The organism is Pseudomonas sp. BS3782 TE3695, from assembly GCF_050435305.1.
In the GTDB taxonomy this organism is placed as follows: Bacteria; Pseudomonadota; Gammaproteobacteria; order Pseudomonadales; family Pseudomonadaceae; genus Aquipseudomonas.
In genome coordinates, this window is sequence record NZ_JBNDKB010000001.1 from 806,299 (window position 1) to 863,969 (window position 57,671).

Here is a 57,671-nt window from a genome sequence, read left to right on the forward strand (position 1 = left end):
TTTGCACCTGGCGCGACAGTCATTGCCGGGGCGGTGTAGCCGATGATGTAGTTGCCTTTGCTGTCTTTACGGGTCTGGACGATGTTGTTTTCGCCCTTGACCGGAATCCATGCAGTCACGAAGTAGTGTTGCAACCAGGCAACCCAACCACCGGTAACGGTTTCTTTCAGCTGCGCCTTGTCCATGTCGCTCATCGACACTTTCTTGTACGGCTCGTTACTTGTCCACAGGGCGGCGCCCAGGTAAGTCGCGGTGCCGGTGGCGGTGCTGGAAGAAGGATCGGAGCTGGCATCACGCTTCAATTGCGCGAACATGGCACCGGACCAAGGCTGAGCGCTCTGGTTGTCGATCAAGTAGGAAACGGTTACGTCGTACAGGCCACGTTTCAGGGTGAAACGCTTGATGTAGTTGACGCCGTCCTTGCTGAACTTCAGGTCTACGACCAATTGGTCCTGACCGTCAGCCAGTTGATAAATCTTCTTCTCGGAGGAGTAAACAGGGCGACCGGCAGGACTTGCGTCCGGACCGTTGGTACCAATCAGCCCGCTCTGAGCCAGATACGTCCGCTCGTTGCCGTTATCAAACAGCTGGAATGGAATATCCGGATGATCCTGGCGACGTGGATACAGCGGCAACGTCAACTGGGCAACATCGCCACCTTGTGGATCGATTGCCAGGTTGAGCACATCCGTTTTGATCTGGATGAGGTCTTTGCTTGCAGCTACTGGTGTTTCAGCAGGTGCAGTTGCACTGGTATCGCTTGTGGCGCGTGGAATGTCGTCACTGACAGAAGCATTATTGCCAGTCGCCGTATCCGGTAGACCCGGTGCGGTAGTACTGGAAGCAACATTCTGAGTCGGCAGGGCAGCCTGGCCATAGTCCTGGTTCCATTTAAGGACCATAACGTAGGACACGATTGCCAGGGCGACGATCAGGATCGTGCGTTTGATATCCATGATTACTCGGCCATCGAAGAAGAACGGGAGGTAGGGATAGATGGAACCGGGTCATAACCACCGGGATTCCACGGATGACAGCGACCTAAACGACGAAAGGTCAGCCAGCCACCGCGCAGAAGGCCATGATTTTCTATGGCTTCATACGCGTAGCAGGAACAACTGGGGTAGAAACGACAGTGACTGGCCATCAGGGGACTGATGGCATAGCGATAAAACTGGATCGGAACGAGTGCCAGTTTACGCATCGGTACTGTCTACCCCTACAGTTTCGGTTTTGACTGCTGGTACCGGCTTGCTGCGTGCCAGACGTTTCCAGAGCTTGTCGAAATGCTGAATCAATTCGGGGCTTTCTACGTCACCCAAACCTTTGCGCGCGACGATAACGATGTCCCAACCGACCAGTAAATCCTGGTTCAGGCGAAACGATTCGCGCATCAGACGTTTGAGGCGATTGCGCTCGACGGAGAGCTTTACGCTCTTTTTCCCGATAACCAGCCCGAGACGGGGGTGATCAAGGTCGTTATTGCGCGCAAGGAGCAGGAGATTTTTCCCCGGAACCTTGCCGGTAGGGGAGTCAAAGACTGCCTTGAAATGCCGGGGAGTAAGCAGACGCTTTTCCCGACTGAAGTCCTGACTCACCTCCAGTGCCGGCTTATCAAACTGCCAGACGCGCACGACCTTTGGCGCGACGACGCGACAGAACGGCACGACCGTTCTTGGTAGCCATGCGAGCACGGAAACCGTGGGTACGAGCGCGTTTGATAGTGCTTGGTTGGAAAGTACGTTTCATTGTCGTGTTACCTGGTTCGTCCACAACGGGCCGGAATGGCCCCCGTTTTAAGAGACCGGGGATTCTAGAGAAAGCAAGCCTCTAGGTCAATTTCCAACCAGCGTTTCCTTATAAATAGATCTCCAGGCGATTTGCCCGGCGAAGGACGTTCGCCAGATATAGAAATAAAGAAGGGAATTATTTAAAGCTTTTCTGTAAAGCTTATAAAAGCTAGAAGCACGTTCATCTGTGGATAACTGCCTTTAGCCCTTCTAAACCGTGATGTACAGAGAATGACAACTACAGTGGAAAACGGTGGTCAGCCTGTGCTGCGCTGTCGGATAACCTGTGGGTGGAAAGGCCAGTTATCCACAGGCAGGTTATCCACCGAGTTTCGCCCCCACTTGTCCAGTGCCCTCATGGGCGGTTATCCACAGAGCTTATGCACATACCGTTGGTCTTCTTTTCGAGGGTTAACGCATTGATAAATCATGTTCTGTGCGCAACCTGCATGTGGATAAGTGGACGACTGGTCGCTACAATGACCGCTTGTTTTTGCCTCACCGGCTTTCAACTTAGGGGATATCCGTGTCAGTGGAACTTTGGCAGCAGTGCGTAGAGCTTTTGCGCGATGAGCTGCCTGCCCAACAATTCAACACTTGGATCCGTCCACTACAGGTCGAAGCCGAAGGCGACGAGCTGCGTGTCTACGCGCCGAATCGTTTTGTTCTCGATTGGGTCAATGAAAAGTACCTGAGTCGTGTCCTTGAACTGCTCGATGAGCATGGCAATGGCCTGGCTCCTGCGCTTTCCTTATTAATAGGCAGCAAACGCAGTTCGGCACCGCGTGCGGCACCCAATGCCCCATTGGCCGCTGCGGCGTCCCAGGCTCAGGCTGCTCAAGCGCCTGTCAGCGCGCCGACGCCAGCCCCGGTAGCTACCTCGACCAAACGTGCGACACAAAAGGTTGCAGAAGTCAGTGAAGAGCCGTCCCGCGACAGCTTCGATCCAATGGCCGGCGCCAGTTCGCAACAGGCCCCGGTTCGCGCCGAACAGCGCACGGTGCAGGTCGAAGGCGCGCTCAAGCACACCAGCTACCTGAACCGCACCTTCACCTTCGAAAACTTCGTCGAAGGCAAGTCCAACCAACTGGCCCGGGCTGCGGCCTGGCAGGTGGCGGATAACCCCAAGCACGGCTACAACCCGCTCTTCCTTTATGGCGGTGTCGGCTTGGGTAAAACCCACTTGATGCACGCAGTGGGTAACCACCTGTTAAAGAAGAACCCGAATGCCAAGGTGGTGTACCTGCATTCCGAGCGTTTCGTTGCGGACATGGTCAAGGCCTTGCAACTGAATGCGATCAACGAGTTCAAGCGCTTCTACCGCTCGGTGGATGCGTTGTTGATCGATGACATTCAGTTCTTTGCTCGCAAGGAACGTTCCCAGGAAGAATTTTTCCACACCTTCAACGCCCTGCTTGAAGGTGGCCAGCAGGTCATTCTTACCAGTGACCGCTATCCGAAAGAAATCGAAGGTCTTGAAGAACGCCTGAAGTCGCGTTTCGGCTGGGGCTTGACGGTTGCCGTCGAGCCGCCGGAACTGGAAACCCGCGTGGCGATTCTGATGAAAAAGGCCGACCAGGCCAAAGTCGATCTGCCACACGACGCAGCGTTCTTCATTGCCCAGCGTATTCGCTCCAACGTCCGTGAGCTGGAAGGCGCGCTCAAACGCGTGATCGCCCACTCGCACTTCATGGGCCGCGATATCACCATCGAGCTGATTCGCGAATCCCTGAAAGACTTGTTGGCGCTGCAAGACAAACTGGTGTCTGTGGATAATATTCAGCGCACCGTCGCCGAGTATTACAAAATCAAGATATCCGACCTGCTGTCCAAGCGTCGTTCACGCTCGGTAGCACGTCCGCGTCAGGTCGCCATGGCGTTGTCCAAGGAATTGACCAACCACAGCCTGCCGGAAATCGGCGATGTGTTTGGCGGCCGTGATCACACGACTGTTTTGCACGCCTGCCGCAAGATCAACGAGCTTAAGGAATCCGACGCGGACATCCGCGAGGACTATAAGAACCTGCTGCGTACACTGACTACTTGATGAACACCAGCGCAGCTTATTAAGGCAAGGGACTAGACCATGCATTTCACCATTCAACGCGAAGCCCTGTTGAAACCCCTGCAACTGGTCGCAGGCGTCGTCGAGCGCCGACAGACCTTGCCGGTGCTCTCCAACGTGCTGCTGGTTGTCGAAGGCCAGCAACTGTCGCTGACCGGTACCGACCTGGAAGTCGAGCTGGTCGGTCGTGTACAACTCGAAGAGCCTGCGGACCCGGGTTCCATCACTGTGCCTGCGCGCAAGCTGATGGACATCTGCAAGAGCTTGCCCAACGATGCGCTGATCGACATCAAGGTCGATGAGCAGAAGCTCGTGGTGAAGGCCGGCCGTAGCCGCTTCACCCTGTCGACCCTGCCGGCCAATGACTTCCCGACGGTGGAAGAAGGCCCAGGCTCGCTGACCTGCAGCCTTGAGCAAAGCAAACTGCGTCGTTTGATCGAACGCACCAGCTTCGCGATGGCGCAGCAGGACGTACGTTATTACCTCAACGGCATGCTGCTGGAGGTCTCCGCTGGCGTCATCCGCGCTGTGGCCACCGACGGTCACCGTCTGGCGATGTGTTCCATGCAGGCTGATATCGGCCAACCGGATCGTCATCAGGTGATCGTACCGCGCAAAGGTATTCTGGAACTGGCGCGTCTGCTGACCGAGCCGGACGGCAACGTCAGCATTGTGTTGGGCCAGCACCACATCCGCGCCACCACCGGCGAGTTCACCTTCACCTCGAAACTGGTCGACGGCAAATTCCCTGACTACGAGCGTGTTCTGCCAAAAGGCGGCGACAAGCTGGTACTCGGCGATCGTCAGGCCTTGCGTGAAGCGTTTAGCCGTACCGCGATTCTGTCCAACGAGAAGTACCGTGGCATCCGCCTGCAACTGGCCAATGGTCAGCTGAAGATCCAGGCGAACAACCCGGAGCAGGAGGAAGCGGAAGAAGAAGTGGGTGTTGAGTACAACGGCGGCTCTCTGGAAATCGGCTTTAACGTGAGCTATCTGCTCGACGTACTGGGCGTGATGACCACCGAGCAGGTTCGCTTGATCCTGTCCGACTCCAACAGCAGTGCGCTGGTACAAGAGTCCGACAACGACGACTCGGCTTACGTTGTCATGCCGATGCGTCTGTAAACATGCTCAGCAGAACCTAGATGTCCTTAAGTCGCGTCTCGGTCACCGCGGTGCGCAATCTGCACCCGGTGACCTTCTCCCCTTCCCCTCGAATCAACATTCTTTACGGCGCCAACGGCAGCGGCAAAACCAGTGTTCTGGAAGCCATTCATCTGCTGGGGCTTGCCCGTTCGTTTCGCAGCAGCCGTCTGTTACCCGTCATTCAATACGAGCAATTGGCGTGTACGGTGTTTGGCCAAGTCGAACTGGCCGAGGGTGGGCACAGCGCGTTGGGGATATCTCGTGACCGGCAAGGTGAGTTCCAGATCCGCATCGACGGGCAGAACGCCCGAAGTGCTGCGCAACTGGCAGAGATCCTGCCGTTGCAGTTGATCAACCCGGACAGCTTTCGCCTGCTGGAAGGTGCGCCGAAGATTCGCCGACAGTTTCTCGACTGGGGTGTGTTCCACGTGGAACCCCGATTCATGTCTACGTGGCAGCGCTTGCAGAAGGCCTTGCGTCAGAGAAACTCTTGGCTGCGACATGGTACACTTGACGCCGTTTCGCAAGCGGTTTGGGACAGGGAACTGTGCCAGGCCAGCGCTGAAATAGATGAATACCGCCGCGCTTACATCAAAGCCTTGAAACCAGTCTTTGAGCAGACCTTGAGCGAACTGGTTGAGCTTGAGGGCTTGACGCTCAGCTATTACCGAGGCTGGGACAAAGACCGTGAGTTGAGTGCAGTGCTCGCCGGGTCCCTTCAACGGGATCAGCAAATGGGTCATACCCAAGCCGGACCACAACGCGCTGATTTGCGTCTTAGATTGGGCGCACATAACGCTGCGGACATCTTGTCTCGTGGCCAGCAGAAGTTGGTGGTCTGTGCACTGCGGATCGCCCAAGGGCACTTGGTTAGCCAGGCCCGTCGCGGCCAGTGTATTTATCTGGTGGATGACCTGCCGTCCGAACTGGACGAGCACCACCGTCGCGCGCTTTGCCGCTTGCTGGAAGACTTACGCTGCCAGGTGTTTATCACCTGTGTAGATCACGAATTATTGAGGGAAGGCTGGCAGACGGAAACGCCAGTCGCTCTGTTCCACGTGGAACAGGGCCGTATCACCCAGACCCACGACCATCGGGAGTGAAGGCATTGAGCGAAGAAAATACGTACGACTCAACGAGCATTAAAGTGCTGAAAGGCCTGGATGCCGTACGCAAACGTCCCGGTATGTACATTGGTGACACTGACGATGGCAGTGGTCTGCACCACATGGTGTTCGAGGTGGTCGATAACTCGATCGACGAAGCTTTGGCCGGCCATTGCGACGACATCAGCATCATCATCCACCCGGACGAATCCATCACCGTTCGCGACAACGGTCGTGGCATCCCGGTAGACGTGCACAAAGAAGAAGGCGTCTCGGCGGCCGAGGTCATCATGACCGTGCTGCACGCCGGCGGTAAGTTCGACGATAACTCCTACAAGGTATCCGGCGGTCTGCACGGTGTAGGTGTGTCGGTGGTGAACGCACTGTCCAAAGAACTGATCCTGACCGTTCGCCGCAGCGGCAAGATCTGGGAACAAACTTACGTCCACGGTGTTCCGCAAGAGCCGATGAAAATCGTTGGCGAAAGCGAAACCACGGGCACCCAGATCCACTTCAAGCCTTCGGCTGAAACCTTCAAAAACATCCACTTCAGCTGGGACATCCTGGCCAAGCGGATTCGTGAACTGTCCTTCCTCAACTCCGGTGTCGGCATCGTCCTCAAGGACGAGCGCAGCGGCAAGGAAGAGTTGTTCAAGTATGAAGGTGGTCTGCGTGCGTTCGTGGAATACCTGAACACCAACAAGACTGCGGTCAACCAGGTGTTCCACTTCAACATCCAGCGTGAAGACGGCATCGGCGTGGAAATCGCCCTGCAGTGGAACGACAGCTTCAACGAGAATCTGTTGTGCTTCACCAACAACATCCCTCAGCGCGACGGCGGCACTCACTTGGTGGGTTTCCGTTCCGCACTGACGCGTAACCTGAACACCTACATCGAAGCTGAAGGTCTGGCGAAGAAGCACAAAGTTGCCACCACCGGTGACGATGCCCGCGAAGGCCTGACAGCAATTATTTCGGTGAAGGTGCCGGATCCGAAATTCAGCTCCCAGACCAAAGACAAGCTGGTGTCTTCCGAAGTGAAGACCGCGGTCGAACAGGAGATGGGCAAGTACTTCTCTGACTTCCTGCTGGAGAACCCGAACGAAGCCAAACTGGTCGTCGGCAAGATGATCGACGCGGCGCGTGCGCGTGAAGCGGCGCGTAAGGCCCGTGAGATGACCCGACGTAAAGGCGCGCTGGACATCGCCGGCCTGCCGGGCAAACTGGCTGACTGCCAGGAAAAAGACCCTGCCCTCTCCGAACTGTACCTCGTGGAAGGTGACTCTGCTGGCGGCTCCGCCAAGCAGGGACGCAACCGTCGCACCCAGGCCATCCTGCCGCTCAAGGGCAAAATCCTGAACGTCGAGAAGGCACGTTTCGACAAGATGATCTCTTCGCAGGAAGTGGGCACCTTGATCACCGCGCTGGGCTGCGGCATCGGCCGTGACGAGTACAACATCGACAAGCTGCGGTATCACAACATCATCATCATGACCGATGCTGACGTCGACGGTTCGCACATCCGTACCCTGTTGCTGACCTTCTTCTTCCGTCAGTTGCCGGAGTTGATCGAGCGCGGATACATCTACATCGCTCAGCCGCCGCTGTACAAGGTCAAGAAAGGCAAGCAAGAGCAATACATCAAAGACGACGACGCCATGGAAGAGTACATGACGCAGTCGGCCCTGGAAGACGCGAGCCTGCACCTGAATGAAGAAGCCCCGGGTATCTCCGGCGAAGCCCTCGAGCGTCTGGTGAATGACTTCCGTCTGGTGATGAAGACCCTCAAGCGCCTGTCGCGCCTGTACCCGCAGGAACTGACCGAGCACTTCATCTACCTGCCAGCGGTGAGCATGGAGCAACTGTCCGATCACGCAGCGATGCAGGACTGGATGGCGCAGTTCGAAGTTCGCCTGCGTACCGTCGAGAAATCCGGTTTGGTTTACAAAGCCAGCCTGCGTGAAGACCGTGAACGTAACGTCTGGCTGCCAGAGGTCGAGCTGATCTCCCACGGCCTGTCGAACTACATCACGTTCAACCGCGATTTCTTCGGCAGTAACGATTACAAGACGGTCGTGTCATTGGGCGCTCAATTGAGCACCTTGCTGGACGACGGCGCGTACATCCAGCGCGGTGAGCGCAAGAAGCCGGTCACCGAATTCAAGGAAGCACTTGAATGGCTGATGGCTGAAAGCACCAAGCGTCATACCATCCAGCGCTACAAAGGCCTGGGCGAAATGAACCCGGATCAGCTGTGGGAAACCACCATGGACCCGAGCCAGCGCCGGATGCTCAAAGTGACCATCGAAGACGCCATTGGCGCAGACCAGATCTTCAACACCCTGATGGGTGATGCGGTCGAACCTCGTCGCGACTTCATCGAAAGTAACGCCTTGGCGGTTTCCAACCTGGACTTCTGATCCGGCAGGACCACTAAAATAAAAAAGGCCAACGCTTAGCGTTGGCCTTTTTTATTGATCGCCGAAAAGTCGTCATGCGCTAGCGTTGGCCACGCTCTCAAGCCGATACCCATACCCGTAAATCGTCAGCAGTTGCCAACCGCGATCTGCCGTCAGGCCCAGCTTGTTGCGCAGGCGATAAATATGGGTGTCCAGAGGGCGCGAAGATGTTATTTCTTCATGGGTCCAAAAACGCTCGTACAAGTATTCACGGGACAATGGTCGTCCCAGGTTGGCGAACAGGCAGCGGGCGAGGCGGTATTCCCGTTCGGTCAGGCTGATGGGGATTGAGGCGCGGGTGACAGTGAGTTCGGCGTCGTCGAATTCGAGGTCATTGAAGGTCAGTATTTCGGTGGCCGCGGCGCGTTGCAGCCCATGCCGACGAAGCACTGCGCTGACCCGAGCCTTCAGCTCGTTGGGACGAAACGGTTTGCTCACGTAATCATCGGCCCCGGCGTTCAACGCCTGGACGATATCGCTTTCGGTATCGCGACTGGTGAGCATGATCGCGGCGGGTGGTACGTCCATATGTTCACGGGTCCAGCGCAACAACGCCAGGCCGCTGATATCGGGCAGTTGCCAATCGAGGATCAGCAGATCGAAGGTCTCGCGCCGGAGTTGGCGGCGCAAGTCTTCTCCCCGCTCGAAACAATGCAGCGTCCACGCCTGCTCACCCGTGACGGGGATCTGTCGCAGTGTCTGTTCAACCCGACGCAGTTCGGCGGGCTCGTCATCCAGTATTGCGACACGCATGCCGAGTGGTTCCTTCATCTCGTGAGTGCAAAGTGAAAATTCCTACGGGAGTTTAGGCCGATTGATCGAATCTGAACAATTGTGGTGAATTGCAGCGAAGGTCATTTTATGCCGGTAAATTCGTTGTCGCTGAGCGGCACAGGGGCATTGGGATGTGCTCCGGCGCAGGGAGCGCCCAGTCACTTTGCAGGCCCGTCGATTGCCGGTTTTCGGCGGTACCTTGCTCAGGGGAAACACATGGAGTGCCTGCTCGGCTTCCGACACAGGGATGTGTCATCCCATTTCCTTTGCATCCGTGGCTATCTGCCAGAGCGTTCGCTCAGGTATCGTGCGTCAAATACTTGTGTGCGTTATCCGGCGTGATTTTCATCAGAGCATAAAAGCCAATCCATGAACCCCATGACCTTATTGCTCCCACGCCGTTCTGGCGTCTGTCTTTTATTGATGGTTGGCCTGACGGGATTGTTCGCCCCGAGTGCATCAGCGGCTGTCGCCTCGGCAAAACGTCTGCCTTATATCGATCAGAACCAACAATGCCGTGGTCAGCCGCTGCCAGCAACGGTCGAGCATCTGACTGGCGAAGCCTGGAAGCTGGATGCCAAAGGCAAGCAGACGCCGCTGCAGGAAGGTATGTCGATCGACGAGCAGGAAGGCGTCAAAACCTCGCCTTCGGCATTTGTCAGCCTGTCCCTGGGTGATGGTTCGCGGGTCGTGTTGCCCTCCAGTTCCCATATCACCCTGCACCTCAATGAAGAACATTCGATTCCTCAGGTCATTCTTGAGCAGGGCCAGGTTGAGTCATATGTGATTAAACGTGGCAGCGACCATGATCGCTTTCAGATCGTCACGCCGGTCGGTGTCCTGGGCGTACGGGGTACGCACTTTCGGGTGCGCAACGATGACACTGGTCAGGCATTGCTTGAGGTTCTGAACGGGCAAGTGGCGGTCAATCGAGATGAAGAAACGTCGGGCTCCCGCCCTGCCCGGCCCGTTGCCAAACGCCCCAAGGGCATTGAAGCTGACGAAGTCCAGGTCATGGCCCGCCAGGGTTTGCGAATTCAGAAACAAGGCCCGCTGACGCCAATCGATTTGTTACCCGCACCACGTTTATTGGGGCAGGCCGGTCAGACGGGGAATGTGCCTGTCTGGCAATTGATCATCAAGCCCATTGAAGGGGCTACGCGTTATCGGGCGCAAGTGGCCACCGACGCAGCTTTTCAGGACATCAAGCAAGAGCAGTTTTCCAGCACGCCAGAGGTCAAGTTCAGCGGGCTGAAAGCGTTTTTTTACCATGTTCGCCTGTCGGCCTTTGACGCTCAGGGGCTAGAGGGAGAGACCGGGGTGTATGACATTTTCTATTACCCCAGGACCACACGTGTCCAATAGCACCTCGGTCGACGGCCGATGAAGGGCCGGCCAAGGAAGGATGGCCGCGAGCCGACCCAGGCTCAGCGGTTGTTTCGGCGGATAGTCCGCGAGTGGCTGTGGGTCTGTCTGATCCTGCTGCCGCTGACGGCGATGTTGTCCATGAATCAGGGCCTGGCCCTGAGCAATCTGCTGTATGACAACCTGCGCCGGCTGAGTCCGCTGCCAGTGGACCCGCGAATCCTCATTGTCACGATTGATGACTACAGCTTGCAGCAGCTTGGCCGATGGCCGTGGTCGCGGGCCATGCACGCGCAAGTGCTGGATCGGCTCAGCGCCGCGAACGTTCAAGGGGTTCTATTCGACGTTATCTTCAGCGAGCCCGATAGCCATCCCGGCAACGATCAGCTTTTGGCCCAGGCGGCTTGTCGGGCCGGGAATGTTTTTGTGCCGTTGCTGCGTGAAGGCGTCGCACGTTATGGGCAGCCCTTGGGGGAAATTGAACCGGTGGCTGCGTTGAGCCATTGCGCTAAAGGCGTGGGGCACATCAATGCCGAAGCGGACGCTGATGGGATCGTGCGCAGCGTGTATTTAAGCGAAGGACCGGCGCAAAAAACACGCCCGCAACTGGCCTGGCTGCTGTACGAACAAACCCTTGCCAACAAAGGAAATGCACCGATGCCTGGCACCCCTGCCTCGCCATTGGAGCAAGGCTGGCAGCGAGCCCATGAAATACGGATTCCTTTCATCCATACCGACGCGGGCTTTCCCACGGTGCCCTACGTCAGCGTATTGCGCGGCGAAGTGCCACCCGAGTTGCTGCGCGATCGCTTGATCCTGATCGGCTCGACCGCTGCAGGCCTGGGCGACCGCTACGTGACACCGCAATCGGCCAGCATCGGCACTACACCGGGCGTTGAGATACAGGCGAATATCCTCAATGGGCTGCTGCAACAGCGCAACATCGTGGAGCTCGATGAGCGCTTGGCGGCATTACTGTCGATGATGATTGTCGGGGAGTTACTGGGCCTGTTGCTGGTGCGTCCGCGTCGCGCCTTATGGTTGACTATGGGGGCAATGGCCGCCGCGTTGCTGGGCTCGGGTGTACTGTTGCGGCTTGGCTGGTGGTGGTCACCGGCCGCGAGTCTGCTAGGGATGATGCTGGGCTACCTGATCTGGAATTGGCGAAGGCTGAACGCGGTGCTCGCTTATTTCGGCTGGGAACTGGCGCGCCTGGACAGCGAGCCAAAAGTCTTTCCCGAACGTCGTCGCACCCAGGCCCCGGCCGGTGATGTGCTGCAAGGGCAAATCGTCGCGCTGGAGCAGGCCATGAGCCGGACCCGCGATACCCGACGTTTCATTGCCGACGGGCTTGAATACCTGCCGGTGGCGACGCTGATCAGTGACCCGAAAGGGCGTATTCTGCTGGCCAACCGCAAGGCTCGAGAGGTATTTGGCCGTGGCCTGGCGGGCGAAGACATGCTCGAGCAACTGAGCGATTTGGGTTACCCGGTGCCGTCCAACGGAATGCCGTCTGCGTTGTCGACTCTGGAACCGCTGGAGTTTCGTGACAGCCAGGCACGCAGCCTGCGTCTGGACCTGGCACCGCTGTTGCCGGCCGAAGGAGACTCTGTAATTGGTTGGCTATTGAGCCTCACTGACTTGAGCGTCGAGCGCGATGCTGAAGAACAGCGAGCCGTACTGCTGCGCTTTTTGTCCCATGACCTCAGGGCTCCCCATTCGGCGATACTCGCTTTGCTCGACGTTCAGCGGCATCAGGTGCCCGGTGACACTCAAGTGTTCAGCCAGATCGAGTTACAAGTGCGCAAGGCGCTGAACCTGACCGAGGCTTTTGTGCAGTTGGCAAAGGCTGAGTCCGAGGCCTATCAATTTCAGCCGAGCATGTTTGCAATGTTGTTGCTCGATACCTTCGACCAAGCCTCGAGCATCGCTCATCTGAAGAACATTCAATTGCTGCATGACCTCGACGAAGACGCTGAAGCGCTGGTCCTGGCCGATCAATCGCTTCTGACACGGGCACTGTTCAACCTGTTGGAAAACGCCATCAAGTACAGCCCGGCGGGGTCGCGGATATCGGTGCGGGTGAGTTATGCCGAAAGCTGGTTGCTATGCGAGATCGCCGATCAGGGCCGAGGGATTGCCGTCGAAGAACTTCCTGAATTGTTCAGCCAGTATCGGCGTTTTACTTCAGCTCAGGGCAGCGACGGTCTGGGACTGGGTTTGTCCATGGTCAAGGCGGTGGTGGATCGTCATGGCGGAAGGATTTCCTGTCGTAGCGTGGTGGGGCAAGGCTCGACGTTCAGCATTCAGTTACCGCTATTGAGCGAGTGATCCAGCGTTTTCAGTGCGCATAAAAAACCGGCTATATCAGCCGGTTTTTTTAGGTCAGAAATAAACTTATGCACCTTTTCTGATTTTTTATTTTCTTAAGAAATATGTATGAGAATCAAAAACTTAAGAACTAATTGAAGCGGTTTTAAACAAAACGGTACACAGGTTATCCACAGAATTTCAGACAGCCACTTGATCGGTCGCACTTGGAGCCGCCGGGGCTGCTGGCAGCGAGCCCATTTCGCGCTGCATCTGTTCGTTCCAGGCCTGGACCCGATCATTGAGGTCGGCGATCGCTCGCGGCCCACTCCCCTCGGCGTACATCGGCGCGCCAATGATCACGGTGATCACGCCCTGCTTTTTTGCCCAACCGGTTTTTGGCCAGAACTTGCCGGCATTGTGCGCAATCGGCAGTACCGGCAATGACGCATTGACAGCCAACGCGGTGCCACCCCGGGAAAACTTGCCGATGGTGCCATAGGGAACGCGAGTCCCTTCCGGGAAGATCAGTACCCAAACCTTGTCTTTGAGCAGCTCATCGCCCTTCTTCGCCACATGCTTGAGCGCAGCTTTCGGGTTGCCACGGTCGATAGCGATCGGTCGCAGCATCGCCATGGCCCAGCCGAAGAACGGAACGTAGAGCAGTTCGCGCTTGAGCACCTGGCTAAGCGGCTCGAAGTAGGCCGAGAGAAAGAATGTTTCCCAGGTGCTCTGATGGTTCGACTGAATCACGCAAGGCTGGTCAGGCACATTCTCGGCACCCTTCACTTCATAACGTATACCCAGAAAGACTTTGCTCAGCCATAAGGCGCAGCGGCACCAGTACACGTTGATAAAGCGATAGCGCGCCTTGAATGGCAGAAACGGTGCAATAAAAAAGCTCAGGGTGCACCAGAGCAAAGAGCTGGTGCCCAGCAGCAGGTAAAAGAGGAAAGTTCTGATGGCCTGCAGTATCGACATGGCGACATTTACCGTTGCGGGCATTGCCCGCCTATTCAAACGCACTCCCGATCAGTCCTTGGCCAGGATGTCAGAAGAGCTTTAGTTGTGGATAAGTCCCGCGGCAATCGCCGCCAGATCGTCAAAAATCAAGGTGCCCGCCGGCAGGGTCTTGCCCTGCGTCTTTTCGCCTTTCCCGGTCTTCACCAAAACAGGCTGACAGTCGACGGCCCTGGCGGCTTCCAGGTCACTGAGAGTATCGCCGACGAACCATAGATTCGTCAGCGAAACGTTGTAATGGGCGGCGATGGTTTTCAACATCCCGGGTTTTGGCTTGCGGCAATCGCAGCCATCGTCTGGCCCATGCGGGCAATAGACGATCAGCCCGACTTCACCACCCTGCTCCGCCACCAGCTCGCGCAAGCGAGCGTGCATGGCCTCCAGGGTGGCAATGTCGTAATAGCCGCGAGCGATGCCCGACTGGTTGGTAGCGACCGCCACCGTCCAGCCGGCCTTGCTCAACTGCGCGATCGCTTCGATCGAACCGGGGAGTGGAATCCACTCCTCCACCGACTTGATGTACGCGTCGGAGTCGTAATTGATCACTCCGTCCCGATCGAGAATCAACAGTTTCAACAGCAGCCCCTCAACCCAGCAGCGAAATGTCAGCGACGCCGAGGAACAGCCCACGCAGACGCGACAGCAGTGCATAGCGGTTGGCTCGCACCTTGGCATCTTCGGCGTTGACCATTACCGCTTCGAAGAACGCATCCACCGGTTCGCGCAAAGCGGCCAGACGTGCCAGCGATTCGCTGTACTGACGAGCAGCGGCCATCGGCTGGACAGCCTGGTCAGCCTGCTGGATCGCCGAATACAGGGAGAATTCGTTGGCGTTGTCGAAGTACTTGGCTTCAACGACCGTCGGCACGGCGCCTTCGACCTTGCTCAGCAGGTTCGAAACGCGCTTGTTCACGGCGGCCAGAGCAGCGGCTTCCGGCAATTTGCGGAACGCTTCTACCGCTTGTACACGCTGATCGAAATCCAGCGCCGAACCTGGCTTCAGGGCACGAACCGACAGGTACGTCCCTACATCAACGCCTTCGTCTTCATAACGGGCACGCAGACGATCGAAGATGAACTCCAGCACCGAGTCATTCAGGCCGGCAGCTTTCACCTTGGTACCGAACGCGTTCACGGCAAATGCCACGGCGTCGTTCAGGTCGAGGTCGAGCTTCTTGTCGATCAGGATGCGCAACACACCCAGCGCAGCACGGCGCAGGGCGTACGGGTCTTTGCTCCCCGTTGGCAGCATGCCGATACCGAAAATACCCACCAGCGTGTCGAGCTTGTCGGCGATGGCCACCGCCGCGCCGGTGAGGGTGGTCGGCAGTTCAGCACCGGCACCGCGCGGCATGTACTGCTCGTTCAGCGCCAGGGCGACTTCTTCCGGCTCGCCGTCGTTGAGGGCGTAGTAGTAACCGGCGACACCTTGCATCTCCGGGAACTCACCGACCATTTCGGTCGCCAGGTCGCACTTGGACAGCAGGCCGGCACGGGAAGCCCATGCAGCGTTGCCGCCAATGCGTTGAGCAATGAAGGCGGCGAGTCTGGAAACACGTTCGGCCTTCTCGAAGACGCTGCCAAGTTTTTCCTGGAACACCACGTTCTGCAGACGCAGATTGAATTCTTCGAGCTTTTGCTTCTTGTCTTGCTTGAAGAAGAACTCGGCGTCGGTCAGGCGTGGGCGAACCACTTTCTCGTTACCGGCGATGATCTGCTGCGGGTCTTTGCTTTCGATGTTGGCCACGGTAATGAAACGAGGCAGCAACTTGCCGTCGGCATCCAGCAGGCAGAAATACTTCTGGTTGTCCTGCATGGTGGTAATCAGCGCTTCTTGCGGCACGTCGAGGAAACGTTCTTCGAACGAGCACACCAGCGGCACCGGCCATTCAACCAGCGCGGTCACTTCGTCGAGCAGGCCCGGCGGCACGATGGCCGTACCTTCCTGCTGCGTCGCCAGTTCTTCGGTGCGCTTGCTGATCAGCTCGCGACGCTCGTTGGCGTCGGCCACCACGTAAGCGGCACGCAGATCGCTCAGATAGTTGGCCGGCGAGGTGATGCGCACGCTTTCAGGGTGGTGGAAGCGGTGACCACGGGAATCGCGACCGGACTTCTGGGCGAGGATGGTGCAGTCGATGATATGGTCACCGAGCAGCATCACCAGCCATTGGGTCGGGCGAACGAATTCTTCCTTGCGAGCACCCCAACGCATGCGCTTGGGGATAGGAAGGTCGTTCAGGGAATCTTCGACGATGGTCGGCATCAGGCTCGCAGTCGGCTTGCCGGCGATGCTTTGGCTGTAGCGCAGTTTCGGACCGCTCTGATCGATCTCGCTCAGGTCGACGCCGCACTTCTTGGCGAAGCCCAGGGCTGCTTGAGTCGGATTGCCTTCGGCATCGAACGCGGCCTGGCGCGGCGGGCCGTCGAGGTTGATGCTGCGATCCGGCTGCTGGGTGGCCAGCGAAGTGATCAGCACGGCCAGACGACGTGGCGCGGCGTAGACGGTTTTGGTCTCGTAGTTCAGGCCGGCAGCTTGCAGGCCTTTGTCGATACCGGCCATAAACGCTTCGGCCAGGGTATTCAGGGCTTTGGGTGGCAGTTCTTCGGTGCCCAGTTCAACCAGAAAATCTTGAGCACTCATTGTGCAGCCTCCAGCTTGGCCAGTACTTCATCACGCAGGTCCGGGGTCGCCATCGGGAAGCCCAGCTTGGCGCGAGCCAGCAAGTAGGCTTGTGCAACGGAACGCGCCAGGGTGCGTACACGCAGGATGTATTGCTGACGCGCGGTCACCGAGATCGCCCGGCGCGCATCCAGCAGGTTGAAGGTGTGGGAAGCCTTCAACACCATTTCGTAGCTCGGCAACGGCAATGGCTGATCGAGTTCGATCAGGCGCTTGGCTTCGCTTTCATAGAAGTCGAACAGCTCGAACAGCTTCTCGACGTTGGCGTGTTCGAAGTTGTAGGTCGACTGCTCCACTTCGTTCTGGTGGAATACGTCGCCGTAGGTCACTTTGCCGAACGGACCGTCAGCCCAGACCAGGTCGTAGACCGAGTCCACGCCTTGCAGGTACATGGCCAGACGCTCAAGACCGTAAGTGATCTCGCCGGTCACTGGGTAGCACTCGATGCCGCCCGCTTGCTGGAAGTAAGTGAACTGCGTCACTTCCATGCCGTTGAGCCAGACTTCCCAGCCCAGACCCCAGGCGCCCAGCGTTGGCGACTCCCAGTTGTCTTCGACGAAACGGATGTCGTGCACCAGCGGGTCCAGACCCACGTGCTTGAGGGAGCCCAGGTACAGTTCCTGGAAGTTGTCCGGGTTCGGCTTCAGGACTACCTGGAACTGGTAGTAGTGCTGCAGACGGTTCGGGTTTTCGCCGTAGCGGCCGTCAGTCGGGCGACGACTGGGCTGCACATAAGCGGCGTTCCAGGTTTCCGGGCCGATGGCGCGCAGGAACGTGGCAGTGTGGAAAGTGCCGGCGCCTACTTCCATATCGTAGGGCTGAAGTACCACACAACCTTGCTCGGCCCAGTATTGCTGGAGGGCGAGGATCAAGTCTTGGAAGGTACGCACGGCTGGCGTAGGCTGGCTCACGAAATTCACCTGTTTCTTGGGCTGCGATTTAAAGAGCGGGAGTATACCCGATTCGGTCCTGCGCACGCCCCCTGGAGCCTTATGCCACGCTGCTTTTGGTGTACCGAAGATCCGCTGTACATGGCTTATCACGATCAGGAGTGGGGCACGCCGCTACGCGATGCGCAGGGTTTGTTCGAGTTGCTTTTGCTCGAAGGGTTCCAGGCCGGGCTTTCCTGGATCACGGTGTTGCGCAAACGAGAGCGTTATCGCGAGGTGCTGTTTGGCTTCGACGTGCAGCGTGTGGCACAGATGAGCGACGCGGAAATCGATGAATTGATGCTCGATCCGGGGATCATCCGCAATCGCCTCAAACTCAATGCCGCCCGGCGCAATGCCCAGGCCTGGCTGGCGCTGGAGGACCCGGTGGCGTTTCTCTGGTCGTTCGTCGGCGGAGCGCCGGTGATCAATCATTTCAAGGATCGCAGTGAAGTGCCGGCCGTGACACCGGTTGCCGTCGAGATGAGCAAAGGCCTGAAAAAAGCCGGATTTACGTTCGTCGGCCCGACCATTTGTTACGCGTTGATGCAGGCTTCGGGCATGGTCATGGACCACACTCGCGATTGCGATCGCTACGCCACCTTGGCGAACGGCGGTTAGAATAACCGCCTCGCGCACAGCACAAGATCAGGAGTGACCTGTGGATAAGTTGAAAGGCGCCTTGCTGGTAGGCGCTCTGCGGTTGTTTGCGTTGCTGCCATGGCGGGCAGTGCAGGCGGCGGGTTCGGCCATTGGCTGGATCATGTGGAAAACCCCCAACCGTTCCCGTGACGTGGTACGGATCAACCTCGCCAAGTGCTTTCCGCAAATGGACCCCGCAGAACGCGAGCGTTTAGTCGGACAGAGCCTGAAAGACATCGGCAAGTCCTTGACCGAGAGCGCCTGCGCGTGGATCTGGCCGGCTCAGCGTTCTATTGATCTGGTGCGCGAAGTCGAAGGTCTGGATGTGCTTAAAGACGCCCTCGCCTCCGGCAAAGGTGTGGTTGGCATCACCAGCCACCTGGGCAACTGGGAAGTGTTGAACCACTTCTATTGCAACCAGTGCAAACCGATCATTTTCTACCGTCCGCCCAAGCTCAAGGCGGTGGATGAGTTGCTGCGCAAGCAGCGGGTGCAATTGGGTAACCGGGTGGCCGCTTCCACCAAGGAAGGCATCCTCAGCGTGATCAAGGAAGTGCGCAAAGGTGGGGCCGTGGGCATTCCGGCTGATCCGGAGCCGGCCGAATCCGCCGGAATCTTCGTGCCGTTCTTCGCCACTCAGGCCCTGACCAGTAAATTCGTGCCGAACATGCTGGCGGGCGGCAAAGCGGTCGGCGTGTTCCTGCATGCCCTGCGGCTGCCGGACGGTTCGGGTTACAAAGTGATCCTCGAAGCCGCCCCGGAGGCCATGTACAGCACCGATACCGAAACCTCCTGCGCGGCGATGAGCCAGGTGGTCGAGCGCTATGTGCGGGCTTATCCGAGCCAGTACATGTGGAGCATGAAACGCTTCAAGAAGCGTCCGCCGGGCGAAGAACGCTGGTATTGATGCAGCTGTGGATAACCCCCCCGGTAAAAATCAAAAGATCGCAGGCTTCCGTAGGAGCTGCCGCAGGCTGCGATCTTTTGATCTTTTGATCTTTGGCCTGCGTTGCCTCTGATCAGTGCGCCTGACGCTCAAGCTTTTTCAAAAACACCATCATCTCCTTCTCGGCCTGCTTGTCGCCATGGTTGCGGGCCGCTTCCAGACCCTGTTCCCAGGCCTGACGCGCCGCCGCGTAATCCGCCAGCGCCAGATGCGCCTTGCCCAATAGCTTCCACGCCGCCGAATATTTCGGATCGAACTCGACGCAGCGCTGGAAATGCTCTGCGGCCTTGGCATTTTCACCCAGATCCAGATAACCCTTGCCCAACCCAAAACGCAGCAAAGAGTTATCCACACCCTTGGCGAGCATTTTTTCCAGGGATTCGATCATGGTGGATTCCTTATTGAGGTTATTCAGGGATGCCTGTTCGTTCTTGAGATTGTTTTCGCGGGCAAGCCCGCTCCCACAGGAGTCTTCGGTCGTACACAAAATATGTGTTCACTGCAAAACACTGTGGGAGCGGGCTTGCCCGCGAAGAGGCCCGTCCAGCCACTGCAAATGCCAGATCAGAAGAAGCTCAACCCCACATGGAACAGCTTTTCCACATCCCGAATATGCTTCTTATCCACAAGGAACAGAATCACATGGTCGCCGGCTTCGATCACCGTTTTGTCGTGGGCGATGATCACTTCTTCGTCGCGGATGATCGCGCCGATGGTGGTCCCTGGCGGCAGGCCGATGTTTTCAATGGCCTTGCCAATCACCTTGCTCGACTTTTCATCACCGTGGGCGATGGCCTCGATGGCTTCCGCCGCACCTCGACGCAATGAGTGCACGCTGACGATATCGCCGCGCCGCACGTGCGCCAGCAAGGTGCCGATGGTCGCCAATTGCGGGCTGATGGCGATGTCGATGTCGCCACCCTGGATCAGGTCGACGTAGGCCGGGTTGTTGATGATCGTCATCACCTTCTTCGCGCCCAGGCGCTTGGCCAGTAGCGAGGACATGATGTTGGCTTCGTCGTCGTTGGTCAGCGCCAGGAAGATATCGGCGTCGGCGATGTTTTCCTCGATCAGCAGGTCACGGTCGGAGGCACTGCCCTGCAACACCACAGTGCTGTCGAGGGTGTCCGAGAGATGGCGGCAGCGGGTCGGACTCATCTCGATGATCTTCACCTGATAGCGACTTTCGATGGCCTCGGCCAAACGCTCGCCAATCTGCCCGCCGCCAGCGATGACGATACGTTTGTAGCTCTCATCGAGGCGGCGCATTTCGCTCATCACCGCGCGAATGTTCGCTTTGGCGGCGATGAAAAATACTTCATCGTCGGCCTCGATCACCGTATCGCCCTGGGGCAGGATTGGCCGGTCACGACGGAAAATCGCCGCAACGCGGGTTTCGACGTTCGGCATGTGTTCACGCAACTGGCGCAATTGCTGACCCACCAACGGACCGCCGTAATAGGCTTTCACTGCCACCAGTTGCGCTTTGCCTTCGGCGAAGTCGATTACCTGCAACGCCCCCGGATGCTGGATCAGGCGCTTGATGTAATTGGTAACGACTTGCTCCGGACTGATCAACACGTCGACTGGAATCGCTTCGTTATCGAACAGTTCGGCACGGGTCAGGTACGCGGCTTCGCGGACCCGGGCGATTTTGGTCGGTGTGTGGAACAAGGTGTGAGCGACCTGACAGGCCACCATGTTGGTTTCGTCACTGTTGGTCACTGCAACCAGCATGTCGGCGTCGTCGGCACCGGCCTGACGCAGGATGGTCGGCAGCGAACCGCGACCTTGCACGGTGCGGATGTCCAGCCGATCGCCGAGGTCACGCAGGCGTTCGCCATCGGTGTCGACCACGGTGATGTCATTGGCTTCACTGGCCAGATGTTCTGCCAGCGAACCGCCGACTTGCCCTGCGCCGAGGATGATGATTTTCATCCATTCACTCCTTAAACCGGTTAACCGCGCGCGGCGGCAATCTTGATCAGCTTGGCGTAATAGAACCCGTCGTGGCCACCTTCCTGGGCCAGCAATTGGCGACCATGGGGCTGCTTGATGCCGGCCTGACTGGCGATATCGAGTTCACGGGCACCCGGCGTGCGAGCGAGGAACGCTTCGATGACTTCGGTGTTCTCGGTCGGCAGCGTGGAGCAGGTGGCGTAAAGCAGAATGCCGCCCACTTCCAACGTTATCCACAGGGCGTCGAGCAGCTCGCCCTGAAGCACCGCCAACGCGGCGATGTCGTCGGGTTGACGGGTCAGTTTGATGTCTGGGTGACGACGGATCACCCCGGTGGCCGAGCACGGCGCGTCCAGCAGAATGCGTTGGAATGGCTTGCCGTCCCACCAGGTCGCTGTGTCGCGGCCGTCGGCGGCAATCAATTCGGCGCTCAGGCCCAGGCGTGCAAGGTTTTCCCGCACCCGCACCAGACGCTTGGCTTCCAGATCCACAGCCACCACGCCAGCCAGTTTTGGCTCGGCTTCAAGGATGTGGCAGGTTTTGCCGCCCGGTGCGCAGCAGGCGTCCAGCACCCGTTGGCCAGGCGCCAGGTCCAGCAGATCGGCGGCCAGTTGCGCGGCTTCGTCCTGCACGCTGATCCAGCCTTCGGCGAAACCTGGCAGGCTACGCACGTCCGCCGCTGTATCGAGGATGATGCCGTCCCGACTGTAAATGCACGGCGTGGCCGCGATGCCCGCTTCAGTCAGCAACCCGAGATAAGCGTCGCGGGTGTGGTGGCGACGGTTGACCCGCAAAATCATCGGTGGGTGTGCGTTGTTCGCCGCGCAAATGGCTTCCCACTGCTCAGGCCAGAAGGCTTTGAGGGATTTTTGCAGCCAGCGCGGGTGAGCGGTGCGCACCACCGGGTCGTGCTCCAGCTCGGCCAGCAGCGCTTCGCTTTCCCGTTGGGCGCGGCGCAAAACGGCGTTGAGCAAGGCTTTGGCCCACGGCTTTTTCAGTTTGTCGGCGCAACCGACGGTTTCACCGATGGCCGCGTGGGCCGGAACCCGGGTGTAGAGCAGTTGATAGAGACCGACCAGCAACAGCGCCTCGACATCGGCATCAGCCGCCTTGAACGGCTTTTGCAGCAATTTAGCCGCCAGCGCCGACAAACGTGGCTGCCAGCGCGCCGTGCCAAATGCCAGGTCCTGGGTGAAGCCGCGATCGCGATCTTCGACCTTGTCCATTTGCGTCGGCAGAGAACTGTTGAGTGAGGCTTTTCCGTTAAGAACAGCAGCAAGTGCCTTGGCGGCAGCCAAACGTGGATTCATTGAGCGTCCGCCGCTTGACCGAGAACGGTGCCGACGGCGAATTTTTCACGACGGCTGTTGAACAAATCGCTGAAGTTCAGCGCCTTGCCACCGGGCAATTGCAGACGGGTCAGGCACAGCGCCTGTTCACCGCAGGCGACGACCAAGCCGTCCTTGCTGGCACTGAGGATTTCACCCGGTGCGCCCTGCCCTTCGGCCAGGCTCGCAGCCAGCACTTTCAGCGCTTCGCCGTTCAGCGTGCTGTGGGTAATCGGCCATGGGTTGAAGGCGCGAACCAGACGCTCCAGTTCAACGGCCGGGCGGCTCCAGTCGATGCGTGCTTCGTCCTTGTTCAGTTTATGTGCATAGGTGGCGAGGCTGTCGTCTTGCACTTCGCCTTCCAGAGTGCCTGCCGCCAGGCCGGCAATCGCCTGCACCACGGCCGGTGGGCCCATCTCTGCAAGACGATCGTGGAGGCTGCCGCCAGTGTCTTGGGCGCTGATCGGCGTGGTGACTTTCAGCAACATCGGCCCGGTATCCAGACCCAGTTCCATGCGCATCACGGTCACGCCACTTTCGCTGTCGCCCGCTTCCACAGCGCGCTGGATCGGCGCCGCACCGCGCCAGCGTGGCAGCAACGAAGCGTGGCTGTTGATGCAGCCCAGACGCGGAATATCCAGCACCGCTTGCGGCAGGATCAGGCCGTAGGCGACCACCACCAGCAAGTCCGGTTTCAGGGCGGCGAGTTCAGCCTGAGCGTCTTCGTTGCGCAGGGTTGGCGGCTGCAACACCGGGATGTCGTTTTCCAGCGCCAACTGCTTGACCGGGCTGGGCATCAGCTTCTGCCCACGACCCGCCGGACGGTCCGGTTGGGTATAAACCGCAATGATCTCGTAAGGACTGTCGAGCAGGGCCTTGAGGTGTTCGGCGGCGAATTCCGGGGTACCGGCAAAGACAATGCGCAATGGCTCAGTCATGAAAGCTCTCGATTACAAAGCGTCTTGAAAAGAAAAAGGCTTGCCGCAGCAAGCCTTTGAAAGAAGGGCATCAAGCGTTCTGGCGGTGGAGCTTTTCCAGTTTCTTCTTGATCCGGTCACGTTTGAGCGTGGACAGGTAATCAACGAACAATTTGCCGTTGAGGTGGTCGCATTCATGCTGGATGCAGACCGCGAGCAGGCCTTCGGCGATCAGTTCGTACGGTTGGCCGTCGCGGTCCTGGGCCTTGATTCTGACCTTTTGCGGGCGGTCGACGTTTTCGTAGAAACCCGGCACCGAGAGGCAGCCTTCCTGATATTGGTCCACCTCGTCGGTGAGGACTTCGAACTCGGGGTTGATGAACACCCGCGGTTCGCTGCGGTCTTCGGAGAGGTCCATTACGACGATACGTTTGTGCACGTTGACCTGGGTCGCGGCGAGGCCGATGCCTGGCGCCTCATACATTGTTTCAAACATGTCATCGACCAACCGACGCACTTCGTCGTCCACTACAGCCACGGGTTTGGCGATAGTGCGCAGGCGCGAGTCGGGGAATTCGAGGATGTCTAAAATGGCCATAAGCTCAATTGCTGCACGTGTGAGGTAAAGTCGGGTCGATGGCCTGGCGAGTCCGAGGATGCAGGCTACCGTTGTGAACGTAGCTTCCCGCTTTTCAATAATGAGCCGGAAGCGAGCCACGAGGGCTCTGGCGTTTCACGCGAACGTACATAATAAAGGGATTCACCGCATGAGGAAATCACTACTCGCCTTGCTCCTTCTGGCCTCGGCCGGTTTTGCGCATGGGCAAGTGCAACTCAGGGAAGGTTTTCCACAGCAATACACCGTGGTGGCAGGGGACACACTCTGGGACATTTCCGCCAAATACCTGCGTGAACCGTGGGAATGGCCGCAGCTTTGGCAGGCCAATCCGCAGATCGAAAACCCCAATCTCATCTATCCGGGCGATATGCTGTCGCTGGTCTATGTCAACGGTCAGCCACGCCTGACCCTCAATCGCGGCGCTTCCCGGGGCACCATCAAGCTTTCGCCACGAATCCGCAGCTCGCCGGTGGCCGATGCCATTCCGAGCATTCCACTGAAATCGATCAACAGCTTTTTGCTGAGCAACCGCATCGTCGACAAGGCCGAGGATTTCGACAAGGCGCCCTACATCGTTGCTGGCGATGCCGAACGGGTGCTCAGTGGCACCGGTGATCGAATATTCGCGCGCGGTCATTTCGACCCGGCACAACCGGTGTACGGCATCTTCCGTCAGGGCAAGGTCTACACCGATCCGCAGAGCAAGGAGTTTCTGGGGATCAACGCCGACGACATCGGTGGCGGCGAGATCATTGCCACTGAAGGCGACGTCGCCACCCTCGCCTTGCAACGCACCACTCAGGAAGTACGACTCGGCGACCGGTTGTTCGGCGGCGAGGAACGTTCGATCAATTCGACCTTCATGCCTAGCGCCCCGACAACCGAAATCAACGGGTTGATCATTGATGTGCCGCGTGGGGTCACCCAGATCGGCGCGCTGGATGTCGTCACGCTGAACAAGGGCCAGCGCGATGGCCTGGCCGAAGGCAATGTGCTGGTGGTGATGAAAACCGGTGAAACCGTGCGCGACCGGATCACCGGCCAGCCCGTGAAAATTCCCGACGAGCGGGCCGGTTTGCTGATGGTCTTCCGCACTTACGACAAGCTTAGCTACGGGCTTGTCCTTAACGCATCGCGCTCCCTGGCGGTGATGGACAAGGTGCGAAATCCTTAAGCCTGCTCACAAGTTACCAACAGAGTTATCCACAGCTTATTCCCGATTCGACGGGACCTTATAACGATCAAGGATGATCCATGACGCTGTCTGCCTGTATGTCCGTTTCCCCCGCGGAACTGGAAGCCCGTTTACGCCTGCACCGTTTGCCGGAACTCGGCCCTGCACGTTTCAAGAAATTGCTTGAAGCCTTTGGTTCTGCCTCCAAAGCCATTAGCGCACCGGCCAGCGCCTGGCGTGCATTGGGCCTGCCACACGCCTGCGCAGAAGCCCGGCGCTGCAGTGAAATTCGTGACGGGGCCAGTCACGCATTAGCCTGGTTAGAGCGCCCAGGCCAGCATTTGCTGATGTGGGACCAATCTGACTACCCCGCGCTGCTGGCGCAAATCAGTGATGCGCCGCCGCTGTTATTCGTCGCGGGCGATCCGGGAATTCTGGAAAAACCACAGCTGGCGATGGTCGGCAGCCGTCGTGCTTCGCGACCGGGCATGGACACTGCCGCCGCGTTTTCCCGCACGCTGGCCGGCGCCGGTTTTGTCATCACCAGCGGCCTGGCCCTGGGCATCGATGCTGCCGCGCATCAGGCGGCTCTGGACGTTGGCGGGCAAACGGTCGGCGTGCTGGGCACGGGGCTGGAAAATTTTTATCCACAGCGCAATCGGCGGCTGGCGGATGCCATGATCGCCTCGGGAAGCGCGGTACTTTCGGAGTTCCCGCTGGACGCCGGTCCTTCACCCGGCAACTTCCCCCGGCGCAATCGAATCATCAGCGGTTTGTCCCTCGGCGTGCTTGTGGTCGAGGCGAGTGTTGCCAGTGGTTCGTTGATCACCGCCAGACTGGCGGCGGAACAGGGGCGAGAGGTGTATGCGATTCCAGGGTCGATCCATCACCCCGGGGCTAAGGGTTGCCATCAGTTGATCCGCGACGGTGCGGTGCTGGTGGAAACCATCGAACACATCCTCGAAGCCTTGCGCGGCTGGCAACGGCTGCCGTTATCCTCGCAAATGCCGCAGACGACAGAGACTCATCCGCTGCTCGTATTGCTCCACGCGGCGCCCCATACCAGCGAAGCCTTGGCGATCACCAGCGGCTGGGCATTGTCGAAAGTGTTGGCAGCGCTGACGGAACTGGAAATGGACGGCCGTGCGGTCTGTGAAAGTGGCCGCTGGCTTGCACGGGGACGCTAGGTTTTGCATGGAAGATCGGTAAACTGCGCAGAGCCTTATTCCGGAGAGTCTTTCATGGTTAACAGTTGGCGTGTGCAACAAGCCGCACGAGAAATTCGCGCTGGGGCGGTCATTGCCTATCCAACCGAAGCTGTCTGGGGCCTGGGTTGCGACCCGTGGAACGAAGAGGCGGTGGATCGTCTGCTGCTGATCAAGGGGCGGTCTGTGGATAAAGGCCTGATTCTGGTGGCCGATAATATTCGCCAGTTCGATTTCCTCTTCGAAGACTTCCCTGAATTATGGATGGACCGCATGGCCAGCACCTGGCCAGGCCCCAATACCTGGCTGGTGCCGCATCAGAATATGTTGCCCCAGTGGATTACCGGTGTGCACGAAACCGTGGCATTGCGGGTTAGCGATCACCCACTGGTGCGGGATTTGTGTGCGTTGGTCGGGCCGTTGGTTTCAACCTCGGCCAACCCTCAGGGGCGGCCAGCGGCGCGGACGCGGATTCGCGTGGAGCAATATTTCCGTGGGCAGCTTGATTGGGTGCTGGGCGGCAATCTGGGCGGGCGGAAGAATCCGAGCGTGATCCGCGATCTGGCGACCGGCCACGTTGTGCGCCCGGATTGAGACCTGAGGTGGCCCCATTCGCGAGCAAGCCCGCTCCCACAGTAGATCTTCAGTGAATACAAATTTTGTGTTCGGCAACAATCGAGTGTGGGAGCGGGCTTGCTCGCGAAGAGGCCCTTACAGACACCAAAAATCTCAAGGCAACAAAACGGTCGAGCCAGTCGTGCGCCGCGCCGACAACTCGGTCTGCGCCTTCGCAGCCTCAGCCAACGGATACCGCTGACTGATGTCCACCGTAAGCTTCCCGCTGATGATCATCTCGAACAGTTCATCGGCCATGCTTTGCAGGTTTTCAGCGTTATTGGCGTAGGTCGCCAGGGTCGGTCGGGTCACGTACAGCGAACCTTTCCCCGCGAGAATCCCCAGATTCACGCCATCCACCGCGCCTGAAGCATTACCGAAACTCACCACCAGCCCCCGAGGCGCGACGCTGTCGAGTGACGTCAGCCAGGTATCTTTGCCTACACCGTCGTACACCACCGGCACTTTTTTACCGTCAGTCAATTCCAGCACGCGTTGTGCGACGTTTTCATGGCTGTAATCGATGGTCGCCCACGCTCCATTGGCTTTCGCCAGGGCGGCTTTCTCCGGTGAGCTGACCGTGCCAATCAGCTTCACGTCCAAGGCCTTGGCCCATTGGCAGGCCAGGGAACCGACACCTCCGGCTGCTGCGTGGAACAGGATGGTTTCGCCGCCCTTGAGTTCATATGTCTGACGCAGCAAGTACTGCACGGTCAGGCCTTTGAGCATCACGCCGGCGGCCTGTTCGAAGCTGATGGCGTCCGGCAGATGCACCAGATTGGCTTCCGGCAATACATGAACATCGCTATAAGCGCCCAACGGGCCGCTGCCGTACGCCACGCGATCGCCAATCTTGAAGCGGGTGACTTCGCTGCCGATTGCTTCGACCACGCCCGCGCCTTCCGCGCCCAGGCCCGACGGCAAGGCGGGTGGCGCATAGAGACCACCGCGGTAATAGGTGTCAATGAAGTTCAGGCCGATGGCCTTGTTGGTCACGCGCACCTGCAGCGGGCCGGGTTCGGGGGGCTGGTAATCGACATGTTCGAGTACTTCGGGGCCGCCATGGGTGCGGAACTGGATACGCTTTGCCACCTGCACTCTCCTTAGATCTTGGTTTCTAGAGTTGTAGCGCGAAGCGTGCTATCGAACTCTCAAGCTTGACCTTCGTCAACTGCGACGGCACAAGGTGCAGTGTTATCCTACGCAGCAATTTGCCGCCGGCCTGTATGAGCGCCGCGTAGCTTTGCCCGATTCAAGGTGATGCCATGACTACCCGCACCGAGGCCGTAAAAGCCTACCTGCTCGACCTGCAAGACCGCATTTGCGCTGCTTTGGAAGCTGAAGACGGCGGCGCGCATTTCGTTGAAGACGCCTGGACCCGCCCTGCCGGCGGTGGCGGTCGCACCCGGGTGATCGAAAACGGCGCGGTCATTGAAAAGGGCGGCGTCAACTTTTCCCACGTCTTTGGCAGCGGTCTCCCACCCTCCGCCAGCGCTCATCGGCCAGAATTGGCCGGCCGAGGCTTCGAAGCCTTGGGTGTGTCTTTGGTGATTCACCCGCACAACCCCCATGTACCGACGTCCCACGCCAACGTGCGCTTTTTCATCGCCGAAAAAGAAGGTGAAGAGCCGGTCTGGTGGTTCGGTGGCGGCTTCGACCTGACCCCTTATTACGGCAACGAAGAAGATTGCGTGCACTGGCACCGCGTCGCCGAACAGGCCTGCGCGCCGTTCGGCCCGGACGTCTACCCGCGCTACAAGGCCTGGTGCGACAGTTACTTCCACATCAAACATCGCCACGAGCCGCGAGGCATTGGCGGTTTGTTTTTCGATGACTTGAACGAGTGGGACTTCGACACCAGCTTCGCCTTCATGCGCGCCATCGGCGATGCGTTCATCGACGCTTACCTGCCGATCATGCAGCGCCGCAAGAACGATGCGTTCACCGCCAAACAGCGTGAATTCCAGGAATTCCGCCGTGGTCGTTACGTCGAGTTCAACCTGGTCTATGACCGCGGCACGCTGTTCGGCCTGCAATCAGGCGGGCGTACCGAGTCGATCCTGATGTCGCTGCCGCCGCAAGTGCGCTGGGCCTACGACTGGAAAGCCGAGCCGGGCAGTGAAGAAGCACGCCTGACCGAGTACTTCCTGCAAGATCGCGATTGGTTGGCCAAGGCCTGATTCCAGGGTTTGAGTTTTGCATCGTCGGGGCTGCCGTCAAGATCGCAGCCTTCGGCAGCTCCTACGGTTGAGGAATTGTAGATGGATCGTTACGTCGTATTCGGTAATCCGATTGGCCACAGCAAGTCGCCGCTGATTCACCGTTTGTTCGCCGAGCAGACGGGGCAAAAACTCGACTACAGCACTTTGCTGGCGCCCCTTGACGATTTTTCCGGCTGTGCCCGGGCATTTTTCCGCGAAGGGCGTGGGGCGAATGTGACGGTGCCGTTCAAGGAAGACGCCTATCGTTTGGCGAACAGCTTGACCAAACGGGCGCAACGGGCTGGCGCGGTGAATACCCTGAGCAAACTGGCCGATGGCAGCCTGCTGGGCGACAACACCGATGGCGCCGGGTTGGTGCGGGACCTGACGGTCAATGCCGGTTTCAGTCTCAAGGGCAAACGCATCCTGCTGCTCGGGGCCGGCGGTGCGGTGCGCGGGGCGCTGGAGCCGTTGCTGGCGGAGCAACCGGCGTCGGTGATCATCGCCAACCGCACGGTGGAAAAAGCCGAATTGCTGGCCGAGTTGTTCGCGGATCTGGGGCCGGTGTCGGCCAGTGGTTTCGATTGGTTGAAGGAACCGGTGGACCTGATCATCAACGCAACGTCCGCCAGTCTGTCAGGCGATGTACCGCCGATTGCCAGCAGTTTGATTGAGCCGGGCAAGACGGTTTGCTACGACATGATGTACGGCAAGGAGCCGACCTCCTTCTGCCGCTGGGCCAGCGAGCACGGCGCGGCGGTGGCGATGGATGGCCTGGGAATGTTGGCAGAGCAGGCGGCGGAAGCTTTCTACCTGTGGCGCGGTGTGCGCCCGGATACCGCGCCGGTATTGGCCGAACTCCGCCGGCAATTGGCCGCTTAATTTTCTGTGGCGAGGGAGCTTGCTCCCGTTGAGTTGCGAAGCGACCCTAAAATCTGCGGGCGCTTCGCACCCGAGCGGGAGCAAGCTCCCTCGCCACAGTGGTCAGTGTTTATTCCAGGGTTGGGTGTTTCAATCCTCGAAGCGAATCGGGCATTTCTCCGCGCCTTCGAGTTTTCTCAATTCCTCCACCACTTGCGGCCGTGCCCGCCGCAGCGTCAGGCTGCGATCCTGGCGCAGCAGCCGTCGCGCTTCCTGGTGCAGCATTTCCACGCCCGAATAGTCGATGAAGTTGATCTGCTGCGCCTCGATCACGACCCGCGCGCCGTGCATCCGTTGCAAACGCACTTGCAGGTAATGGCTGGCGCCGAAAAAGATCGAACCGCCGACTCGCAGAATGTCTTCGTCGCCCTCACGCCAATGCTGCACCCGTGGTTGCGAGGTGCGTTTGAGGTAAAAGAACAATGACGCCAGCACTCCGGCGTAGATCGCCGTTTGCAACTCCAGCAACAGCGTCGCGACACAGGTCAGCGCCATGACCAGAAACTCGGCACGGCTGACCCGCAACAACGCGCGAATACCGCGATGGTCGACCAATCCCCAGGCGATCAACAAAATGCTGCCAGCCATGGCCGGGATCGGAATGTGCGCGATCAATACCGCACCGAAGATAGCGAACAAGGCTACCCAAACCGCGGAAAAAACGCCTGCCAACGGTGAGCAGGCACCGGCGTCGTAGCTCAGGGCCGAGCGGGTGAAGGAACCGGCTGACAGCGAGCCGGAAAAAAACGCACCGACCATGTTCGAGAAACCCTGGGCGCGGACTTCTTGATTGGCGTCGAGCAATTGTTGCGAACGCGCCGACAAGGAGCGGGCAATCGACAGGCTCGTCACCAGCCCGAGCATGCCGACCGCCACCGCGCTGGGCAGCAGGCGCAATATCAGGTCCAGATCCAGCGGCAACGGGCTGAAGGGCGGCAGTCGCCCGACAAAGGCGCTGACTAACTGCACATGGCCGAACATCGCTGGCCACAGCCACACCAACAACCCGCTCAGGGCCAGAGCGATTAACAGCGTCGGCCAGCGCGGCACCAGCAGTTTCAGCACGATGCCCACTCCGACCGTGGCCAGGCCCAGTGCCAGCGAGGGTTTGTCTACCTCACTGAGATGACTGAACAGCAGCATCAGGCTGTTCAGGGCTGTAGCCTGGTTGGGCACATCCAGCCCCAGCAGATTCGGCAGTTGCCCGATGGCAATCACCACCGCTGCGCCAAGGGTGAAGCCCAGCACCACCGAGTGAGAGACGAAATTCACCAGGGCGCCGAAACGCAGCAAACCCAGCAGCCACTGGAAAATCCCCGCAAGGAGTGTCAGAAGCAGGATCAGCGTAACGTAGTCCTGCGACCCGGGGACGGCCAGAGGACTGACGCTGGCATACAGGACGATGGAAATGGCCGCCGTAGGACCGCAGATCAAATGCCACGACGAACCCCAGAGGCAGGCGATCAGCACCGGGATGATGGCGGCGTACAAGCCATATTCCGGTGGGAGACCGGCGATCAGAGCGTAGGCAATCGATTGTGGTAACGCGAGAATCGCGCCGCTCAGGCCGACGATCAGGTCACGACCGACGCTGGCGCGGGTTTGCCGGGGCAACCAGGTCAGGAAGGGAAAGAGTGAATGGCGGCTGGGGAAGGCCATGGGTCCTCTCGGCAAGGGGTAAATCGTCAGGGTAAAGCATTGGCCTGCAGTGGGCAGATCATTGTGGCGAGGGAGCTTGCTCCCGCTCGGTTGCGCAGCAGCCGCAAATCCGGACAACTCGGTGAGACAGATAAACCGTGTTTGCCGAAATGGGAGCGCTACGCACTCCAGCGGGAGCAAGCTCCCTCGCCACAGGTAATTATTACAACTTGGCTTTCACCGCCGGCAACGCATCCTTCCCGTCCACGGTTTTCACGCCGTCCAGCCACTTATCCAGCACCGCCGGGTTGGCCTTGATCCACGCCTTGGCCGCCGCGGCGTTGCTGATCTTTTTGTTCACCACCTCGGCCATGATGCTGTTCTCCATTTCCTGGGTAAAACTAAGGTTGGTGAGCAGTTTGCCGACGTTCGGGCAGGCCTGTGCATAACCTTTGCGGGTCAGTGTATAAACGCTGCCGGTGTCACCGAAGTATTTCTCGCCGCCCTTCAGGTAATGCATTTTCAGCTGTACGTTCATCGGGTGCGGCGTCCATCCGAGGAAGGTCACGAACTTCTGTTTCTTCACCGCGCGAGACACTTCAGCCAGCATCGCCTGTTCACTGGACTCGATCAGCTTCCACTGACCCAGGTCGAAGTCGTTCTTCTTGATGATCTCTTGCAGCGAAATGTTCGCCGGAGCACCGGAGCCGATGCCATAGATCTTCTTGTCAAACTTGTCGGCGAATTTGTTCAAGTCATTAAAGTTATGCACACCCGCGTCCCAAACGTAATCCGGAACCGCCAGCGTGAACTCGGTGCCTTCGAGGTTTTTCGCCAGCTGCGTAACATCGCCATTGGCCACGAATTTGTCATAGAAGCCTTGCTGTGCCGGCATCCAGTTACCCAGGAACACGTCCACCTGGCCGTCCTTCAGACCGCCAAAGGTAATCGGCACCGCCAGCGTGTCAATCTTGGCCTTGTAGCCCATGCCGTCCAGCAGAAACCCGGTGATGGCATTAGTGGCAGCGATGTCGCTCCAGCCCGGGTCGGCCATTTTCACCGTTTCGCAGCTTTGCTCGGCATAGGCCGAGGCACTGCCCAGAGCCAGAAGCCCGACCGTCAGTACTGTGGATAACCTTTGCATGGACTTCCCCTTAACATTATTGGTTTTGGCAGGGTTGTGGATAACGTGCTTTGCGTTCCAGATCGTCGAGGTCGATGTGGTTGCGCATGTACTGCTGGCTGGCGTCCACCAGCGGCTGGTGATCCCAGCTCTTCAGCTTGCCGATGGTCAGGGCATCAGCGACGAAACGCCGGCGTCGCTGACTGGCGAGCACCTGTTGGTGGATCGCCGGGATATCCCATTTGGCCCGCGCTTCGGCGAGAAACTCCTCGAAAAGCTGCCGATATTGCGGCGATTGGCTTAGTTCTTCCTGTTCCTTCGGGTCGTTATGTACATCGAAGAGTAGGCAAGGGTCGTCTTCGCTGTAGATGAATTTGTAAGCGCCGCGGCGAATCATCATCAACGGGCTGATGGTGCCTTCAGCCATGAATTCACCGAACACTTCGTCGTGACCGCCCTGCCCTTGCAGATGCGAAACCAGCGAGCGGCCGTCCAGCGGCAAACCCGGTTCCAGCGAGCCGCCGGCCAATTCCACAAAGGTCGGTAGCAGGTCGGCAGTGGACACCGCTGCGCTGACCCGCCCAGCCCCGAATTGCCCTGGTGCACTGATCAACAGCGGTACACGGGCAGCCATTTCGTACCAGTGCATTTTGTACCAGAGGCCGCGCTCGCCGAGCATGTCGCCGTGGTCACCGGAGAAGACGATGATGGTGTCATCGATCAGCCCGGTTTCCTCGAGGGTTTGCAGCAGTTTGCCGACGTTGCTGTCGATATAACTGCACGCACCGAAATAGGCACGGCGCGCATCGCGGATCTTATCCACAGGCAGCGGCTTGTTCCACAGGTCATAGACCTTGAGCAAACGCTGGGAGTGAGGATCGAGTTGATCCTGCGGGGGTGTTTCGGGCAAAGGGATGTCGGCGTCGTCGTACATTTCCCAAAAAGCCTTGGGAATCGTGTATGGATCATGTGGGTGAGTCATCGACACGGTCAGGCAGAACGGCTGATCGCCCTCCTCGCGGATGTGGTCGAACAGGTATTGCTGGGCCTTGAACACCACCTCTTCGTCGAAATCCAGCTGATTGGTGCGCACGCACGGCCCGGCTTGCAGCACCGACGACATGTTGTGATACCAGGTTGGGCGCACGTCCGGCTCGTCCCAGTTCACCGCCCAACCATAGTCGGCCGGGTAGATGTCGCTAGTGAGGCGTTCTTCATAGCCGTGCAACTGGTCCGGGCCGCAGAAATGCATCTTGCCCGACAACGCGGTGCGGTAACCCAGGCGACGCAGGTAATGGGCATAAGTCGGCACGTCGGCGGGGAAATCGGCCGCGTTGTCGTAGGCGCCGATCTTGCTCGGTAATTGCCCACTGACCAAAGTAAAACGCGACGGCGCGCAAAGAGGGCTATTGCAATAAGCGGCGTCGAACACCACGCCTTCGGCGGCGAGGCGGCTGAGATTCGGCAGTTTAATAGGCGAAGGACCGTAGAACGGCAACATTGGCGCGGCCATTTGATCGGCCATGATGAAAAGAATATTTTTGCGCTTCATGTGATCGCGGCATTCCATAGTGGATATTTATGCGAGAGTGCTGTGATCGAGCATGGAGTCCATTATCTTTGTGGTAAAGCCCATGCCAGGCAATGACTAGGATAAGCACAGCTTATGTATGACGCCCTTGGTGATTTGTCCCTGGACCTGCTGCGTGCCTTTGAAGCCGCGGCCCGGCAACGCAGCTTCACCGCCGCCGCGGTGGAGCTTGGCACCACGCAACCGGCCATCAGCCAGCAGATCAAACGATTGGAAGAGCAGCTCGCTACACGGCTGTTTGACCGGATTTATCGTGGTATTGAACTCACCGAGGCCGGATCCATCTTGTTTGAGCAAGTTCAGCTCGGTTTGCAGAATATCGATGCAGGATTAAACGCAATCAGCGCACAGCAACAGCACGAGGTGTTGCAAGTGGCCACCGATTTTGCCTTCGCGGCGTATTGGCTGATGCCACGTCTGCACCGCTTCCATACCGCCAATCCGCACGTGGACGTCAGCCTGGTCACCAGTGAACGCAGCCACAACATGCTGCGAACCGATATCGATGTGGCGGTGCTATTCGGCGATGGCCGGTTCAAGCAAGGCGAGAGCCATTGGCTGTTCAGCGAAGAAGTGTTTCCGGTGTGCAGCCCGCTGCTGTTGAAGGACCGTCCCCTGCCCTTGCCGGCTCAGGCATTGCTGGAGTTTCCGCTGCTGCACCTGCGAGGCGAACACAGCAGCAACTGGTTCGACTGGAGCGGCGTGTTTCGCAAGCTGGGAATCACCTCGGCCCCGGCTCCGGGGCAACTGCGCTTCGACAATTACACCTTGTTGATCCAGGCGGCAATTGGCGGACAGGGCGTTGCGATCGGGTGGCGGCACCTTGTGGATAACTTGTTGGCGCAAGGTCTGTTATGTCGCCCGATTGCCGAGACGGTCATTTCCCGGCTGGGGTATTACGTGGTTCTGCCCCAGCGCAAACGGCGTGGGGCGTTGATTCAACTGTTTGTGGATTGGTTGATGGCGGAACAGGCCAGTAGTGCGCAATCGCTCAATGGTCTCCCTTTACCTTCGATTGCGGTGTGAATGCAAAAAGATCGCAGCCTTCGGCAGCTCCTACGCGCCTGTGGGCGCTGCCGAAGGCTGCGATCTTTTATGATTCCGAAGTCCCAACAAAACTCACATGCTCACCCACATGCAGGTTCAGGTGCAGTTCATCGGCAATCCCTGTGGCGACCCTGTTCAATTGCTCCAGCGCTGCGGCCATGCCAGGTTCCAGGCTACTGCTGACATGACTGAAATGCTCGATGGTCAGCCCGGGCACGCGCCGTGGTGCATTCACCAGGGTCCAGTGCAACGAGCTGCTTTGCAGAGCTTCGCGAATTTCTTCGGCGGCGTGGCGTTGTAACGGGTCGTCTATTTCCGGGTCATCCAGCACCTCGAAATCGCCCACCACAAACAGCCGGGCAATGCCTGCAGCCTGCATGCCGTCGATCAGTGCATCGACTGCCAGTACCTCCTCGACCGGGCCGGGCACAAATTTTTTTTCGATGTGCTCACTGTTCATCGGCAACCCTGGCGCATCGAGCAGGCAAATCACCGCTGAACAGCCGGCCACGCTCTGCTTGACTCGATTGGCATCGAACAGATCGCCGGTCTTGGTGCGTAAACCCGGGCGCGGCGCGAGTGCGGTCAGATCATCGATAATCGCGATTACTTCATGCTGGCGGCGTAGCATTTCAGCCATCAGCGCACTGCCCAGGCTACTCATGGCACCATAAAGCACTACCTTCACCACCGGGGTTTCGGCATTTTTCATGGCCGTGCTCCCTACTTTCCTGCCTATATGGTGTGTGACCTGCGAGAAGCGGTGAGGGTTCGACAAGGTTCAGAGGGAGCCAGATGCAAACGATCAAGGGTTTACCACGCCCGTTTGTTTTCTGATCAGAGTTGTTCCTCTGCCTCGCCAGGCAAGTGCTCGTCCAGATGAAGCCACGGTAAACGACTGTCGGTCCAGATATGCCGCTCGGCCGGCGCCTGCTCGGGATGGTCGAGGGTGGCGATGGTCACATCGATGGTCTTGGGGCTGAGCTGCGTTACCAGCGCAAGTTGCGCCCCACAGTTCGGGCAGAAATAGCGTACGCAGGTGGATGAAGATTCGTACCGCGACGGCGTACCTTTCACCCAGGCAAATGTCGACGCAGGGACGGTGATCCAGGTGGTCACGATTCCTCCGCTGACCCGTCGGCAAATCGAGCAATGGCAGTGAGCGATGCCGTGCAATGGCCCGCTGAATTGATAGCGCATTTGTCCGCAGTGGCAGCCGCCGGTGTGAAATTCGCCCATGTCTTTTGCTCCTGACCCCGTGTTTACGGACTCTAAACCCGGCCCGACGACCGGTTGTACATTCGGTCAATGCTTTCACTCGCGAAAGCTGGCTGAAAGCTTCCCCGATTAGGATCGCCCTCACTGCCGGCAACAGACCGGTTGGCCAATGCGAGTGTTTTATCGCCCGCCCGGTCCATTAAACAACAACAATGGTGATTCTGATGTCCGCTACTACCCGCCTCTTCGCTGTCACTCCGCCCGTACGTCTCGTGCTTCCCGTTCTGCGCTGACCCCATCCGGTTCGCCATTCCCTAGCCGCGCTACGCCTGGAGTATTCCTATGCTGACTTTCCTTGGCTTCGCCATGGTCATCACGTTCATGTTCCTGATCATGACCAAGCGCCTGTCCGCGCTGATCGCCCTGATCATCATCCCGATTATCTTTGCCCTGTTCGGCGGTTTCTCGCCGAAGATCGGCCCGATGATGCTTGAAGGCATCACCAAGCTCGCGCCGACCGGCGTGATGCTGATGTTCGCCATTCTCTACTTCGCCCTGATGATCGACTCCGGTCTGTTCGACCCGGCCGTGCGCAAGATCCTCAAACTGGTCAAGGGCGACCCGTTGAAAGTTTCGGTCGGCACCGCCGTTCTGGCGCTCGTCGTTTCCCTTGATGGTGACGGCGCGACCACTTATATGATCTGCGTGGCCGCCATGCTGCCGCTCTACAGCCGCATCGGCATGAGCCCGCGGATCATGGCCGGTCTGATCATCCTCGCCGGCGGCGTGATGAACATGACCCCTTGGGGTGGCCCGACGGCTCGTGCGGCCAGTGCGCTGCATGTCGATCCGTCCGATATCTTAGTGCCAATGATTCCAGCAATGCTGGCCGGCGTGGTGGCGATCCTGGCGATTGCCTACTTCTACGGTAAACGCGAGCGTGCGCGTCTGGGTGAACTGCACCTGGTCGGTGATGAAGTCGATCACAGCGAAATCAGCGTTTCGCAGTTCCCGGATGCCCGTCGTCCAAAGCTGATCTGGTTCAACGGCGCCTTGACCCTGGCGCTGATGTGCACGCTGGTCGCCGGCCTGTTGCCGTTGCCAGTGCTGTTCATGGTGGCGTTCAGTATCGCGATGATCGTCAACTACCCTTGCCTGCAAATGCAGAAGGATCGCGTTGCGGCCCACGCGGGTAGCGTGCTGGCGGTGGTCGGGTTGATCTTTGCCGCGGGTATCTTCACCGGTATCCTGTCGGGCACCGGCATGGTCGATGCCATGTCGAAAAGCCTGCTGGCGGTTATCCCCGATTTCCTCGGCCCGTACCTGGCTGTGATCACCGCGCTGGTCAGCATGCCGTTCACGTTTTTCATGTCGAACGATGCATTTTATTACGGCGTGTTACCGGTACTTGCCGAAGCCGCCAGTCATTACGGTATAACCGCGGTGGAAATGGCACGTGCCTCGATCGTCGGTCAGCCCGTCCACTTGCTGAGCCCGCTGGTACCATCGACTTACCTGTTGGTGGCCCTGGCCGGTATCGAATTCGGTGATCATCAGCGGTTCACCTTGAAGTGGGCAGTGCTGGTTTGCCTGTGCATACTGGTCGCTGCATTGCTGATGGGGATTTTCCCGCTGTTCAGCACTCTATAAGCCCAAGACTTACCATGACGGGTCCAGGCTTTGTTGTTTGAAGCCTGGGCCCTTTGTGGTTTAAACACTCGCTCAAAGGAATACACATGGAATGGCTGACCAACCCTGAAATCTGGGTTGCCTTCTTCACCCTGACTGCCCTGGAGATCGTCCTGGGCATCGACAACATCATCATGATCTCGATCCTGGTCAGCCGCATGCCCAAGCACATGCAGGCGCGCACCCGGATTTTCGGCCTGGCACTGGCCATGATCACGCGGATCCTGTTGCTGCTGTCGATCACCTGGGTCATGCGCCTCACAACCGATCTGTTCGAAGTATTCGGCCAGGGTATTTCCGGGCGTGACCTGATCCTGTTCTTCGGTGGTCTGTTCCTGCTGTGGAAAAGCTCGCAAGAGATGTACCACGCGCTGGAAGGTGAAGACGAAAGCGGCGACGAGCCTTCGGGCAAGGGCGGCAATTTCCTGTACACCATCATCCAGATCGCGATCATCGACATCGTGTTCTCGCTGGACTCGGTGATCACCGCGGTGGGCATGGTGTCCCACGTACCGGTGATGGTCGCGGCGATCGTTGTTGCCGTACTGGTGATGATGATGGCCTCGGGCACCATCAGCGCGTTCATCGACAAGCACCCGTCGCTGAAGATGCTGGCGCTGTCGTTCCTGTTGCTGGTGGGTACCGTGCTGATCGCCGAATCGCTCGACGTGCACTTGCCAAAAGGCTACGTCTACTTCGCCATGGCATTCTCGCTGGCGGTGGAAGCGATCAACATCAAGATGCGCACCGCCATGGCGAGAAAGCGCAAACAGCAGGAACCGGTGAAACTGCGCAAGGATGTTCCGGGGCAGTAACCGGTCCCAATGGGGTCTCTGTGGCGAGGGAGCTTGCTCCCGCTGGGCCGCGAAGCGGCCCTGAAACCAGTCACTGCGATTACTCAATAAAATCGCGGAGGCCTGTATTGCGGCTGCTTCGCAACCGAGCGGGAGCAAGCTCCCTCGCCACAAGAACAAAGGGCCTACGGCCCTTTGTTCGTTTCTGAAGCAAACTGTTTAATGACAGTTTTGTTTCAATCGCCTCTTTAGCTATGCGATGCTGGCGCCCAGACCGTTAGCCAACTACAGCTTAAGGAACGTAGAAAAAAGCGCGGCACCATCGACTTGCCCCACTGGGGCGGCTACCACCACAGGGGGCCTGTATGCTCACCCTGCTCAATCTGCTATCCGCCGTGGCCCTTTTGATCTGGGGCACGCACATCGTCCGAACCGGCATCTTGCGGGTTTATGGCTCCAATTTGCGTCATGTGATCGCCCATAACATGTCCAGGCGCTGGCTGGCGTTTCTTGCCGGGATTATGGTGACCGCCATGGTCCAGAGCAGTAATGCCACTGCCATGCTCGTGACCTCGTTTGTTGGTCAGGGCCTGATGGCGCTGACTCCGGCGTTGGCGACCATGCTCGGTGCCGACGTGGGGACTGCGCTGATGGCGCGGGTGCTGACCCTCGACTTGTCCTGGCTTTCGCCGCTGCTGATTTTCCTCGGAGTGATTTTCTTTTTGTCGCGCAAGCAGACCCGGGTCGGACAGATGGGCCGGGTCAGTATCGGACTGGGGCTGATCATCCTGGCGCTGCAGCTGATCGTCGAGGCCGCCGCGCCGATCACTCAGGCGCAAGGGGTGAAGGTCATCTTCGCCTCCCTGACCGGCGATATTCTGCTCGATGCCTTGGTCGGCGCGCTGTTTGCGATGATTTCCTACTCCAGCCTGGCCGCCGTTTTGCTGACCGCGACCCTCGCCGGTGCCAGCGTGATCAGCCTGCCGGTGGCCATCGGCCTGGTGATCGGCGCCAACATCGGCAGCGGCATTCTGGCTTTCCTCAGTACCAGCATGCAGAACGCGGCCGGCCGTCAGGTGGCGCTCGGCAGCCTCTTGTACAAACTGATCGGCCTGCTACTGATCATTCCGGTGCTCGACCCGCTGGTGCGATGGATCGACAGCCTCGACTTCAGCCCTCAGGAAATGGTCATCGGCTTCCACCTGCTCTACAACACCGCGCGTTGCCTGATCCTGTTGCCCAGCGTCGGGCCGATGGCCAAGCTTTGTGCGTGGCTGTTGCCCGAACGGCCGGACATCAATGGCACGGCCAAACCGCGGCATCTTGACCCGACGGCATTGGTCACCCCGAGTCTGGCGCTGGCCAATGCTGCCCGGGAAACCCTGCGCATCGGCGATCTGGTCGACAGCATGCTCGAAGCCATGCTCGCCGTGCTGCGCGGCAAGCAGACCGCCGTGACTCAGGAAATACGTCGCCTGACCGATGATGTCGAAGCGCTCTACAGCGCTATCAAACTCTATCTGGCGCAAATGCCCCGCGAAGACCTTGGCGAGCAGGACAGTCGGCGCTGGGCGGAAACCATCGAGCTGGCGATTAACCTGAAACTGGCCAGCGATCTGATCGAGCGCATGCTGCGCAAGGTTCAGCAGCAGAAAACCTCGCAACGCCGGTCTTTTTCCGAGGTGGGCCTGGAAGAGTTGGCGGGGCTACACAGTCAGTTGATTTCCAATCTGCGTCTGGGGTTGTCAGTGTTTCTTAGTGCCGACCCGGAAAGTGCCCGTCAGTTACTGCGTGAGAAACGTCGCTTTCGCGCACAGGAGCGCCGCCTGGCTCACGCCCATGTCAGCCGTTTAAACCGTAAGATCGTACAAAGTATCGAGACCAGTTCGCTGCATCTGGAACTGATTGCTGACATGAGACGCTTGAATTCGCTGTTCTGCAGCAGCGCCTATGCAGTGTTGGGCACGTCCGATACTGGTGCCCTGGCGGTCGACGATTTGACTGACATCACTCATTCACCCTGAACGTCCACAGTTGCCTGAAGTCTGTTGAACTTACGCGGGTCGTACGGAAAATCGTTATGCGTTGTCTGCTGTTCGCTTGTCTGTTGCTCGGCTCACTGCCTTCATTTGCTCTGGATCGCTTTCAGGTCGAGGGCTACACGTTGCGCAACGGCCTGCAATTGGTCCTCAAACCGGGTACGGAGCGCGGGCATGTGGCGATCCGGTTGGTGGTTGGCGTAGGCCGGGATGATTTCAGCTGCGCCGACAAGGAACTGCCGCATCTGCTCGAACACTTGCTGTTCAGCGGCATCGACGCCACCGGCGAAGGCGGCCTGGAAGAGCGCATGCAGGCCCTGGGCGGCGAATGGAATGCTTATACGAACAATGCAGACACGACCTTCGTCATTGAAGCGCCGGCGAAAAACCAGCGCAAAGTCCTCGACCTGCTGTTGGCGCTGCTGACCCAGACCCGTATCGACGACCCTGCGATCAACGTCGCCAAGCAAGTGGTCGAGCGCGAAGATGGCGGGCATTACTCGCATCTGCAACGCTGGCTGGATCGTCAGGACCTGGGCCACACCGCGAGTAATCAGTTGGCGGTGGAGCTGGGCCTCAAATGCCCCGAGCGCGCGCAAGTCGAGCACCTGACCCGCGAGCAGTTGGAGACGGTGCGCGGCGCCTGGTACGCGCCCAACAACATGACCCTGATCGTTGTCGGCGACCTCGACCGCCTCCTGCCGGCCTATCTGGAACGGGCCTATGGTGCGCTCGAAGCGGTTGAGCCTAGCGCTCACCTGCCGCTGCCAGACATTCAGGCCAGCGCGGCCCCCGTGCGCAATTTGAGTAACGGTTTCGTCGGTGACGGTGCCAAATTGCACTGGCTGGTGCCGGAACCGGTGCTGGAAGACCAGCATGACGAAACCTTCGACCTGCTCAAGGACTATCTGGACTGGGCGCTCTATCGCCAATTGCGCCTGGCCCATGGGTTGTCCTACGGTCCCTCGGCCGAGCGCGAGGTATTTGGCGGGATAGGCTTCATGAGCCTGAACGCCGACCTCGATCGCGACGCCGTGCCGGCAGCGGAACAGATGCTGGATGAGCTTAAAGCCGATCTGCTCAAGAACGGCCTCGACGCCGCCACCTTCGCCCGTCTCAAGCACGCCGCCATCGCTCGCCAGGCCTGGGCCGTGCAAGGCAACAGCGCCCTGGCGGACTATTACTGGAGCGCCCTTGGCGACTACGAGGATGGCCATTTCGTCAACCCGGCCAAGGCACTGCAAGACGTGACACTGGCCGAGGCGAACAAGGCAATGCGCAAGTTGCTGTTGCAGCCGGGGTATCTGCGGATCGAGAAGCCGCTGATGAGTTATGACCAGGTGATGTGGACGATTGTCGGGGGATTTGCACTGATGGTACTTGGAATATTGGGTTGGCGCGTTCACCGCAGACGATAGCCAATCCCTGTGGCGAGGGAGCTCTGTGGCGAGGGGGCTTGCCCCCGTTGGGCTGCGAAGCGGCCCTAAAAAATGGCACCCCGGTTTATCAGGCAAACCGCATCCACCGATATTGCGACTGCTGCGCAGCCGAGCGGGAGCAAGCTCCCTCGCCACAGGGTTTTGGGTTCGATCAAAGTGACCGCAAGCCTCGCCACGGGGCCCCTCGGGCGGTACCCTGTCGAGGATTTTCCCCACGACCATTGTGAATCGCCGAATGCCGAATCTGACCCTGTACGTACAGCGCCTTCTGGAATTAATGAAGCGCTATCCCGGGGTCATTGCGCTCGGTGGTTTCATTTCAGGGGTCGGCAGTTTCATGCTGGTGGATCGCCAACAAGGTCTGGCGACGTGGATCACTGCCATCATGCTGATCAGCTGGGTGTGGTTGATGCTGGAAAACAGCCTCACCAAGCTGTTTGCCAGGGTTTTCAAGCGCGAAATACCTCAGCCACTGCTGCGTTATGCGACCCAGATGATCCATCAGGAAAGCCTGTTCTTTGTCCTGCCATTCTTTTTGATCACCACCACCTGGAACAGTGGCCAGTTGTTCTTCACGGGATTACTGAGCATGGCGGCGCTGATTTCGATCATCGACCCGCTCTACTACAAATGGCTGGCCCCGCGCCGCTGGGCGTTCCTGGCGCTGCACACCCTGACCCTGTTCGCGGCCCTGCTGACCGCCCTGCCCGTCATCCTGCACCTGACCACCGCCCAGAGCTTCAAGCTGGCGCTGGGCATTGCCATGTTGATGTCATTCCCCAGCCTGGCCTCGATCTTCCCGATTCGCACTGTGCGCAATGCGCTGGCGATACTCAGCATCACCGTCGGCATCGGCGCCGCCGGTTGGGTGCTGCGCTCCTGGGTGCCACCGGCGACGCTGTGGATGACCGATGTGGCGATCAGCACGCAAATGCAGGACCGCACCCCCGGTAAGAGCCTGGAAGAAGTCAGCGCTGAACAGATTCGCGGAGGTGGGTTGTACGCGTACACGGCGATCAACGCTCCGCGGGGGCTGGCCGAGCGGATTTATCACGTCTGGATATTCAACGGTAAAGAAGTCGACCGTATTCCCCTGGACATCCACGGCGGGCGCAAGGAAGGCTACCGCGCCTGGACCCACAAGCAGAACTTCCCCGGCAACCCCGCCGGCAAATGGCAGGTTCGGGTGCTGACTGAGGACGGTCAGTTGATTGGCGTGTTGCGCTTCAAAGTCATGGACAGCACACCCGTCAAAGAAAAGTAACGCGGTTCGTGTTATTAGTCAGATCTGCGTAATAGCCGAACAAGCACGGAGCTTATGACTAGCAGCACAATGCCTGGCAGTGCCCGACTGGACACCTCGCACAGCCCTGCCCTGTTGCGGGTCACGGGTGACTGGACGCTCGCCCATTACGCCGATCTCAGCCGCCTGAGTGAAAAGCTCCGTGGCCAATACGACAACAACACCCACATCGATCTCAATGGCCTCGGCGCGCTCGATACGGCGGGTGCGTCATTGTTGGTGGAGCTACTGGGGGCCGAGCGTCTGGGCAAATCTGCCGAACACCCCGATTGCACCCTTTCCTCCGCGGATCGCGCCTTGTTGCAGACGGTGTATTGCTCGCTGACCGATTTCTGCGTGCCGATCAAAGAACCGGAAATCAGCGTCGGCATTCAACTGCTGACCCGTATTGGCCGTGCGGTCGATGCGGTCTGGCAGGACACGTTGCAACTGTTGGGTTTCGTCGGCCTGATCCTGGAAACCATCGCCCGCGGGTTGTTTCGGCCCAAACGCTGGCGCCTCACGCCGATGGTCGCCCACATCGAACAGACCGGCCTCGACGCCGCCCCCATCGTTGCCTTGCTGACGTTTCTGGTGGGCGCTGTGGTGGCGTTTCTCGGGGCGACGGTGCTGGCGAGTTTTGGCGCGAGTATTTTCACCGTGGACCTGGTGGCGTTCTCTTTTCTGCGGGAGTTCGGCGTGTTGCTCACGGCCATCTTGATGGCCGGCCGCACCGCCAGTGCGTTCACCGCGCAGATCGGTTCGATGAAGGCCAACGAAGAAATCGACGCGATCCGCACCCTCGGCCTCGACCCGATGGAGTTGCTGGTAGTACCCCGCGTCCTGGCGTTGCTGGTGGCGCTGCCGATGTTGACCTTTCTGGCGATGTTGTCAGGGATTGTCGGCGGTGGCGTAGTCTGCGCTCTGTCGCTGGATATCTCGCCGGCGATGTTTCTGTCACTGCTGCAATCGGACATCGGCGTTCAGCACTTTCTGGTGGGGATCGTCAAAGCGCCGATTTTTGCGTTCCTGATTGCCGCCATCGGCTGCCTCGAGGGCTTCAAGGTCAGCGGCAGCGCCGAGTCCGTTGGCGCGCACACTACGTCCAGTGTGGTGCAGTCGATTTTCGTGGTGATCGTGCTCGACGCTGTGGCTGCGTTGTTTTTCATGGAGATGGACTGGTGAGTCGTTTACCCCGAGCGCCTTCAGAGGCAGTGATCGAAGTCCGTGGGCTGTGCAATCGCTTCGGCCGCCAGAGCGTGCACGAGAATCTCGACCTGGACTTATACAAGGGTGAGATTCTGGCGGTGGTCGGCGGTTCCGGCAGCGGCAAATCGGTGCTGCTGCGCAGCATTGTCGGCCTGCGCCAGCCCAGCGAAGGGCTGGTGAAGGTCTTCGGCAAGAACTTGCCGAGCCTGTCGGAACACGAGCGCTCGCTGGTCGAACGGCGGTTCGGTGTGTTGTTCCAGAAAGGCGCTTTGTTCTCTTCGCTCACCGTGACCGAGAACGTCGCCCTGCCCCTGATTGAACACACCGGCCTGAGCCGTGCCGACGCCGAGCACCTGGCGGCAGTGAAAATGGCGTTGGCCGGGCTGCCGTTGTCGGCGGCCGACAAATACCCTGCTTCACTGTCCGGCGGCATGATCAAACGCGCAGCCCTGGCCCGAGCACTGGCGCTGGACCCGGACATCCTGTTTCTCGACGAACCCACCGCCGGCCTTGATCCGATTGGCGCCGCAGGCTTCGATCAACTGATCCTGACCTTGCGCGATGCCTTGGGCCTGAGTGTGTTTCTGGTGACCCACGACCTCGACACGCTCTACACCATCAGCGACCGGGTGGCAGTGCTGGCGCAGAAGAAAGTGCTGGTGGCGGACGCCATCGACAAGGTGTCGGAAACCGATGATGCGTGGATTCACGAATACTTCCATGGCCCTCGCGGCCGCGCGGCGCTGACGGCCGCTAACCAGCTCAACGAGGTCTGACATGGAAACCCGAGCTCATCACGTATTGATCGGCCTGTTCACCGTCATAGTGGTGGCAGGCGCCCTGCTCTTCGGTCTGTGGCTGGCCAAATCCAGCGTCGATACCGAATTCAAGGATTACGAAATCGTCTTCAACGAGGCGGTCAGCGGTCTGTCCAAGGGCAGCGCCGTGCAGTACAGCGGGATCAAGGTCGGCGACGTGGTGATGCTGCGTCTGGACCCGAACGATCCGCGCCGGGTGTTGGCGCGGATTCGCCTGGGCGGAGACACTCCGATCAAAGAAGACACTCAGGCCAAGCTGGCGCTGACCGGGATCACCGGGACCTCGATCATCCAGCTCAGCGGCGGCACGCCACAAAGTCCGACGCTCAAGGGCAAGGACGGCAATTTGCCGACAATCGTTGCATCGCCCTCGCCCATTGCCCGGTTGATGAATGACAGTAACGATCTGATGGCGGGCGTGAACGTGTTGATGCACAACGCCAATCAGTTGTTTTCCTCGCAGAACGTCGCGCGTATCAGCAGCACCCTGGAGCACCTGGAGCAAACCACCGGCACCATTGCCGATCAGCGCGGCGATATTCGTGAGGCGATGCAGCAACTGGCTTCGGTTGGCAAGCAGGCCAGCGCCACCCTGGAACAGACCACCGCGTTGATGCGCAACGCCAACGGCCTGCTCAACGATCAGGGCAAGCACATGTTCGGCAGTGCCGAGCAAGCCATGAAGTCCCTGGAACAAAGCAGCGCGACCATCAACACGTTGCTCTCCGCCAATCAGGATTCCCTCAACAGCGGCATGCAGGGCCTCAATGGCCTGGCGCCGGCGGTGCGTGAGCTGCGCGATACCTTGAGTTCGTTGCGGACCATTTCCCAGCGGCTTGAGGCCAACCCCAGCGGTTACCTGCTGGGCAGCGACAAAAACAAGGAGTTCACGCCATGAAACTGGCTCATCTCGCCCTCCTCGCCGGTTTTGCGTTGATCGCTTCCTGTTCGATTTTCCCCAAGACCGAGCCGTCCGATGTCTATCGACTGCCGTCGGCACAGCGCGACGCATCGGCCCATCACGGCACGCCGCAGCGCTGGTCGTTGCGGCTGGCCAAGCCTCAAACCAGCGAAGCCTTGAACAACCCGAAAATCGCCGTAATCCCTCAAGGTGATCTGATCAGCAGCTACAAGGCTTCACGCTGGAGCGATCCGGCACCGGTGCTGTTGCGCAATCGTCTGCTCGATGGTTTCCAGCGTGACGGTCGAGTGCCGTTGCTCAGCACCGATGACAGTAATTTCCAGGCAGACCTGGAACTGGGCGGCAACCTGCAAGCGTTCCAGACCGAGTACCAAGGCACGGCGGCGAGCGTGGTCGTGCGCCTGGATGCATTGTTGGTGCGTGGGTATGACCAGCGAATCCTCGCCAGCCGACGCTTTGAAGTGCGTCAGCTGTTGAGCGATGTGAAGGTGCCGGCGGTGGTGACCGGTTTTGGCTTGGCCAGCGATCAATTGACGGCGCAGGTGGTGGCTTGGACGGTGGAGCAAGGTCAGAAGGTTGCGCCGCCGCTAAGGCCATAAAGTCGGACGCACATCTAATGTGGGAGCGGGCTTGCTCGCGAAGAGGCCGGTACATTCAACATCCCTGTTGACTGACACACCGCCTTCGCGAGCAAGCCCGCTCCCACAGGATTTTCGGTCAACCGAAGAACCAGTAGCAAACCCCGATCGCGCCAAGCACACCCGCCAATTCCGCCAGCAACGCACACCCCACCGCATGCCGTGCACGCTGAATGCCCACTGCGCCGAAGTACACCGCCAGTACATAAAAGGTTGTTTCAGTACTGCCCTGAATCGTTGCCGCCACCAGCGCCGGGAAGCTGTCGACGCCAGAGGTTTTCATGGTTTCGATCAGCATTGCCCGTGCGGCGCTGCCGGAGAAGGGTTTGACCATGGCCGTCGGCAGCGCGTCGACGAAGCGGGTGTCCCAACCGGCCCATTCCACCAGATGACGAATCCCGTCCAGACCGAAATCCAGCGCCCCGGATGCCCGCAGCACGCCCACGGCGCAGAGCATCGCCACTAGATACGGCAGCAGGTTCTTGGCCACGTCGAAGCCTTCTTTGGCGCCTTCGATGAACGCCTCGTAGACCTTCACTTTGCGTAATGCGCCGATCACCAGAAACAGCATGATGAGCCCGAACAGCGTCAGATTGCCGAGGATCGATGACAGGCTCGCCAGAGCGGTCGCCGAGAGCGTCGCCAGCAGCGCCATGAACGCACCGAGTGCCAAGGCGCCGGGAATGAAGTAGGCGAGCACCACCGAATCCCACAGGCGCAGACGCTGCATGAACGCCACCGACAACAAGCCCACCAGGGTCGAACAACTGGTGGCCAGCAGAATGGGCAGGAACACCAGGGTCGGATCGGGCGCACCTTGTTGGGCGCGGTACATGAAAATCGTCACCGGCAGCAGGGTCAGGGACGAGGCGTTGAGCACCAGAAAGAGGATTTGCGCGTTGCTGGCGATGGTGTCGCTGGGGTTGAGCTCTTGCAGCGCCTTCATGGCTTTGAGGCCGATCGGCGTGGCGGCGTTGTCCAGGCCCAGGCCATTGGCGGCGAAGTTGAGGGTGATCAAACCGATGGCCGGATGCCCGGGCGGCACCTCCGGCATCAGGCGCAGGAACAGCGGGCCCAACGCTTTGGCCAGCCATTCGACGATTCCGGCCTTTTCGGCAATCCGCAGAAAACCCAGCCAGAGGGTGAGGGTGCCGAACAGCAGGACCATGACCTCGACCGACAATTTGGCCATGGCGAAAATGCTCTCCACCATCGCCGCAAAGATCCCGGCGTTGCCGCCGATCAGCCACTGCGCGAGCGCCGATACGGCCGCCACGATGAAGAAGCTTAGCCACAGGCCATTGAGCATCAGTTAAATCCCCCGAAGAATGCGGCGAATGATAGCGGGGTAGGCAGAAACGACAAACCCCGGATTTCTCCGGGGTTTGTCTGTGGCCCCTGTGGGGGCTATGTGGCGAGGGGGCTTGCCCCCGTTGGGCCGCGCAGCGGACCCGCATTTGCGAGCGCTGCGCACTCGAACGGGGGCAAGCCCCCTCGCCACATAGTCATGCCCCTACAAAGGGTTATGCATTAGTTGCTGGAAATTTCACCAACCGGCAGCTTTTCCTTGCTGCGCCAGTGTGGCAGGGAGTTCCAGTAGCGCTCGCCCTTGGCGTCGTCGTACATACCTTCCCAACGTGCGATGACCAGCACGGCCAAGGCGTTACCGATCACGTTCAGCGCGGTACGGGCCATGTCCATGATGCGGTCAACACCGGCAATGAACGCCAGGCCTTCCAGTGGAATACCGACGCTGCCCAAGGTGGCCAGCAGCACCACGAAGGACACGCCCGGTACGCCGGCGATGCCTTTGGAGGTGACCATCAGTGTCAGCACCAGCAGCAACTGTTGGCTGATCGACAGGTCGATACCGTAGAGCTGCGCAATGAAGATTGCCGCGATGCTCTGGTACAGGGTCGAACCGTCGAGGTTGAACGAGTAGCCGGTCGGCACCACGAAGCTGCAAATGGCTTTCGGCGCGCCGTAGGCTTCCATCTTCTCGATCACGCGCGGCAACACGGTTTCGGAGCTGGCGGTGGAGTAGGCCAGGACCAGCTCATCCTTGAAGATGCGCATCAGCTTGATCACCGAGAAGCCGAACAGGCGAGCGATCAGGCCCAACACCACGAAGGCGAAGAAAGCAACGGCGAAGTAAACCAGAACGACCAGTTTGGCCAGCGGCAGCAAAGAGGCGAAGCCGAAGTTGGCCACGGTCACCGCGATCAATGCGAACACGCCGATCGGGGCATAGTTCATGATCATGTGGGTGACCTTGAACATGCTTTCCGATACGCCCTGGAACATCTTCACCAGCGGGTCGCGCAGGTCCGATTGCAGGCTCGACAGACCGAGACCGAACAACACGGAGAAGAAGATGATCGGCAGCATCTCGCCGCGGGCCATGGCCGCGAAAATGTTCGACGGGATCAGGTTGAGGATGGTCTGGATGAACGCATGTTCATGCTGAACTTCGGCGGCAGTGGCCTGGTACTTGGAAATATCCACCGTCCCCAGGGTGCTCATGTCGATGCCGCTGCCCGGATGGACCACGTTAGCCAGCACCAGACCGACCAGAATGGCGATGGTGGTGACGATCTCGAAGTAGATGATGGTCTTCAGACCGATGCGACCGAGTTTCTTCGCGTCGCCCACGCCAGCAATGCCGACGATCAGCGAGGAGATCACGATCGGGATCACAATCATCTTGATCAGACGGATAAAGATATCGCCTGCCGGTTGCAGCACGTTGCTGATCCACCAGGCTTTTTCTGCACTGAAATGGTTGAGCAGTGCACCAATTGCTATCCCCAGAACCAGACCGATGAGGATCTGCCAGGCGAGGCTAAGCTTTGCCTTCTTCATATCTTTACCCTTACTTGCGTTTGACTCAGGCTGATGCATGAACTGAAACGCGCCATGGCGAACAACTCTTGCATCGGCCCCCGTATAAGGTCCCCGCGAGCGAGCATTTACAGCTCTCAGGCAGCGAAAAAGGCGCAACTATTCCGATGCAGGGAAGCGCCGTCTAATGCCGTAAACGCCTACCCTATGCCGAATCGGCATGAGATTTTCCAACTGAAACCCGCGTCCCAACCGGTTTGAATACGACATTCAGGCGGGCATAAGTGCCGTATGCCGGCCATTTCAGCGCAGGACGAAGGTTTTTAAATAAGCGAAAATTTAGGAAAAAGCCTACGTTTGGCTGCGAATTCTCTTATCGGGAAAGTCGGAGCTTTCTCGATATACGGTCACGAAGAAACACCGCGAAACGGTTTTGCGGGGAATATGCACTAAGAACAGATGAGCTGAGTGCTCTAGATCAACGTTTTGCACGTTGAAGCTCTCCGCAAGTTCGTCGAGCCGCTCTGGCCCCGACGAACTTGCGGCGCAGCTTGCCTGACCCGGCCCTTGCGCAGGTACTCCCTGTACCCGTAGGTCACTCCGACTCTGAAACAGTCAGAACGTCCCGGCCCCTTGGTCATGCGCCTACCGTCCTCGGGTAGCGCAGTGGAAAAAGGCGCTGTGGCCTCTTTCGTATTTCGAAACTCAATACCCGGATCTTTTTTAATGGGCACTGCCGCCCAGCAGCAGGGCGGCTAACGAAATGCTCATGTTCAGCCTCGACCGCGGCGGCCAAAGAAGAAGGAAGCAATGAACATCACCAGGAATACGACAAAGAGAATCTTGGCGATACCTGTGGCGGTGCCCGCGATACCACCGAAGCCCAATACTGCAGCGATGATGGCAATGATCAGGAATGTGATTGCCCAGCTCAACATGGTGATTCTCCTTACGGCTTCTATTTAAAGGTGTTGCTTGTGGTGCTTATCCCGGCGCGTTGAGCGCGCCAAGTTCGTTTACTTAAAACACCCAACGCTCCTGAGACGTCTCGTCCACAGGCTGGGCCTGGTCGACATCCATCATTCGCATCGAGTCGCTGTCAGCCAGGTTGCTGCTGACCGCGCTGAAATGGGTTTGGAGTGCGTGTGGAATCGACAGGTGCGGCGTCTCTGGCTGCTGGCTCTGTTCCCAGCGCAAGAACTGCTGGCCGCCAATCAGCGTGATCAACAAGGCCAGCAGGGCAAACAAACCTTGCTGGAGATGCAGTGGCGAGATACGCAATCGGGCGGCACCTTGGCGGTTCATCCTGAAGTCCTCCCTCTCTGGGTAGGTTGGCGGGCACTGATTTATCAGATGCCCTGATTACTCAGATACCTGCAGCCTGCATGCCACCTTTTTGTCCGGTTTAATCTGATAAAAATCAATGAGTTATAGAGATTGTGAAAATAGGTTCGGACGCATCCTGCACGATGTCCCATTCAGGGTCGTGCGGAATGCACGATGGACTCGCCAAAACTTTCAATATTTTTGGAATTGAAGGAAGGGCGCGGATGTCAGAAAGGGACGCAGGCAATTGCCGAAAGACGATTGGTTAATAAAAAATTAAATAAATCAATTGGTTATCTTATTAAGAAGTAGATAGCACCACTGCTATGGCTGAAATCGGCCACAATCAATCATGCAACTTGCCCGATTTTTTCGGGCTTAACCCATTTCAACAATTAAAGGAGCGCAGGAACATGGAATCAGCCACTGAGCATCAAGGCCGCATTCTGCTGGTGGACGACGAGTCCGCCATCCTTCGAACCTTTCGCTATTGCCTCGAAGACGAAGGCTATAGCGTGGCTACGGCGACCAGCGCGGCTCAGGCTGAAGCCTTGTTGCAGCGCCAGGTGTTTGATCTGTGCTTCCTCGATTTGCGTCTGGGCGAAGATAACGGCCTGGATGTGCTGGCCCAGATGCGCATCCAGGCGCCCTGGATGCGGGTGGTAATCGTCACTGCTCACTCTGCCGTGGACACTGCCGTGGATGCGATTCAGGCCGGTGCCGCCGACTACCTGGTCAAACCTTGCAGCCCCGACCAGTTGCGTCTGGCCACTGCCAAACAGCTGGAAGTTCGGCAACTATCGGCGCGCCTGGAAGCCCTCGAAGGTGAAGTGCGCAAACCCAAGGAGGGTCTGGATTCCCACAGCCCGGCGATGAAAGTGGTGCTCGAAACTGCACGCCAGGTCGCCAGTACCGACGCCAACATCCTGATTCTCGGCGAGTCCGGCACCGGTAAAGGTGAATTGTCACGAGCCATTCACGGCTGGAGCAAACGCCAGAAGAAATCCTGCATCACCATCAATTGCCCGTCCCTGACTGCCGAATTAATGGACAGCGAGCTTTTCGGCCATAGTCGCGGAGCATTCACCGGAGCCAGCGAAAGCACCTTGGGTCGGGTCAACCAGGCCGACGGCGGAACATTGTTTCTTGATGAGATCGGCGATTTTCCCCTAACCTTGCAACCAAAATTGCTGCGTTTCATTCAGGACAAGGAATACGAACGCGTGGGCGACCCGGTAACCCGTCGCGCCGATGTGCGAATCCTCGCCGCCACGAACCTCAACCTGGAAGACATGGTTCGCGATGGTCGTTTTCGTGAAGACTTGCTCTATCGTCTGAACGTCATCACCTTGCACCTGCCGCCACTTCGCGAGCGCAGGGAAGACATTTTGAACCTGGCTGACCGCTTCCTGGCGCGTTTCGTCAAGGAATACTCGCGTCCAGCCCGGTGTTTCAGCGACGAGGCCCGCGAAGCGCTGCTGAGCTACCGCTGGCCGGGCAACATTCGCGAGCTGCGCAACGTGGTGGAGCGCGCGAGCATTATTTGTCCGCAGGAGCGCGTGGAGCTCAGCCACTTGGGCATGGCCGAAACCCCGACCAACCACACGCCGCGCATTGGTGCTGCGCTGAGCCTGGATGAGTTGGAAAAAGCTCACATCGGCGCGGTGCTCGCCACGGCCGACACGCTGGATCAGGCGGCCAAAACCTTGGGTATCGATGCCTCGACCCTGTACCGCAAACGCAAGCAGTACAACTTGTGAGTGGTAACCGATGAAATTGGCGATGACGTTGCGCACTCGGCTGTTTCTGAGTATTTCCGCACTTATCACTGTGGCGCTGCTGGGGCTCTTGCTCGGGCTGGTCAGCGTGATGCAGATGGCAGGGACTCAGGAAGCCCTGATCCGTGACAACTTCGTCACGCTGGATCTGGGGTTGAAGCTGCGTCAGGCCCTGGGTGATCAACTGATCATCATGCTCGATGAGCAACCGGATTCCGGGGCGTTCGAGGCGTCCAAACAGCATTCCCTTGAATTGTTTGACGAAGGCATTGCTCGCGAACCGTCCAGCGAGGGTGCCCAGTATGGTTTCAAAAAGGCCAAGGCTGATTATCAGAACCTGCTGCAGTCCTTTGATCTTTCCCGTGCTCCTATCCAGGTAGTTGGTGGTGACGGGGATCTCGCGGAAAAATTCAACGCGTTGCGTAACGGTTTGATCTCTGAACAAAAACGCGCACTGAACAACATCACCGAGATCGAACGCAAGTCCCGGGAGCGAGCACTGCTGATTGCCGGCCTGCTTGGGTTGGTCGGGGTGGCGGTGCTGTTCATCGGCTTCATTACCGCCCATGCGATCGCCCGGCGGTTCGGCGCTCCGATCGAAGCCTTGGCCGCAGCGGCCGACAACATCGGCCAAGGTAATTTCGAAGTGACCTTGCCGATTTCTTCCGCGGTGGAAATGAACCAACTGACCCGCCGCTTCGGCATCATGGCCGAGGCTTTGCGTGAGCACCAGGCTACCAATATCGACGAGCTGCTTGCGGGTCAGCAACGCTTGCAAGCGGTACTCGACAGCATCGACGATGGTTTACTGATCATTGATCGCCAAGGACATCTCGAGCACCTCAACCCGGTGGCTCAGCGTCAGTTAGGCTGGAACACCGATCGTCTCGGCCAAGGTTTGGGCACGGCGCTTGAGCGTCCCGAGCTGGATGAACAACTGCAACTGGTATTGCGCGGGGGCACCCTGGAACGAGCGCCGGAAGACCTGAGTATCGAGGTCGATGGCGAGTCGCGATTGCTGACCTATAGCCTGACGCCGGTCAGCCATACCCAGGGCCATATTCTCGGTGCCGTGATGGTGTTGCATGACGTCACCGAACAGCGTGCCTTCGAACGGGTACGCAGTGAGTTCGTCTTGCGCGCCTCCCATGAGTTGCGCACACCGGTTACCGGGATGCACATGGCATTCGGCCTGTTCCGCGAGCGCACGCATTTTGCCGCAGACTCCCGCGAAGCTGACCTGCTGGATACCGTCAACGAAGAAATGCAGCGCCTGATGCAGTTGATCAACGACTTGCTGAATTTCTCTCGCTATCAAAACGGCCTGCAAAAACTCACCCTGGCACCGTGCTCCATCGAAGACTTGCTGGATCAGGCCCAGACACGTTTTGCCCGCTCGGCGCAGGAAAAAGGTATCGAGCTGCTGGTGGAAGTGCAGGGGCCGTTGCCGCGCTTGCAAGCCGATCAGGCGCAGCTGGAACGGGTGCTCGACAACCTGATCGACAACGCCTTGCGCCATACCTCCCACGACGGACTGATACGTTTGCAGGCCCGGCGCCATGGTGAGCGGATGATTATCAGCGTCGAGGACAACGGCGAAGGCATTGCCTATGGCCAACAGGGACGGATCTTCGAGCCCTTCGTTCAGGTCGGTCGCAAAAAGGGCGGTGCCGGGCTGGGTCTGGCGCTGTGCAAGGAAATCGTGCAGTTGCACGGCGGGCGGATGGGTGTCTATTCGCGGCCGGGGCAGGGGACCCAGTTCTACATGGCGCTGGCAATATAAACTGGTGCCCTCAGGCTTCGTCATCCTGGCGTCGCGTAGTCAGTCGGCGGCCACGGGTAATCAGTTCGATGAACTGCACAGCGCTCAGGGCGTGGGCGAACAGCCAACCCTGACCGAATTTCACCCCTTCGCTGCTCAAAAACACCGCTTGGGCTTCATGTTCAATGCCTTCGGCAATCACCTTGAGTTGCAGGGCCTGGGCCATGCGAATGATGTGCGGTGCCACGCCGCTGCTGGCGGCGTCATGTCCCAACGCGTCGATAAACGCCTTGTCGATTTTCAGGCAGTCCACCGGTAGGGTTTGCAGGTAGGCAAGGCTGCAATAGCCGGTGCCAAAATCGTCGATCAGCACTTGATGCCCGACATCCCGCAGGGCTTGCAGGTTTTCTCTGGCCACCACCACATCCACCAATCCGCGCTCGGTCACTTCAAAGGCAATTTGCCTGGCCGCCACCCGGTGCATGCTCAGCAGACGCGCCATCACCTGGCCGATACGCGGCACCATGACATCGCAGGCCGCCAGGTTGACCGAGATGTACAACTGCGGATTGGACCGCAACAGTTGCCCGAGCTGTTCCAGCAAGCGCTGTAAGACGAAGTCGGTCATCTGGCGGATCTGGCCGGTATTCTCAGCCATCGGAATGAACAGGTCGGGACTGGTCAGCGTGCCGTCCGGTCTGCGCCAGCGCAACAGGGCCTCAGCGCCGACGCAGTTGCGGCTGTCGAGGTCAAAGATCGGTTGATACAACACCTGTAGCTCGCCTCGCCGCATGGCGCCTTGCAGCTCGGCATCCAGCGACTGACGCTGGCGTACCAGCAAAAACACCAGAATGCCTACACAGGCACTCAGCGCCAGGCTGGCCGGCAGTAGCCACCACCATACTGCCGGCACATGCATTCCGGTACGTGGGGTGATCAGTACCAGCTGGTATTCGCGGGTGTTAGTGGGCATTCGGTAAATCAGGCGGGTAGGGGTGACTTGCAGCGCATCGGGGCTTTTCGGGGGCCAGGGTTCTGTGGGAGGCCAGGGCTGCGCGATACCGAGCACCGGAATCGCCCGGGTGCCGTGGTCGAGCACCACCAACAGGCTGCTGCCCGCAGACAAATCGACCATGTCGGTCAAATGCCCGCGCGATGTCGCAACCCGGAAATTGCCACGCCCAAGCATCAGTGCGGCGCGGTTCTCATCGGGTTCGGTGGTGGTGTTCAGCCAATAGCTGTAAGTGGGGCCCTTGATGTCCGGCGGTCGGATCAGCGATACCCCTTCCTGGCGGGGGCGATTGGAGCAGGTTCGCGAAGTGTCCATATAAACGGCTTCATAAACGAAGCGGTAATTGAAACTGACTTGCTGCAGGGTGGCGATCATTTCGTCATCGCAACCTCGCAGCGGTTGGGCTTCCAGGTCATCGAGGCTCTCGCGCAATTGCCCGAACAGCTGCTCCAGCCGGACCAGAAAGCGTTCTCCCTGGGCATTCATTTCCCGGCTTTCGTTTTGCTCGACCTGATGCATCGCCACGAACAGACTGCCGACCGTTAGAAGCGTTGCGCTCAAGGCAGTAGCCAGCATCGCCAAAAACCAGGGGCGATAGAACCAGCTATGCAGTCTCTCCCGAGCAGCAGGCATCATGGAATATCCGAAGAATTACCAATGAGTTATAGCTGCTGATTTGGAAAAAGCGCTGACCGTCGGGCGGGCGTCATTATTTTGTCTGATTCAACACCTGAAGAATCGCCGCGGTCTGGGCGTCCGGTGTGCCGTCGAAACGGGAGGGGCGAAAATGCAGCTGAAAGGCCGCCAGCACATTGCGTGTAGCGACATCCAGTTCGCCGGTTTGCGGCGTGGCATAGCCTACGCGGGCAAGCTGTGCCTGAAACCAACTGATGCTGGGTAATTGCACGGCGAACTGCGCTTGCTGCCGCGCCACAGCCTGCTCGTTCGGCCATATTCCCAGGCCTTCGGCAGCCAGGCGCTTCCAGGGAAACAGAGGGCCGGGGTCGAGTTTGCGCATCGGGGCGATGTCGCTATGGCCAATGATATGGCGGGGGTTGATGCCTTGGCGCTTGCTGATGTCTTTGAGCAGGAAAATCATCGATTGGATCTGGGCTTCGCTGTAGGGATACCAAAGACGCCCGTTCGGGGTGTCCTCAAAGCCCTGATTGACGATCTCGATACCAATGGAACTGGAGTTCAGCCAGGTCCGGCCTTGCCATTCGCTTTCGCCTGCGTGCCAGGCCCGGAAATTTTCATCTATCAGCTTATAAATAGTGGCGCGCTTATCGTCGCTAATCAGATAGTGGCTGCTGACCTCGCCATGGGTCAGCAAT

The 57,671-nt window shown here is 58.9% G+C and carries 51 protein-coding genes (2 of these 51 only partly in view); 25 read left to right on the forward strand and 26 right to left on the reverse strand.

What is annotated here, in order from left to right; translation table 11 throughout:
- The 4 genes in view from yidC to rpmH are tightly spaced (at most 16 nt apart) and all read right to left on the reverse strand, a layout consistent with a single transcriptional unit that may run on beyond the window.
- Positions 1-956, reverse strand: partial view of a membrane protein insertase YidC gene (gene yidC / locus ABH909_RS03595; protein WP_429430568.1) — the 5' portion only. The gene continues 733 nt to the left of window position 1, outside the view; 956 of the gene's 1,689 nt are visible here — the first part of the coding sequence; the start codon lies at positions 954-956; its stop codon lies off the left edge, out of view.
- Positions 957-958: 2 nt separating this feature from the next.
- Positions 959-1,204 carry a membrane protein insertion efficiency factor YidD gene (gene yidD, locus ABH909_RS03600; protein WP_052966011.1) on the reverse strand — a complete coding sequence of 82 codons (246 nt, stop codon included), beginning with the start codon at positions 1,202-1,204 and terminating at the stop codon, positions 959-961.
- Positions 1,197-1,598, reverse strand: coding sequence for a ribonuclease P protein component (gene rnpA, locus ABH909_RS03605; RefSeq protein WP_032830545.1), 402 nt, complete (start codon positions 1,596-1,598; stop codon positions 1,197-1,199). The genes yidD and rnpA overlap by 8 nt, the downstream gene beginning before the upstream one ends.
- Before the next feature lie 16 nt (positions 1,599-1,614).
- Positions 1,615-1,749 carry a 50S ribosomal protein L34 gene (gene rpmH, locus ABH909_RS03610; RefSeq protein WP_003213577.1) on the reverse strand — a complete coding sequence of 45 codons (135 nt, stop codon included), beginning with the start codon at positions 1,747-1,749 and terminating at the stop codon, positions 1,615-1,617.
- Positions 1,750-2,316: 567 nt separating this feature from the next.
- Between rpmH and dnaA the strand changes: the two genes are divergently transcribed.
- Genes dnaA through gyrB form a run of 4 tightly spaced genes read left to right on the forward strand, consistent with a single transcriptional unit; the run spans position 2,317 to position 8,527 of the window.
- Complete coding sequence (gene dnaA / locus ABH909_RS03615; protein ID WP_429430570.1) at positions 2,317-3,837, forward strand: chromosomal replication initiator protein DnaA; 1,521 nt, start codon at positions 2,317-2,319, stop codon at positions 3,835-3,837.
- Between the two features lie 39 nt (positions 3,838-3,876).
- On the forward strand, positions 3,877-4,980 hold the full coding sequence (gene dnaN, locus ABH909_RS03620; RefSeq protein WP_030132563.1) for a DNA polymerase III subunit beta: 1,104 nt from the start codon (positions 3,877-3,879) through the stop codon (positions 4,978-4,980).
- A 20-nt stretch (positions 4,981-5,000) separates the two neighbouring features.
- The gene (gene recF, locus ABH909_RS03625) at positions 5,001-6,104 is read left to right on the forward strand and encodes a DNA replication/repair protein RecF (RefSeq protein ID WP_008007898.1); all 1,104 of its coding nucleotides are present in this window, start codon (positions 5,001-5,003) and stop codon (positions 6,102-6,104) included.
- A 5-nt stretch (positions 6,105-6,109) separates the two neighbouring features.
- Positions 6,110-8,527, forward strand: coding sequence for a DNA topoisomerase (ATP-hydrolyzing) subunit B (gene gyrB / locus ABH909_RS03630; protein WP_007902994.1), 2,418 nt, complete (start codon positions 6,110-6,112; stop codon positions 8,525-8,527).
- Positions 8,528-8,599: 72 nt separating this feature from the next.
- Here the strand turns inward: gyrB and ABH909_RS03635 are convergent, their stop codons facing one another.
- Positions 8,600-9,319, reverse strand: coding sequence for a response regulator transcription factor (locus tag ABH909_RS03635; RefSeq protein ID WP_429430572.1), 720 nt, complete (start codon positions 9,317-9,319; stop codon positions 8,600-8,602).
- A 444-nt stretch (positions 9,320-9,763) separates the two neighbouring features.
- Between ABH909_RS03635 and ABH909_RS03640 the strand changes: the two genes are divergently transcribed.
- Together ABH909_RS03640 and ABH909_RS03645 are read left to right on the forward strand one after the other, a co-directional pair.
- Positions 9,764-10,705 (forward strand): FecR family protein, encoded by a 942-nt coding sequence (locus ABH909_RS03640; protein ID WP_429439733.1) that lies wholly within the window; start codon positions 9,764-9,766, stop codon positions 10,703-10,705.
- A gap of 18 nt (positions 10,706-10,723) precedes the next feature.
- A complete protein-coding gene (locus ABH909_RS03645; protein ID WP_429430574.1) occupies positions 10,724-13,036 on the forward strand; it encodes a CHASE2 domain-containing protein in 2,313 nt (770 codons plus the stop codon).
- A 180-nt stretch (positions 13,037-13,216) separates the two neighbouring features.
- Here the strand turns inward: ABH909_RS03645 and ABH909_RS03650 are convergent, their stop codons facing one another.
- The 4 genes from ABH909_RS03650 to glyQ all read right to left on the reverse strand — a co-directional run bounded on the left by ABH909_RS03650 (position 13,217) and on the right by glyQ (position 17,626).
- Positions 13,217-13,996, reverse strand: a complete 780-nt coding sequence (locus tag ABH909_RS03650) for a lysophospholipid acyltransferase family protein (protein ID WP_429430576.1) — start codon at positions 13,994-13,996, stop codon at positions 13,217-13,219.
- Positions 13,997-14,077: 81 nt separating this feature from the next.
- Positions 14,078-14,617 (reverse strand): D-glycero-beta-D-manno-heptose 1,7-bisphosphate 7-phosphatase, encoded by a 540-nt coding sequence (gene gmhB / locus ABH909_RS03655; RefSeq protein WP_429439735.1) that lies wholly within the window; start codon positions 14,615-14,617, stop codon positions 14,078-14,080.
- Positions 14,618-14,621: 4 nt separating this feature from the next.
- Positions 14,622-16,676, reverse strand: a complete 2,055-nt coding sequence (glyS, locus tag ABH909_RS03660; protein WP_429430578.1) for a glycine--tRNA ligase subunit beta — start codon at positions 16,674-16,676, stop codon at positions 14,622-14,624.
- On the reverse strand, positions 16,673-17,626 hold the full coding sequence (gene glyQ / locus ABH909_RS03665; protein WP_003213601.1) for a glycine--tRNA ligase subunit alpha: 954 nt from the start codon (positions 17,624-17,626) through the stop codon (positions 16,673-16,675). Before glyQ ends, glyS begins: the two co-directional genes overlap by 4 nt.
- 81 nt (positions 17,627-17,707) lie before the next feature.
- Between glyQ and tag the strand changes: the two genes are divergently transcribed.
- Both tag and ABH909_RS03675 read left to right on the forward strand, forming a co-directional pair.
- Entirely contained in the window at positions 17,708-18,265 is a 558-nt protein-coding gene (gene tag, locus ABH909_RS03670) for a DNA-3-methyladenine glycosylase I (protein WP_063342022.1), read from the forward strand.
- A gap of 40 nt (positions 18,266-18,305) precedes the next feature.
- Positions 18,306-19,193, forward strand: a complete 888-nt coding sequence (locus tag ABH909_RS03675) for a lysophospholipid acyltransferase (protein WP_429430580.1) — start codon at positions 18,306-18,308, stop codon at positions 19,191-19,193.
- Positions 19,194-19,305: 112 nt separating this feature from the next.
- Here the strand turns inward: ABH909_RS03675 and ABH909_RS03680 are convergent, their stop codons facing one another.
- The 5 genes from ABH909_RS03680 to def form a co-directional block, all read right to left on the reverse strand.
- Positions 19,306-19,620, reverse strand: a complete 315-nt coding sequence (locus ABH909_RS03680; RefSeq protein ID WP_007902954.1) for a tetratricopeptide repeat protein — start codon at positions 19,618-19,620, stop codon at positions 19,306-19,308.
- A 176-nt stretch (positions 19,621-19,796) separates the two neighbouring features.
- On the reverse strand, positions 19,797-21,170 hold the full coding sequence (trkA, locus tag ABH909_RS03685; RefSeq protein WP_429430582.1) for a Trk system potassium transporter TrkA: 1,374 nt from the start codon (positions 21,168-21,170) through the stop codon (positions 19,797-19,799).
- Between the two features lie 20 nt (positions 21,171-21,190).
- Positions 21,191-22,501 carry a 16S rRNA (cytosine(967)-C(5))-methyltransferase RsmB gene (gene rsmB / locus ABH909_RS03690; protein WP_429430584.1) on the reverse strand — a complete coding sequence of 437 codons (1,311 nt, stop codon included), beginning with the start codon at positions 22,499-22,501 and terminating at the stop codon, positions 21,191-21,193.
- Entirely contained in the window at positions 22,498-23,457 is a 960-nt protein-coding gene (gene fmt / locus ABH909_RS03695) for a methionyl-tRNA formyltransferase (RefSeq protein WP_429430586.1), read from the reverse strand. The genes rsmB and fmt overlap by 4 nt, the downstream gene beginning before the upstream one ends.
- Before the next feature lie 70 nt (positions 23,458-23,527).
- Positions 23,528-24,034 (reverse strand): peptide deformylase, encoded by a 507-nt coding sequence (def, locus tag ABH909_RS03700; protein WP_429430588.1) that lies wholly within the window; start codon positions 24,032-24,034, stop codon positions 23,528-23,530.
- A 169-nt stretch (positions 24,035-24,203) separates the two neighbouring features.
- On the opposite strand from def, the gene ABH909_RS03705 reads away from it, so the two are divergent.
- From ABH909_RS03705 to ABH909_RS03715, 3 genes are all read left to right on the forward strand, one after another.
- Positions 24,204-25,229 (forward strand): LysM peptidoglycan-binding domain-containing protein, encoded by a 1,026-nt coding sequence (locus ABH909_RS03705; protein ID WP_429430590.1) that lies wholly within the window; start codon positions 24,204-24,206, stop codon positions 25,227-25,229.
- Between the two features lie 80 nt (positions 25,230-25,309).
- Entirely contained in the window at positions 25,310-26,416 is a 1,107-nt protein-coding gene (gene dprA / locus ABH909_RS03710) for a DNA-processing protein DprA (RefSeq protein ID WP_429430591.1), read from the forward strand.
- Between the two features lie 54 nt (positions 26,417-26,470).
- Positions 26,471-27,028 (forward strand): L-threonylcarbamoyladenylate synthase, encoded by a 558-nt coding sequence (locus ABH909_RS03715; protein ID WP_429430593.1) that lies wholly within the window; start codon positions 26,471-26,473, stop codon positions 27,026-27,028.
- A 135-nt stretch (positions 27,029-27,163) separates the two neighbouring features.
- On the opposite strand, the gene ABH909_RS03720 is transcribed toward ABH909_RS03715, so the two are convergent.
- Entirely contained in the window at positions 27,164-28,141 is a 978-nt protein-coding gene (locus tag ABH909_RS03720; RefSeq protein WP_429430594.1) for an NADPH:quinone reductase, read from the reverse strand.
- A 173-nt stretch (positions 28,142-28,314) separates the two neighbouring features.
- Between ABH909_RS03720 and hemF the strand changes: the two genes are divergently transcribed.
- Both hemF and aroE read left to right on the forward strand, forming a co-directional pair.
- Entirely contained in the window at positions 28,315-29,229 is a 915-nt protein-coding gene (hemF, locus tag ABH909_RS03725; RefSeq protein WP_429430596.1) for an oxygen-dependent coproporphyrinogen oxidase, read from the forward strand.
- A gap of 81 nt (positions 29,230-29,310) precedes the next feature.
- Entirely contained in the window at positions 29,311-30,132 is an 822-nt protein-coding gene (aroE, locus tag ABH909_RS03730; RefSeq protein WP_429430598.1) for a shikimate dehydrogenase, read from the forward strand.
- Between the two features lie 129 nt (positions 30,133-30,261).
- Here aroE and ABH909_RS03735 read toward each other — a convergent pair whose 3' ends face one another.
- From ABH909_RS03735 to betC, 3 genes are all read right to left on the reverse strand, one after another.
- Positions 30,262-31,830: a SulP family inorganic anion transporter gene (locus tag ABH909_RS03735; protein WP_429430600.1), complete on the reverse strand. Its 1,569-nt coding sequence runs from the start codon at positions 31,828-31,830 to the stop codon at positions 30,262-30,264.
- Positions 31,831-32,032: 202 nt separating this feature from the next.
- On the reverse strand, positions 32,033-32,953 hold the full coding sequence (choX, locus tag ABH909_RS03740; protein WP_429430602.1) for a choline ABC transporter substrate-binding protein: 921 nt from the start codon (positions 32,951-32,953) through the stop codon (positions 32,033-32,035).
- Between the two features lie 16 nt (positions 32,954-32,969).
- Positions 32,970-34,484, reverse strand: a complete 1,515-nt coding sequence (gene betC, locus ABH909_RS03745; protein WP_429430603.1) for a choline-sulfatase — start codon at positions 34,482-34,484, stop codon at positions 32,970-32,972.
- A 114-nt stretch (positions 34,485-34,598) separates the two neighbouring features.
- Between betC and ABH909_RS03750 the strand changes: the two genes are divergently transcribed.
- The gene (locus ABH909_RS03750) at positions 34,599-35,549 is read left to right on the forward strand and encodes a choline sulfate utilization transcriptional regulator (RefSeq protein ID WP_429430605.1); all 951 of its coding nucleotides are present in this window, start codon (positions 34,599-34,601) and stop codon (positions 35,547-35,549) included.
- Between the two features lie 67 nt (positions 35,550-35,616).
- On the opposite strand, the gene ABH909_RS03755 is transcribed toward ABH909_RS03750, so the two are convergent.
- Both ABH909_RS03755 and ABH909_RS03760 read right to left on the reverse strand, forming a co-directional pair.
- On the reverse strand, positions 35,617-36,282 hold the full coding sequence (locus ABH909_RS03755) for an NAD(P)-dependent oxidoreductase (RefSeq protein ID WP_429430607.1): 666 nt from the start codon (positions 36,280-36,282) through the stop codon (positions 35,617-35,619).
- A gap of 125 nt (positions 36,283-36,407) precedes the next feature.
- Positions 36,408-36,809, reverse strand: coding sequence for a GFA family protein (locus tag ABH909_RS03760; RefSeq protein WP_429430609.1), 402 nt, complete (start codon positions 36,807-36,809; stop codon positions 36,408-36,410).
- A gap of 321 nt (positions 36,810-37,130) precedes the next feature.
- On the opposite strand from ABH909_RS03760, the gene ABH909_RS03765 reads away from it, so the two are divergent.
- From ABH909_RS03765 to ABH909_RS03805, 9 genes are all read left to right on the forward strand, one after another.
- Complete coding sequence (locus tag ABH909_RS03765) at positions 37,131-38,438, forward strand: CitMHS family transporter (RefSeq protein WP_429430611.1); 1,308 nt, start codon at positions 37,131-37,133, stop codon at positions 38,436-38,438.
- Between the two features lie 86 nt (positions 38,439-38,524).
- Entirely contained in the window at positions 38,525-39,292 is a 768-nt protein-coding gene (locus ABH909_RS03770; protein ID WP_429430613.1) for a TerC family protein, read from the forward strand.
- Positions 39,293-39,636: 344 nt separating this feature from the next.
- Positions 39,637-41,295 carry a Na/Pi cotransporter family protein gene (locus ABH909_RS03775; protein ID WP_429430615.1) on the forward strand — a complete coding sequence of 553 codons (1,659 nt, stop codon included), beginning with the start codon at positions 39,637-39,639 and terminating at the stop codon, positions 41,293-41,295.
- Between the two features lie 56 nt (positions 41,296-41,351).
- Positions 41,352-42,728 carry a M16 family metallopeptidase gene (locus ABH909_RS03780; RefSeq protein ID WP_429430617.1) on the forward strand — a complete coding sequence of 459 codons (1,377 nt, stop codon included), beginning with the start codon at positions 41,352-41,354 and terminating at the stop codon, positions 42,726-42,728.
- 256 nt (positions 42,729-42,984) lie between these two features.
- Positions 42,985-44,013 carry a DUF5924 family protein gene (locus ABH909_RS03785; protein WP_429430619.1) on the forward strand — a complete coding sequence of 343 codons (1,029 nt, stop codon included), beginning with the start codon at positions 42,985-42,987 and terminating at the stop codon, positions 44,011-44,013.
- Between the two features lie 54 nt (positions 44,014-44,067).
- Positions 44,068-45,216: an MlaE family lipid ABC transporter permease subunit gene (locus ABH909_RS03790; RefSeq protein ID WP_427626068.1), complete on the forward strand. Its 1,149-nt coding sequence runs from the start codon at positions 44,068-44,070 to the stop codon at positions 45,214-45,216.
- On the forward strand, positions 45,213-46,016 hold the full coding sequence (locus ABH909_RS03795) for an ABC transporter ATP-binding protein (protein ID WP_429430621.1): 804 nt from the start codon (positions 45,213-45,215) through the stop codon (positions 46,014-46,016). Before ABH909_RS03790 ends, ABH909_RS03795 begins: the two co-directional genes overlap by 4 nt.
- Position 46,017: 1 nt before the next feature.
- A complete protein-coding gene (locus ABH909_RS03800; RefSeq protein ID WP_429430623.1) occupies positions 46,018-46,956 on the forward strand; it encodes an MlaD family protein in 939 nt (312 codons plus the stop codon).
- Positions 46,953-47,579, forward strand: a complete 627-nt coding sequence (locus ABH909_RS03805; RefSeq protein WP_429430625.1) for an ABC-type transport auxiliary lipoprotein family protein — start codon at positions 46,953-46,955, stop codon at positions 47,577-47,579. The genes ABH909_RS03800 and ABH909_RS03805 overlap by 4 nt, the downstream gene beginning before the upstream one ends.
- 118 nt (positions 47,580-47,697) lie before the next feature.
- On the opposite strand, the gene ABH909_RS03810 is transcribed toward ABH909_RS03805, so the two are convergent.
- The 4 genes from ABH909_RS03810 to ABH909_RS03825 all read right to left on the reverse strand — a co-directional run bounded on the left by ABH909_RS03810 (position 47,698) and on the right by ABH909_RS03825 (position 51,764).
- Positions 47,698-48,927, reverse strand: a complete 1,230-nt coding sequence (locus ABH909_RS03810) for a nucleoside recognition domain-containing protein (protein WP_429430627.1) — start codon at positions 48,925-48,927, stop codon at positions 47,698-47,700.
- A 221-nt stretch (positions 48,928-49,148) separates the two neighbouring features.
- Positions 49,149-50,480, reverse strand: coding sequence for a glutamate/aspartate:proton symporter GltP (gene gltP, locus ABH909_RS03815; RefSeq protein WP_253545681.1), 1,332 nt, complete (start codon positions 50,478-50,480; stop codon positions 49,149-49,151).
- Between the two features lie 752 nt (positions 50,481-51,232).
- Positions 51,233-51,397 carry a DUF1328 domain-containing protein gene (locus tag ABH909_RS03820; protein ID WP_003177151.1) on the reverse strand — a complete coding sequence of 55 codons (165 nt, stop codon included), beginning with the start codon at positions 51,395-51,397 and terminating at the stop codon, positions 51,233-51,235.
- A gap of 82 nt (positions 51,398-51,479) precedes the next feature.
- Positions 51,480-51,764 (reverse strand): hypothetical protein, encoded by a 285-nt coding sequence (locus ABH909_RS03825; RefSeq protein WP_429430629.1) that lies wholly within the window; start codon positions 51,762-51,764, stop codon positions 51,480-51,482.
- 434 nt (positions 51,765-52,198) lie between these two features.
- Here ABH909_RS03825 and algB point away from each other — a divergent pair, with 434 nt between their 5' ends.
- Positions 52,199-53,545: a sigma-54-dependent response regulator transcription factor AlgB gene (gene algB / locus ABH909_RS03830; RefSeq protein WP_429430631.1), complete on the forward strand. Its 1,347-nt coding sequence runs from the start codon at positions 52,199-52,201 to the stop codon at positions 53,543-53,545.
- Positions 53,546-53,555: 10 nt separating this feature from the next.
- Positions 53,556-55,346, forward strand: coding sequence for an ATP-binding protein (locus tag ABH909_RS03835; RefSeq protein ID WP_429430633.1), 1,791 nt, complete (start codon positions 53,556-53,558; stop codon positions 55,344-55,346).
- A gap of 10 nt (positions 55,347-55,356) precedes the next feature.
- On the opposite strand, the gene ABH909_RS03840 is transcribed toward ABH909_RS03835, so the two are convergent.
- On the reverse strand, positions 55,357-56,973 hold the full coding sequence (locus tag ABH909_RS03840) for an EAL domain-containing protein (protein ID WP_429430635.1): 1,617 nt from the start codon (positions 56,971-56,973) through the stop codon (positions 55,357-55,359).
- A gap of 73 nt (positions 56,974-57,046) precedes the next feature.
- Positions 57,047-57,671 carry the 3' portion of an N-acetylmuramoyl-L-alanine amidase gene (locus ABH909_RS03845; protein WP_429430637.1) on the reverse strand. 155 nt of this gene lie beyond the right edge of the window, so 625 of the gene's 780 nt are visible here — the last part of the coding sequence; its start codon lies off the right edge, out of view; the stop codon is at positions 57,047-57,049.

Coding starts and splice junctions, on each gene's coding strand:
- tag (WP_063342022.1), top strand. CDS start 17,708: ATGCCACGCTGCTTTTGGTGTACCGAAGATCCGCTGTACATGGCTTAT.
- ABH909_RS03805 (WP_429430625.1), top strand. CDS start 46,953: ATGAAACTGGCTCATCTCGCCCTCCTCGCCGGTTTTGCGTTGATCGCT.
- ABH909_RS03735 (WP_429430600.1), bottom strand. CDS start 31,830: ATGGCCTTCCCCAGCCGCCATTCACTCTTTCCCTTCCTGACCTGGTTG.
- hemF (WP_429430596.1), top strand. CDS start 28,315: ATGACTACCCGCACCGAGGCCGTAAAAGCCTACCTGCTCGACCTGCAA.
- ABH909_RS03750 (WP_429430605.1), top strand. CDS start 34,599: ATGTATGACGCCCTTGGTGATTTGTCCCTGGACCTGCTGCGTGCCTTT.
- gltP (WP_253545681.1), bottom strand. CDS start 50,480: ATGAAGAAGGCAAAGCTTAGCCTCGCCTGGCAGATCCTCATCGGTCTG.
- ABH909_RS03780 (WP_429430617.1), top strand. CDS start 41,352: ATGCGTTGTCTGCTGTTCGCTTGTCTGTTGCTCGGCTCACTGCCTTCA.
- ABH909_RS03650 (WP_429430576.1), bottom strand. CDS start 13,996: ATGTCGATACTGCAGGCCATCAGAACTTTCCTCTTTTACCTGCTGCTG.
- ABH909_RS03645 (WP_429430574.1), top strand. CDS start 10,724: ATGAAGGGCCGGCCAAGGAAGGATGGCCGCGAGCCGACCCAGGCTCAG.
- ABH909_RS03705 (WP_429430590.1), top strand. CDS start 24,204: ATGAGGAAATCACTACTCGCCTTGCTCCTTCTGGCCTCGGCCGGTTTT.
- ABH909_RS03755 (WP_429430607.1), bottom strand. CDS start 36,282: ATGAAAAATGCCGAAACCCCGGTGGTGAAGGTAGTGCTTTATGGTGCC.
- betC (WP_429430603.1), bottom strand. CDS start 34,484: ATGAAGCGCAAAAATATTCTTTTCATCATGGCCGATCAAATGGCCGCG.
- rpmH (WP_003213577.1), bottom strand. CDS start 1,749: ATGAAACGTACTTTCCAACCAAGCACTATCAAACGCGCTCGTACCCAC.
- ABH909_RS03825 (WP_429430629.1), bottom strand. CDS start 51,764: ATGAACCGCCAAGGTGCCGCCCGATTGCGTATCTCGCCACTGCATCTC.
- ABH909_RS03840 (WP_429430635.1), bottom strand. CDS start 56,973: ATGATGCCTGCTGCTCGGGAGAGACTGCATAGCTGGTTCTATCGCCCC.
- ABH909_RS03785 (WP_429430619.1), top strand. CDS start 42,985: ATGCCGAATCTGACCCTGTACGTACAGCGCCTTCTGGAATTAATGAAG.
- ABH909_RS03835 (WP_429430633.1), top strand. CDS start 53,556: ATGAAATTGGCGATGACGTTGCGCACTCGGCTGTTTCTGAGTATTTCC.
- algB (WP_429430631.1), top strand. CDS start 52,199: ATGGAATCAGCCACTGAGCATCAAGGCCGCATTCTGCTGGTGGACGAC.
- aroE (WP_429430598.1), top strand. CDS start 29,311: ATGGATCGTTACGTCGTATTCGGTAATCCGATTGGCCACAGCAAGTCG.
- dnaN (WP_030132563.1), top strand. CDS start 3,877: ATGCATTTCACCATTCAACGCGAAGCCCTGTTGAAACCCCTGCAACTG.
- glyS (WP_429430578.1), bottom strand. CDS start 16,676: ATGAGTGCTCAAGATTTTCTGGTTGAACTGGGCACCGAAGAACTGCCA.
- ABH909_RS03635 (WP_429430572.1), bottom strand. CDS start 9,319: ATGCGTGTCGCAATACTGGATGACGAGCCCGCCGAACTGCGTCGGGTT.
- dprA (WP_429430591.1), top strand. CDS start 25,310: ATGACGCTGTCTGCCTGTATGTCCGTTTCCCCCGCGGAACTGGAAGCC.
- ABH909_RS03770 (WP_429430613.1), top strand. CDS start 38,525: ATGGAATGGCTGACCAACCCTGAAATCTGGGTTGCCTTCTTCACCCTG.
- ABH909_RS03810 (WP_429430627.1), bottom strand. CDS start 48,927: ATGCTCAATGGCCTGTGGCTAAGCTTCTTCATCGTGGCGGCCGTATCG.
- yidD (WP_052966011.1), bottom strand. CDS start 1,204: ATGCGTAAACTGGCACTCGTTCCGATCCAGTTTTATCGCTATGCCATC.
- fmt (WP_429430586.1), bottom strand. CDS start 23,457: ATGACTGAGCCATTGCGCATTGTCTTTGCCGGTACCCCGGAATTCGCC.
- recF (WP_008007898.1), top strand. CDS start 5,001: ATGTCCTTAAGTCGCGTCTCGGTCACCGCGGTGCGCAATCTGCACCCG.
- rsmB (WP_429430584.1), bottom strand. CDS start 22,501: ATGAATCCACGTTTGGCTGCCGCCAAGGCACTTGCTGCTGTTCTTAAC.
- ABH909_RS03680 (WP_007902954.1), bottom strand. CDS start 19,620: ATGATCGAATCCCTGGAAAAAATGCTCGCCAAGGGTGTGGATAACTCT.
- ABH909_RS03775 (WP_429430615.1), top strand. CDS start 39,637: ATGCTCACCCTGCTCAATCTGCTATCCGCCGTGGCCCTTTTGATCTGG.
- trkA (WP_429430582.1), bottom strand. CDS start 21,170: ATGAAAATCATCATCCTCGGCGCAGGGCAAGTCGGCGGTTCGCTGGCA.
- ABH909_RS03800 (WP_429430623.1), top strand. CDS start 46,018: ATGGAAACCCGAGCTCATCACGTATTGATCGGCCTGTTCACCGTCATA.
- ABH909_RS03790 (WP_427626068.1), top strand. CDS start 44,068: ATGACTAGCAGCACAATGCCTGGCAGTGCCCGACTGGACACCTCGCAC.
- ABH909_RS03640 (WP_429439733.1), top strand. CDS start 9,764: ATGGTTGGCCTGACGGGATTGTTCGCCCCGAGTGCATCAGCGGCTGTC.
- ABH909_RS03760 (WP_429430609.1), bottom strand. CDS start 36,809: ATGGGCGAATTTCACACCGGCGGCTGCCACTGCGGACAAATGCGCTAT.
- def (WP_429430588.1), bottom strand. CDS start 24,034: ATGGCCATTTTAGACATCCTCGAATTCCCCGACTCGCGCCTGCGCACT.
- choX (WP_429430602.1), bottom strand. CDS start 32,953: ATGCAAAGGTTATCCACAGTACTGACGGTCGGGCTTCTGGCTCTGGGC.
- ABH909_RS03715 (WP_429430593.1), top strand. CDS start 26,471: ATGGTTAACAGTTGGCGTGTGCAACAAGCCGCACGAGAAATTCGCGCT.
- ABH909_RS03820 (WP_003177151.1), bottom strand. CDS start 51,397: ATGTTGAGCTGGGCAATCACATTCCTGATCATTGCCATCATCGCTGCA.
- ABH909_RS03765 (WP_429430611.1), top strand. CDS start 37,131: ATGCTGACTTTCCTTGGCTTCGCCATGGTCATCACGTTCATGTTCCTG.